Consider the following 57,348-nt stretch of genomic DNA (forward strand, 5'->3'; position numbering starts at 1 on the left):
CGCTGGGAGGTCGATCTTAGCGCGATGCCCAAACTTCGCCGTATCGCAGGCCAGCTTGAAACCCTGCCAGCCTTTGCCGAAGCGCATCCCGACAAGACGCCCCATTAGGTCAAACGGCCCGACCCGTTCGGGGCCGGGCCGACACGATTAGACCTGCGACAGACCGGCATCCAATCCCGCGAGGATCGTGGCGATATTTTCTTCGCTGATAATAAGCGAGGGCGACAGGATCACGTTATTGCCCGACACCCGCACCATCGTGCCTGCCTCGTAGGCCCCACGGTAAATCTTGGCGATGGTCGCTTTGTCGATCGGCGCTTTGCTCGTGCGATCCGATACCAGCTCAAGCGCGCACATCAGCCCATGCCCGCCGCGCACATCGCCCACGATGTCATATTTCTCTTGCAGCGCCTGTAGCCCTGCTAACAGTTGCGCACCGCGCGCGGCGGCATTGTCCTTGACCTGCAAGCGCTGCGTTTCCTTGAGACAGGCGATTGCAGCCGCCGCGCCGACCGGATGGCCTGAATAGGTATAGCCCGAGCCAATCGCGCCCTTGCCAGAAGTGTCGCTTTCAAACACCTCCGCGACACGCCCCGAGATCATCACCGCGCCGAACGGGAAATAGCCGTTGGTGATTGCCTTGGCCGTGGTCATCAGATCGGGCTGCACGCCCCAAAGGCGCGAACCAGACCACGCCCCCGTGCGCCCAAATGCAGTGATCACCTCATCGGCGACCAGCAGGATGCCGTATTTGTCACAGATCGCGCGCACGCCGGGCATAAAGCTGGCATGGGGCACGATCACGCCGCCTGCCCCGAGAATTGGCTCCATGATCATTGCCGCGATTGTCTCGGCACCCTGAAACTTGATCTCGTCTTCCAGCGCGGCAAGGCACAGTTGCGCCAGCTTTTCGGGGTCACTTTCGTTGAACGGGTTGCGATAGGTATAGGGGGCGGGGATGTGATAGCAGCCCGGCATCAGCGGCTCGTATTGGGTGCGGAAATTGGCGTTGCCGTTCACGCTCGCGCCCAAGGTATGCGTGCCGTGATAGCCCTTCTTGAGCGAGAAGTATTTCACCCGCCCCGCCTCGCCGCGGATCTTGTGATATTGCCGCGCCAGACGCAAAGCGATCTCGACGGAATCCGACCCGCCGGAGGTGTAGAAAGCCCGCTCCAACCCGTCTTCGGCAAAGAATTCGGCCAGCATATCGCCCAGCTCGATTACTAGATCATTGGTCGTGCCGCGAAAGATCGAGTAATAGGGCAGACGCTCAAGCTGGGCCGCAATCGCATCTTTTACCGGCTGGCATGAAAACCCCAGATTGACATTCCACAACCCGCCGACACCATCGACCGTCGTGTGACCGTCGATATCGGTGATGCTAACCCCGTCACCGGCGACGATGATTTCGGGCGGGTTTTTCTGGCAATCGGCAGGATGGGCCATCGGGTGCCAGATGGCGCGGGCGTTGCGTTCCTTCAGGAAGTTCTGATCTTTCATTTTGGTCCTCGCTCGATGCCCAAGAGAGCAAGGGCTTGCCCATAGCTCTCATCGGGTCGTTTGACATTGAAATGAACGGTTTTCAGCCCCACGGCCTGTGCGCCGCGAATATTGCGCAGCTGATCGTCGACAAAGACACAGGCGCTGGCGGGAAGGGCAAGCGCGTCCAGCACGGCGCTATAGGCGCGCGGATCGGGCTTGAGAGTTTTGGTATAGGTCGCATCGTGGATCACGTCGAAATGCGCTAAGAAGGGCAGCTTCTCGCGAAACTGGGCGCCATAAAACAGGTCAAGCTCATTGGAGAGGATCGCCAAGCGACCACCCTGCGCGCGCACCCGATTAATCGTGTCAAGAAACTCGGGCCGGATGACATCGGCGGGGCTTGCCCCGCGCGCGGCACGCACGAATTCTGACATCTCGGTCCAGTTACGCCCGGTAAGCTGTGCGACCTCGTGCGTGCGCTGGCGCCAGTAGTCGCGTTCGCTGATCTCATCGGCCTGCATCGCGCGCCAAAGCGGATCTGACGCGGGATCAAACGGGCCGCGCCATGCCAAGGCACCCGGCGCAAGCCCCAGCGCTTTCTCGCTTAGGTCATGCGTTTCAAATAAGGTCCGCGAGATCACCCCGCCGAAATCTAGGATCAACGCGCGCTCAGCCATTGGCGTCGGCCTTTTGCACATAGCTGGCGGGCAGAGTTCCGCCCACGGCGTGGGACATGCGCGACATCCATTTGTGCAAAACCTCTGACATGCCCGCGCATTTCTCGTCACTTGCGCGCGCGGTTGGAACCGCAATCGCCACGACCCCGATCACGTCCCCCTCGGGACCAAAAATCGGACCAGCTTGCGAGGCCACCTCATCGTCAAACCCCTGCTCTAGCCACGCAATGCCCCGGTCGCGAAACACCGCGATCCGCGCGCGCAAAGCGTCCGGGTCCGTCATGGTCGCAGACGTGAACCGTTCAAGCGGCCCCTTGAGCACGCGCTCGCGCAGCGATTGCGGACCAAAGCTGAGGATCGCCAGCCCCGACGCGGTCGCGTGAAGGGGCAGCATGACCGATTCATCAAAGGCGACCTGCGTCCCGTGCTGACGTGGATCGGCGTGTAAAACCGGCGAAAGCTGACTGCCTTGCAAGATCGAGACATGCACCAGTTCGCCGATCTCATCGGCCATCTCAGACACCAGATCGCGCAGAACGGATCGCAAAGGCGATGTGGCCTCCCGCACGCCGTAAAGGCGCAGAATCGCTGGACCCAACCGATAGCCACGGCTTTTCGAATTCTGCTCAAGAAATCCGCATTCCGCCAATTCTGTAAGGTAGCGATGCACCGTTGCCTTATCGCGGGACGCAAGACGGACAAATTCGCTTAACCCGATTTCGGGGCGCCGAACCGAGAAAAAGGTCAACAAATCAAGAGCCTTTGTGATCGTTCCCAATTTTCAATCCCCTTCATCTTCGGAAATCAGCAATTCGTTGCCATTGAAACGTTGACAGAAAAGAAAACCCAATGCAAGAATATTTGATACCGATGGTTCAAATAATAAACCACGCAACAGGAGAATTTCATGAAACCCACCCTTCCCCTACTGGCGGGACTGCTTGGGCTAGGCCTGCCGCTTTTGGCCAGCCAGCCTGCACTTGCGCAATATCCCGAAAAGCCCGTGGAATTCGTCGTACCCTTCCCGCCTGGCGATCTTGAAGACGTGCTGACGCGGATGATCGCGGATGAGTTTCAAAAGACCTATGGCGTGCCTGCGGCAGTGGTGAACAAACCCGGCGGCGGTGGCGGGCCTTTCCCCGGCGCGGCTGAAGTGGCGCAAGCGCCGGCGGACGGGTACACCATCGGCTCGTTTGTGATCGACATCCCCTTGGTCGGCCCGCAAACGGGTATTCCGGCGCTCGATCCGAACCCGTTCGAGCCGGTTGGCATTTTCCTAACCTATCCGTTCGTGATCGCCGCCTCAAAGGATGCGCCTTACAAAACGATCGACGAACTCGCCGCCTATGCCAAAGACAACGACGTGGCGCTTGGCCACTTCGGATCGTTTCTGATCCCCACCCAAGTGACCTTTGCGCTGGCGAAGAAAAAGGGCTTTGATTTTGGCTCGGAGGCCGCGTTCGATGCCCTGGATTGCAACACGCTGGCCTCAGGCGATGCGGATGTGATCAACACCACGTTGCAGTTGATCCTGCCCTGCCTCGATCAGGTCAACGTCATGGCCTCTATCGGTGAAAAGCGGATCCCGCTGACCCCCGACACCCCCACCGTGGGCGAGTTGCAACCCGATCTGGATTTGGCTCTGTGGAACGGTCTGTTCGTGAAAAATGGCACGCCAGACGATGTGCGCGTCAAGATCGCCGCCGTGGCCGAAAAGGTCATGCAATCGGATAAGGCCCAGAAACTGGCCGAGCAAACCGGCGCGTTGATCTATTGGCAAGACGGCGAAACGGCGCAGAAGCGGATCGCACATGACGGTGAGACTCTTGGCACGGTCGCGGGCCTGATTGATGGCAACTAAGCGCAACCCCGAGCCTGCGCGCGCTTTACTGTCGCGCGCGGGTGCTCACATGACACGGGTGATCCGCACCAAGAACTTTCAGGAGCTTTTCAAGCGCTATCGCCGCCCCGGCGACCTTGCCTTTGCAACCCTGTTCTTCGCGCTCTCGGTTGGTTTGCTGATCTGCCTGCCCTCGCAAACGGAATGGGTGAAACGATCGAAAACGGTCGCGCAGCCCGCCTTCTGGCCGATGATCGCAATTGCGCTGATGGTTGTTTTCAGCATGTTTCACTTGCTCGGCTCACTCGTCTCCGAACGCATCGAGGGACGCTGGAAAGAAGTCTGGCAATGGATCCGCTCGCTCGAATATGCGCTGTGGTTCATGGTCTATGTCACGCTGGTGCCGCTGATCGGCTACCTGCCCGCGACCGTCGCCTTCACCTGCGCCCTGGCGTTGAGACTTGGCTATCGGGGCTGGCGCTGGATGCTGATCTGCACCGCCTTTTCTATCGTCGTGGTCGTGCTGTTCAAAAGCTTCCTGCACGTAAAGATCCCTGCCGGATTGATTTACGAGGCAGCCCCCGCGCCGTTTCGTGCAATCCTGATGACGTATTTCTAAGGAACCTTCCGAATGGATATGCTGATCTCGGGCGCTGAAATGCTGATGCGCTTTGATGTGTTGCTCGCGTTGCTGATCGGATCGGTGGGCGGGGTGATTATCGGCGCGATCCCCGGCGTCGGCCCGGCGGTCGCAATCGCAATCCTGTTGCCCGCAACCTTTGCGATGCCGCCCCTTGTCGGGCTGACGATGCTGCTGGGCATCTACGGCTCGTCGATGTTTGGCGGCTCGCTTCCGGCAATTCTGATCAATACTCCGGGCACTGCGGTGAATGCGCTGACCACCTATGACGGCCACCCGATGACGAAAAAGGGCGAGGCATTGCGCGCGTTGGGGCTCGCCTATGGCGCGTCGTTCTTCGGTGGTATCTTGTCGATCATTGCCCTGATCCTGCTGTCGCCAGTGCTGGCCAAAATCGCGCCTATGTTCGGCTCGCGAGAAATCTTCCTCGCCGCGCTTTTGGGCATTGTGCTGGTGATTATTGCGCATCGCGGCCAGACTTTTGCCGCCGGGATGCTGGCCGCTTTCGGGATCTTTTTGCAGACCGTCGGGCTGGAGCCCGTGAAATACACGATGCGCTTCACCTTTGGGATGGATTGGCTCAATTCCGGCTTCGATCTGATCGTCGTAGTGCTGGGTCTGTTCGCCCTGTCGCAAGCCTTCCTGTTGCTGATCGAGCCGGAATCAGCGCCACATGCGCAGCGCATCGAAGGCTCGATGGGGCGCGCAATGCTGGGCGTGTTACGCCACAAACGCGTCGCTTCAGTGGCGGCCGGATTTGGCGTGCTGATGGGCATGATCCCGGGCGTGGGCGAATTTACGGCGCAGTTTCTGTCCTACACTTATGCGCAAAAAACCTCAAAAGACCCGGACCTGTTTGGCAAAGGCAGCCCCGAGGGGCTTGTTGCATCCGAAGCGGCCAATAACGCCGTTCCCGCCGCCGCGATGATCCCGCTACTGGCGCTTGGCATACCGGGCGAGGCGCTGACCGCGATGATGCTGTCGGTGTTTTACGTCCATAACGTGATCCCCGGCCCGCAGCTCTTCCAATCCAAGCTGGACTTCGTCTATGCGCTTTATATCGCCATGATATTGCTTAATATTATCGTGGTGATCTTTATGCTGATCTCGTCCAACTGGCTGCTGAAGATCATCCGTATCCCGACCCGGTTCCTGGGTTTGATGATCCTCGTCCTCAGCTTTGTCGGCGTCTATTCCCTGCGCAACTCGACCATTGATTGTGCGATTGCTGCCGGATTTGGCGTGCTGGGCTTGATCCTCAAACGGCAGAACCTGCCGGTCGTGCCTATCGTGCTTGGCATGGTGTTGGGCGGCATCATGGAGACCAAACTGCGCTCGGCGATGGCGCGGGTCAAAGTGCCGATTGATTTCTTTGATCGCCCCATCGCGGCCATCTTGGGCCTAGCCATCATCTGCCTGATCATCGGGCATTTCGTGGGCCTGTATCGCGAACGCCAGAACCGCGAACCCGATAGTGACCACGACATGCACGACACGTTTCAGAGGTAACCCATGTTGAACACCGACAAGATCGCAGAGCTGCGCGCGGCCCCTGTACCCCCTACCCTTCATCTGATTGACGGCCAAGCGCGTGCCGCCTCGGACGCGGGCACGCTTTCGGTAATTTCACCGCTCGACGGGCGTGAACTGACGACAATGGCGCGCGGCACAGCGAGCGATGCCGAGGCCGCAATTTCGGCGGCGCGCGCAGCCTTTGACGATGGCCGCTGGAGCGGTCTTGCCCCGAATGCGCGCAAGAAGATCTTGCTGAAATGGGCCGATCTGATTGAGGCCCACGCGCTGGAACTGGCGGTTCTGGGCGTGCGTAATAATGGCACCGAGATTGGCATGGCGCTCAGGGCAGAGCCGCTGTCGGCGGCGGCAACGATCCGTTACTATGCCGAGGCGATTGACAAAATCTATGGCGAGATCGCGCCCACCGCGCCGGGCACGCTGGGCCTGGTGCATCGCGAGCCAGTCGGTGTTGTCGGTGTCATCGTGCCGTGGAACTTCCCGCTGATGATTGGCGCGTGGAAGCTTGGGCCGGCGCTGGCGGCGGGCAACACGGTCGTGCTGAAACCGGCGGAAACTGCGTCGCTCACCCTGCGCCGCATCGCTGATCTCGCGCTTGAGGCGGGGATGCCTGCGGGCGTGTTTAACGTCGTTCTGGGCGAGGGCGCGGTTGTCGGAGAGGCAATCTCGCTTTCGATGGCGGTTGATGTGATCGTGTTCACCGGGTCTGGCCCCGTGGGGCGGAAGCTGATGGAAAACGCAGCGAAATCAAACCTCAAGCGGGTCTATCTGGAGCTGGGCGGGAAATCCCCAAATATCGTTTTCGCCGATGCGCCCGATCTCGACGAGGCGGTCAAAGTCTCCGCCAATGGAATTTTCCGCAACTCGGGGCAGGTCTGCATTGCGGGCTCGCGCTTGCTGGTGCAACGCGATATCCACGATGCCTTCGTTGAAAAGCTGCAAGCCTTCACCGAAAAAATGATCGTCGGCGATCCGCTCGATCCCGCCACTCAGGCAGGCGCTATCAATTCCGCACGCCAGCTTGAACAAAACCTGAGCTTTGTAGAGCAGGCGCGATCTGCCGGGCGTCAGGTCATCGGCGGGCGGCGCCTGCTGGAAGAAACCGGCGGCTATTTCATGCAGCCCACCATCGTGACGGGCGTTGAGGCCAGCGACCCGCTTGCACAGCGCGAGGTGTTCGGCCCTGTTCTGGCCGTGATCCCCTTTGATACCGAGGCCGAGGCCATCGCCATCGCGAATGGCACGGATTACGGCCTTGCTGCCGCCGTCTGGACCCGCGATCTGAGCCGCGCACACCGGATGATCGCGGCCATTCGCGCGGGGGTGGTTCATGTGAATACCTATGGCGGCGCGGATCTGAGCGTGCCGCTGGGTGGGGTCAAACAGTCAGGCAACGGGCATGACAAATCGCTTCACGCCTTTGACAAATATCTCGACCTCAAAACCGCTTGGATAAAACTGTGAAAGAGGCTGACATGGCAGATCGCACTATTCTCGTCGTGGGCACGTATGACACCAAGGATGCCGAGCTGAATTATATCCGCGAGGTGATCGAGGCGCAGGGCGGGCGCGTGTTGAGCATGGATGTCTCGGTGCTGGGCGATCCATCCGCTCCCACCGACATTTCCAAGCATCAGGTTGCGCAAGAAGGCGGCAGTTCCATCGCGCAGGCGATTGCGAGCGGCGATGAAAATCAGGCGATGCAGATCATGGCGCAAGGCGGTGCAGCGCTGGTGTCTCGGCTTTATTCGCAGGGGTGCTTTGACGCGATGATCGTGCTGGGGGGCACGATGGGCACAGATCTTGCGCTGGATCTTTGTGCCGCATTGCCTCTGGGCGTGCCGAAATATGTGGTTTCGACGGTGGCCTTCTCGCCGCTTCTACCGCCCGAGCGGATTGCTGCGGATGTGCAGATGATCCTGTGGGCGGGCGGTCTCTATGGCCTTAATTCGATCTGCAAAGCCTCGCTGAGCCAGGCGGCGGGGGCCGTTCTGGGGGCCGCGCGCGCGGTCGAGTTGCCCGACCGGTCCAAACCCCTGATTGGCATGACCTCGTTCGGAAAGTCGTTTCTGAAATATATGGTTGCGCTCAAACCCGAACTGGAAAAGCGCGGCTTTGAAGTGGCAGTGTTTCACGCCACCGGCATGGGCGGGCGCGCCTTTGAAAGCCTTGCCGCGCAGGGGGCCTTTGCCTGTGTTTTCGATTTTGCCACTCAAGAGCTCGGCAATCATCTGTGCGGCTCGGCCATCAGCGCCGGCGCGGATCGTTTGACCAATGCCGGGCGCACCGGCACGCCCCAAATCATCGCGCCCGGCTGTCACGACCTTGTCGATATTGTCGGCTGGCATCCGCGCCCCGAAAAATGGAAAGATCACCCGAGCCATGCCCATAACCGGCTTTTGGCCTCGATCGTGCTGAGCCACGCGGAACGCCGCGCTGTGGCCGCCGCGCATGGCGAAAAACTGGCCTTGGCCACGGGACCGACCGCTTTGATCTTACCGTTGCGCGGGGTTCATGAACTTGATCGCGCTGGCAATGATCTACACGACCCTGATGGGCTACTCGCATTCTATGACGCCTTGAAAACAACCTGCCCCGACGGGCTCGAATTGCACGAAGTGGATGCCCATATCAACGATGCGGCCTTTGCCGATGCAGCACTTGAGATATTTGACAAATGGCAGGCGGACGGTTTGATATCCAATTAACTGAAGTTCTCGGGCAGCGTGATTGGCCCATTTCATGTGACGACGGACATGAATATCGCTGGAGAGAAGACGGCGAGAGCGTTGATGAGTACGGCCTGCGCGGCCGCCGATGCGGTGCTGCGCAAACTGACCGAGGGGGGATGGTCGCGCGCTTGGCGACCCAAGGGGAAAAGCTGGATGCGGCCTTGCGCGCGGCGTTCGGCGCGCATCCTAATATCGGTGACATTCGCGGGCGCGGCATGTTTTGCGGCCTCGAAATCGTCGCGGATCGCGCAACCAAAGCGCCGCTTGATCCCGCCCGCGCCGTACACAAACAGATCAAAGCGGCGGCGTTCGAGGCCGGGCTGATCTGCTATCCGATGGGGGGCACGATTGGACGGGCAACGCGGCGATCACATCCTGCTCGCCCCGCCCTTCATTCTCAGCGACGACCAGATCGGCGAGTTGATCGACAAGCTGGGCACCGCAATCACAAAGGTATTGGGATGAGCTGGTTCTGTCGCAAACGAGGGCTGGCCCTTCAGTCCGGTAGAGTTTCGCGCTACGCTTGGTAAAAAACAAGGGGCGGCGGGTTGACGCAGATGGCTATTGATTTCAGGGGCGTGCACTACCCGAAACCGGTGATCCTTTACGCGGTGTTCTTCTACGTCCGCTATGCTGTCTCCTACCGCGACCTGGAAGAGATTATGTCCGAGCGCCGCGACCTCGCCGCCGCTCGTCGTTTCTCCAAGCAGGTGATAGCTGCGAACGACGTACCAGATCGTGTCGTGATCGACAAAAGCGGAGCCAATCTCGCCGGGCTTCAGGCGGTGAATGTGATCCTGAAATTCACGAACTGCGGGCGGACGATCGGGATCCGGCAGGTCAAATATCTCAACAACATTCTTGAACAAGCCCACCGATTTATCAAACGGGTCACTCACCCCATGATGGGCTTCAAAGCATTCCATTGCCATGAGAAAGATCATTCGAGATGCCTCAGAATCCGATCGACATGATCAAGCTCCGGCTTTGAACGGGAAGTCGAAGCAGCTGAAGCCAAATGAAAAAGATCAGATACTCTGGTGCGTTGAGGCGAGCGTCGGCATGCATGAAGATCCGGACAGTGCTTTCGCGCCAGATCCCGGACTTGTCTCGGTGCTCGATTTTCTTGAAGCTGATATCGAATCTCGCCCGCTGGATCTGCGGGTCTTCGAGCAAGCTTTGTATGGCCGAGTTGAGGCTTTGGTTTCGGACATCGATGTCGATCTCGGCAAACCGCTGTCAGCAGAGGACGACTGACATGACCAAGCAAGATCAGGAAAACACCGCCAAATCGCAGGACACGTCCTCCGACAAGGACCAGTTCAATCTCGACAAGTTCGCCGAGGCCATGTCGAAGCCCAGCCCGGAAGAAGAAGCGTTTTTCGCGCGCCGAAGAGAGCTCGGCTTGGGTGTGGGACTATCTGAAGATGGTGAGATCATCTATGCTCGATCTCTTCGCGAGAAGTAGTTCGTCTGGCGGAAAACCGTGAAGGAAGTGACGGGGATGCCCGTGCTATCGACGAGAAGATGTAGCTGCTCACTTGAGCGACGACGACCGCTGCGATCTTTGAAACCTTGGCGATGCACAGCGAAAGCTGGCGCTCTGATGGCGTTGTCACATTATCTACTTCCGATTGCCCGGTCCGCGATTTGAAGGTAGCCGGTGCTGATGCAGACGCCGTCAATCAGCTATAAGCGCCACCGATTTCCGCCAGCAATCATTACTCATGCTGTCTGGCTATATTGTCGTTTCAACCTCAGTCTTCGTGAGGTTGAAGGGTGTTGTCACGTTAACTTCCGCGCCTTGCAAGACCGGCCGGTTTCTGCTGGTTCAGGCGATGTCGGCTGCGGTTGCCCAAGCTTCGAATGCTTCCATTCGGTGATATCGTATAGTCAAGGCGGCGCGGCGTCTGGATGGAACGGTAAAACAATTTCGGATGGCGGAATGAACTGAAACGAACCGCTGTAATCCGCCTGGTGACCGGAAGCTTTGCATCGCTCGTTCCCGCTTGCGAAATGGCAGGTGGCTATTCTCGGCGCGATTGTTGAGGCCCTTGTGCGACCAATGATCAAGGCCTGGCGCCACTTCCCGTTTGGCCGCCCCATAGGAGCGGAGCTTGTCGGTAATGATCCGTCTGGGCAGCCCGTGACATTTGATCAGGCGGAGCAGCAACCGTTTCGCGGCCCGCTTGTCGCGCTTGGATTGCAGGACCTCCTCCAGAACGATGCCATGCTGATCGAGTGCGCGCCAGAGCCAGAACCTCCGCCCCGAGATTTTCACAACGACTTCGTCCAGATGCCAGACATCACCGGGACGCGCCTGTCGGCGCCGCAGGTTCCGTGCAATCTGGGGCCGAATTTGGCAGTCCAGCGCCGGATAGTTTCATAGGACACGTCAATGCCACGTTCGAGCAGCATCTCATCAACCTCACGCAAGCTCAGATTGAACCGGACGTAAAGCCAGACCGCATGGGCAATGATCTCAGGCGGAAAGCGGTGGCGCTTATAGCTGATTGACGGCGTCTGCATCAGCACCGGCTACCTTCAAATCGCGGACCGGGCAATCGGAAGTAGATAATGTGACAACATCGACGGAAGTCATGGACGTGCTTGCCCATCTCGCGTGTGAGGGCACAACGTTGGTGATAGCGACGCATGATCTGCAGCTGGCCTCAAAGATCGCCAAAACAGTGATCGTTCTTGACGGCGCCATGTGGTGGAAGCCGGACCGGCCCGCGCGCTGTTTGACGCACCGACACAAGAGCGCACTGCGCGTTTTATCGCCACCCTGAAATCCGCCGGGACCGCCGGATAGCCCCATCAAAAAGCGGCAGCCCCCCAGCGATTCGCCTTGTGGATAAAATTCCAGCGGTAGCGGAGCAGCAGCTATCCGCTACCATATTTTGTGCAGCGCGCGCGAATTCAAAAATTATTTAATATTTTCAACTTGTTAAATGCTGCCAAAGCCCTCTGGCTGCACAATCACGACGCTGCCCGCGCCTCCTGGGGATAAAAAACTGTTGTTTGAAGGAAAGTTGCGTGTAATTAGTTTAATCGTCGCCAGATCGCAAAAATCGCGCATTCTGGCGACGAAAGGGAACAGGCTCGACAAGAAGCCATGAGGGCAGCATGAATTCGACAGTAAAACCTCCCGTCTCGGGCTCTATCGCGGAAACGATTGCAGCCAATGCGACGCGGCTGTCTAATGCGCTCAATGAGCATATGCGCAACAGCTTTCAACCCGAAAGCCGTAAAACGCTGCGCAAGTTTCAGGCCTCTGAAGTGTCCGAGCTGACCGGCATCAGCATGTCAAACCTGCGCACCCGCCATCAGGAACCCGATTTTCCCGAGGTCGAGACCGACACGCGCGGGCGTCGTCTGTATTCCGCCGAGGAAATCGACCAGATCCGCCATATCATGGCGCGCACGGGGCGCAACGGCGATGCCTATTTGCCCGGCCGTCGCGAAGGCGATGCGCTGCAAGTCATCTCGATCGTGAACTTCAAGGGGGGGTCGAGCAAGACCACCTCGGCAATTCATCTCGCACAGCGATATGCCTTGCGGGGCTACCGGGTGCTGGCGCTGGACATGGATCCGCAGGCCAGTTTAACCACGATGTTCGGCTACCGTCCCGAGATCGAATTTGCTGAACACGGCACGGTCTATGACGCGCTGAAATACGAGGATCCGGTGCCGATGAGCCAGATCGTCCGCAAGACCTATTTCCACAATCTCGATCTGGCCCCCGCGGGGTTGATGCTATCGGAATATGAAACCGAAACGGCCTATGCGCTGCAACACAAGATCGACCCGCCTTTCACGCAACGTCTTGCTATCGCTTTGGACGAGGTCGAGGCTAATTATGATCTTGTGATCATCGATTGCCCACCGCAGCTTGGCTTTACCACGATGACGGCTCTGCTAGCCTCTACCGGATTGCTGATTACAGTTGTCCCCAGCATGCTGGATGTCGCCTCAATGGCGCAATTCCTTGAAATGGCGGGGGAAACCGTACGCACCTTAGAAGAGGCCACCGGCCCGATCGATTGGAATTTCCTGAAATTCCTGATCGCACGATACGAGCCAACCGACGTGCCTCAATCGCAAATGGCCGGATTCCTGCGCTCGATTCTGCTGGATCAGGTCCTGACGACGCCGATGCTGAAATCCACCGCGATTTCGGATGCCGGCATGACACAGCAATCCATCTACGAGCTCGAGCCCTCACAGGTTGTGCGCAAGACGCTCGACCGGATCATGGAAAGCGTGAACGGGGTCGCCGACGAGTTCGAGAAAAGCATTCAACAGGGATGGGGGCGCGAGACTGACTGATGGCACGTAGAAACCTGTTCCAGCCCCCTGCCCCACCCTCTACCGGTTCCGCCGAAAGCCCGACGGAAACAAAGTCGCGCTTTCCCAATACCGGCGCGATGAGCGGAGTGAAATCCACGCTAAAGGATCTCTCAAGCAATGCAGTGCGCGAAATTGCGCCCCATCTGATCGACGATGGCGGTCCGAAAGACCGGCTCTCTTTCGCGGATGAGGATGTCGCGACGCTTGCGCAATCGATCAAGGAATTCGGGCAACAAGTGCCGATCATGGTGCGCCCGATTGCCGAAAGTCCCGGTCGCTACCGGATCGTCTATGGCCGTAGGCGATTGCGTGCGCTGGCCTTGCTTGGGCAATCCGCCAAGGCGCTGGTCCGCTCCTTGTCAGATGAAGATGCGGTGCTGGCGCAGGGGCAGGAGAATTCTCAGCGTCTTGACCCAAGTTTTATAGAAAAAGCACTGTTTGCCAATGAGTTAACAGACGCTGGCTATGAAAACTCGGTGATTTTGGACGCGCTTGCGATCGACAAGCCGATGTTGTCGCGCATGAACAAGGTCACACGAGGTATCCCGCGCCCTGTAGTTGGATTTATCGGCCCGGCGCATGGGGTTGGCCGCAGGCGATGGGAAGAATTGAGCGAGTTGTTCAACTCAGGCATTCAGGACGTTGCGGCGATGTTGTCCGCAGTCGATTCCAAAGCGGGCGCCCTGCCCTCAGACGAACGATTTAACGCAGTGCATGGCGAGATGACGCGCAGCACCGCTAGTCCCAAAGCGTCTCGTTCCGCCCCCCCTGCCCTATCGATGGTGCATGAGGACGGAACAGTTCTCGCCGAGGTCAAGGAAACTGCGCGTGCGCTGACGTTCAAGCTGTCGAAAACCGATACTCCGGACTTCGCGCGCTGGATGCGTGACAACGCGGAAACCGAATTGAAACGTCTCTATGAGGCGTGGCAAGCGTCGGCAAAAGCCGATTAAGAACCGAGCAGTCAATAACAAAAGGAGCACATAAGCAGCCAGAAACGAAAGAGCCCCCCAAGGTAATCCCCGGAGAGCCCAATCTGTCGTTTGCACCCACAGATTTACCAGCTTCTCTCCGACAGTCAACAACAACCGATTCGGTTGACGTGTTTTCTGTACCCTTTTTTACGGGAAAACTGAGGATCCGGTCCTCTTTTGCCATCAGGTTGCCGTGATAAGCCATGGCATTCATTCAAGTCGCCGCGCCTTTCGGGCAGCGGGTCGGTCAAGTATTGTCCGCGGACAACCCCTTTCCCGAACGTCACATCGTCATCGAAATCATCCGCAAAGCCGCGCCTCTCCTGAGCCTCAAGCCACCGGTCATCGCAACGCTCGAGGCCATGTTGTCTTGCCTAGCGCCGAAGCGAACCCACCACACAGTCTTTGCCTCTAATGCAACGCTCTCCTTCCGACGCAGCGGGATTACCGAACGCAGCATCCGTCGGCACGTTGCGACCCTGCAAGAGCTTGGCCTGTTGGTACGTCACGACAGCCCGAACAAGAAACGCTACACACGGCACAACGCAAATGAAGGAAAGTCGCTTCGGTTTGGTTTTGACCTCAGCCCGCTATTCGAACGCCTGCATGAACTGTCCGGCCTCGCAGCCACTGCCGCGCAACAACAAGAACAAATCAACTATCTCCGGTGCAAACTGCGCGCAGCGATCAACATGACGCTTACGCAAGACCCCCAAAATGAGGATGCCCTTCTGGGCTTGAAACTGTTGCGGAGAAAGCTGTCACTGGAGCAGCTCGAAACATTGTTAGAAATTCATCAAACGCCCCCCGCCGAAGCCGCTGCGGACCGTAACGTATCAAGTCAACATTCGGCTGATCTGTCCGCCAACGACGGCCAATTTGTCCGCCACTATCATAAGTCAAATAAAGAACTTAATGATAAGAAAGAAACATCCTCTGAACCACCCAGCCCTCACACAGCCAACGAAACACTTAAGCTTGCAGAGCTGATCGCCGCCTGCCCTCAAGCGATGGAATTTTCGCTAAGAAACATAGAAACGCCAGCAGACGTAATTGCTCATGGTCGAAGTCTTGCGCCCATGATTGGCATTGATCGAGCAAATTACCAAGCCGCTGAACACTCGATTGGACCTTATCACGCAGCAATTTCAGTTTGGATCATGACGCAATTCCATGAACGCATTCAGCAAGTCGGTGCCTATTTCCGGTCCATTACCAGCGGACGCAATAGCGCGAACTTTGACCCTATCCGCTTGATCAAACGTATGTCAAACCAGACAGGGTTCTCATTGCAAAGAACATAGAATTGTCCGCGGACAACATGGGCCCAATTGCTTGTAAGTGCCATCCGTCAGGCATTGACAGATTGACCATTAGAAGGGCGAATTCGAGCAGTCAGCTGAATACCTCGACGCGATATTCGCTCTGTTCAACCTACTGGCTGAACTTACCGTAATATAGCGTGAACCTCTCGAATTTTTGCCACCAGTCGGCATACGTCCAACAAGCGCTCATTTTCTGATTTATCAGCGGAAGTACAGCAGGTGAAATTTTCCGTCTCCTGCATAGCTCAACTTCGATAGGGATGACTTACGGCCTCGCCACCCTTGGGCAAGCTCACGCGCGTTCACTCGCCGCAGCATTGATAGTAACAGGCAATTGCCGCCGAAGGTATTTTATAACTGGATCCCAATTTAGGCTGCATGCTTGAGAAGGCCGGGGCAGGGGAGCTGCATTTGGAGCACAGCTTCTTTGATAGGCTCAGCGATTATGCGGCATAAACAGCCAAGCCTGCCTTGAAGGCAGTGCTACTCAGTGTTACCTTTGGCATGGAAGGAGACTTGCCATGAGTGTAAAATCTTCAATCTCGCTCTCTGATCAACAGGATGCCTTTGCGCGCGGGTTGGTGGAGCAGGGGCGGTTTTCGAGTGTCAGCGCCGTTATCCAAAACGGGCTGGATCTTCTGCGGCGGAAAACCGAAGCCGACGAGGCGGAAACGGCCGCGCTTCATCTGCTCTTGGTGGAGCGTCAGGGGGGGGCGTTCGTCTCGGGTCCCGAAATACAAAGTCGCGTCAGTGCCATGATCGGCAGGAAGCGGCGGGGCCCTCGTGTGGAGCGTTGAGTTCGCTGCAGCCACGGAGCAAGATTTCGAGTTGATCTTTGATCATCTTGTTCAGTCCTATACGGATTTTGGCGATGATCTTGAAACGGCCATGGATCGCGCTGAGCATCGCATTTTGGCGATACAGTCCTCGGCACTTGAATTGGCGAAAGCACCGTTTCAAGGGACGCTGCGCCCCGATATTCTGGACGAATTGCGCTATGTTCGGCACAACAAGGCCGTGTTTTGGTTCATAGCAAAGGAAGATCGCAAGGCCGTGCAGGTATTGGCGGTTTTCTACGGCGGGCAGGATCACATTCGCCATATGTTGGCGCGTTTGCTCGCTGGCAGCCCCGAGTAGGGCAGGGCGTTACAACCCCGCCGCCTTGGTCAGGTTCACGCGGAACCGGTCACGGTTGCGCTGATAACGGCGGGTCATTTCAGCGCTCGCATGACCGAGATGTTTTTGAACGTAGCGCTCATCGACCTCGGCGGAACTCGCAAGACCAGCGCGCAGGGAATGGCCCGAAAACAGCGCAAGGCGGTCTTTCTCGGGCAGATCCGCGCGGATGCCGGCGTCCAGCACGGTTTGCTTGATCAGCCGCGCGACGTGCTTGTCGCTCAGGCGCGCCTCAAGCGCCGTCTTGCCATCGCGGGATGTCCGCACAAACAGCGGGCCGAAGTCGATCTTGGCGAATTGCAACCACTGTTCCAGCGCATGGACCGGGCAGGTCTGCTCCGACGAGCCGCGCCCGATTTCGACCTCGCGCCAGCCGGTTTTGGCGTTGAGCGTGAGCATGGCGCCTGCTTCCATAATCTCCACCCAGCCGCCGGACTCCGGCGTGTCATCCTTGTGCAGATCCAGACTGACGATCTCGGAGCGCCGCATCCCGCCCGCATAGCCCAGCAGCAGAATCGCGCAATCACGCAACCCGCGCAAATCGTAGGGCAGGGTGGCCACCATCGCGAGAATGTCGTCGCGCAGGATTGCTTCTTTCTGCACTGGCGGGCGCGCATGTTTGCGTTTGATCCCCGCCAGCACGGTCGCGATATGGCGGTTCTTGCGATCAAGGGCAAAGCCGCGCTGCGCGTAGTTCCAGCCAAGGCCGGACAGGCGACGATCTATGGTAGACACCGACAGGGCAGGGGCCTTGCCCGCTGGTGACGCCAGATCGGCAAGATACAGGCCGATCATTTCCGGCGAAGGGGGCAGGGGCTCCGCGCCCTTCATCCGGCACCAGCGCGCGAAATGCGCCCAGTCCTTGGCATAGGCTTTCAGGGTATTCTCGGACGCGGCGGCGCGGGCATAATCGCGGGCCGTGTCCACCAACCGATCTAATGCGCCGGACCCCGCAACATGAGAGGGCAGGGCGATGGCATCGGCCGCATCTCGATCCGTTGGTGAGCTTGAATTATTTTCCTTCTTCATACGCTTGCTCCGAGAGGGTCCTATGGGACAGGTGAAGGTCAATTTGACGCTGGATGCAGATGTCGTGCAAACAGCGCGTGCGTTGGGACTCAACATGTCGCGCCTTGCCGAGGCGGCGATCGTGCAGGCGGCCAAGATCGAGCGCAATCGCTTGTGGCGTGCTGAGAACCACTCCGCGATCAGCGCCTATACCGTTGAGGTTGCCAAGGAAGGGCTGCCACTGGCGGGCTCGCGGCGCTTTTAGGACAAAGACGCGATGGCGCAGTTCGTTCTTTATCGCCTCAAGGGCGGGCAGCTTGCGGTGGATCTTCAGACCGACCTGATCGGGATAGAGGCCTCGTGTATCGTAGCCCCTTTGAGCGCGGCGGGCCGATATACGGCATTGCCGGGCCTCACTCCGACCATCTCTTTCGAGGGACAAAACTGGATTGTGCCGGTGCAGGAACTGGCGGCCGTGCCGGGATCGGAGATGTGAAAGCCGATAGGATCTCTGGCGCACCATCGTGACGCTTTGAATCGCGCTCTGGATATCCTGATCGACGGGGGGTAACGCATCTGATCTGGTCGCGAATGGCAACAGGATGACGGTCTCGCTGTTGTCTTGATCTCTCTCGTTGACGAAAGCATCAACCGGAATAGCGGAGCGTGATGATGCGAATTCCTCGCCCTCTGAGTTCATGCTTTCCCCTGAAATTCGCTAATTTTGATACTGTGCTGCAGCGTATCTCTTTATGTCCGATAAGGCAAACTTATTGGACATGATCTAAAATTGCAAAGCGGGGCGGATTGCGACCTATTATCTGGAAGAAAGCGCCGCGCTGGTGTAGGCTCTGGGCATGACATTTGCCCGGCCGGATCACATCAGCGACCTGGACACGTTACCCCGGATGCCCACCTGGGTCACCTCTGCACGCGCTGAAACCCTTGAAGATGTTGCGTTTTTTTCGGGCGCGGCGCTGGCTCACCTGCATCTTGTATTGGGGCGTCAGGAGGTGCCCCATTCCTTGTTGCGGGATCGGCTCGCGCTGCGCGCGGCCGAGGCTTGTATCGCGTTCTCTGGGCGCCCAGAGAGGGCAGGGGAGTTGCGCGACGCCGTACATCTTCTGCGCCCCGACGATCTGCCCGGCCCGGCGGGGGAAACCTACCTGGCCTGGCAGCGCGCTGTGGAAAAGCCGGTGTCGGTCAAGGCTCTGGGCCGAGCCCTGCCGAACGTTGAGCCGGGCCAGATTGCTACATGGTTCGATACGGGGCAGGGCGGGCCGGTCGGCCGTGCCGCGATGGTGCTGGAGGCCGTGCTGCGCGAGGCGCCGCGTGCGGAAGTGCCTGCGCTGATCTTCGCGGACGCGGCCCTCGCCCAAACCTTCGGTTGGGATCATGTCGTGCCGCTGCTGGCCGCAGGCCTGAAACGCGCCGATTTGCGCAAACAGGGCGATGACCTGCGTCTGGCCTGTCATCGCGCGCTTGTCTCGTCGGTGATCGAAGCCGCGCGCCTCGCCGCAGATCTCGCGCGGCGGGCCGCGCACCTGAAAGCGGTCGCGCCGAAGCTTCGGGCCAAGGGCGCGGGCGACGCAGTCGAGATGTTCCTGACCCGTGATGCGATGGCACCTTCGGCTTTGCCTCTGCCGGATCGCGCCGCGAGGCGGCTCTGCGACCGACTGGTCGACCTCGGCGCGGTGCGCGAGCTGACCGGGCGCGACACTTTCCGGCTCTACGGGGTGTAGCGATGGCGAAGGACAGATCTGAGCCGGAGCTTGATCGCGAGTTGTCCGACCTACCAGCCGATCTGCGCTGGCGGGAATGGATGCGCCGGATCGAGGCGGTGTTGTTTGCCTCGGCCTCGCCGGTCCCGCGCGAGGATCTGGCCCGGGTCGTGGGGCAGGGGGCCTCGGTCGATTTGCTGGTCGAGGACCTTGCCGCCGATCTGGAGGGGCGGGCCTTCGAGATCGCCCAGGTTGCTGGCGGCTGGATGTTACGCACGCGTGCCACCTACGCCCCCGCGATCCGCGCGGCGGCAGATGTCGGGGATCAACTGCTGGACCTGAGTGAATTCGACGTCGCGGTCCTGGCGGCCATCGCCTATCACCAGCCGATCACGCGCGACGGGCTCAAGGATATCTTCGGCAAGGAGATTAGTCGCGATCTTATCGGGCGGCTGCATGCACGCAACCTGATCGGGACTGGGCCAAGGTCGCCCCGGCGAGGGGCTCCCTATACATTTGTGACGACCGAGCAGTTTCTCGTGGCGTTCGGGTTAGAGAGCCTTCGCGATCTTCCGGATCGGGAGCAGTTGGCGGATGCGGGGGTTGTCGACGAAGCACCACAAGTCGATTTCGGGTAACCAGCTGCCGATGCAGAGGGTGAAGTCCGCCGTTCTGCTTATCGTTTCATTTGCGGTGCACCGATTCATCTGCATACCAAGAAAGTCACGCGATTACAAAGCGATAATCGTTTCACTATTTCTGACCGAAGTCTCTTGCATTTATTAGCGGCAAGGCCTCCGGCGTTCCGCCTCACGGCCGATGAGAGGCCCAAAACCCAGCATGCGATTTCCACAGCATCTCCTGTGAATCTGCGAAGCGAATAGCCAGACAGTGAATACTGGGAGAACCCTGACGGTTGAGTACGGCTACACACCCGCAGGACGAGTATATATAGAGAAACTATCGCAGCATTCTCTGCGAGGGGGACACCAATACTATGAAGCTCACACGCATTGAAGTTTTCAATTTTCGCAAATTGCGGCGCGCCCGTCTGGATATGTCGGACAAGCAGACCCTGCTCGTCGGGGCCAACAACAGCGGCAAGACATCGGCCATGAAGGCGCTGCGCAAATTCCTTAAGGATCGCGGCGGTATCGACACGCGTGATGTGACAGCCTCAAACTGGGCCGCAATTGAACAGATCGCGGGAGCCTGGACACAGGAGGTCGAGGTGGATCTCAGCCCGCTCCTGGCCCAGCTTCCGTTCATTGACGTCTGGCTCCATGCTGACACGTCAGAGCTGCACCATGTCGCGCACCTGATCCCAACACTGACCTGGACTGGTGGCTTGCTGGGCGTGCGCCTACGCTTGGAGCCAAAGAAGGGGGCGGACATCAAGGCGCAGTACCTGGCCGCACGAGAGGCCGCTCAGACGCTGCAACCCGGCGGCGCAACGGCCAAAGGGTTCGCGCTTTGGCCACGTGATTTTCGAGAATTTCTAGACAAGCGCCTGAGGGACCTATTCGAGCTTAACGCCCATCTTCTGGATCCCATGAGCTTCACCACGACAGGGCCGGTTGAGCCGCATGCCCTGCCGGCCTTGTCGGAGGGGATCGGTTCGAACCCCTTTGCTGGACTCATCCACATTCGTGAGATCAACGCGCAACGCGGTTTCGCAGACGCAGGGGACAGTAATGGCGACGACGATGAACCGACGAACGCAACTAGCCGAAAGATTGCCAGCCAGATTCAGCCCTATTTCCGTAAACATATCGACCCCGAAAAGGACCCCACGCCGAACGACGTCAAAGCGCTCGAGGCAATCCATGATGCCGAATCCACCTTTAATGCCCGGCTCAAGGATGGTTTCGCTGATGCTATCAAGGAACTGGAAAGTCTCGGCTACCCCGGCGGGCTGAACAATCCGAAACTCTTCATAGCCACGCAGATCAAACCCGTTGACGGGCTCGATCACCCGGCTGCGGTGCAATACGATATCTCGGGCGACACTTCCGGGGTGAAGTTGCCTGAAAGCTACAATGGCCTCGGCTTCCAGAACCTGATCTCCATGGTGTTTCAGCTAATGCGTTTCCGGGATGACTGGATGCAAGTAGGCAAGTTCAAATCGCAGTTAGTAACCCCAAACGACAAGGGTATCGAACCTCTGCAACTGGTGCTAATCGAGGAACCGGAGGCGCATCTGCATGTTCAGGTACAGCAGGTCTTTATGGCTAGGGCCCACAAGGTGCTGCGCAACCATAAAGATCTGGAGCAGGAGGGCTCGGCCTTTACCACTCAGCTGGTCGTGAGCACCCATTCGGGCCATATTGCACACGCCGCCGCGTTTAAGGAGCTGCGTTACTTCAAGCGCGAACTGCCAAGTCACGGAGTTGTGCCCACGGCCAGTGTGGCGAATATGACTGGGCTCTTTGGTGCGGACAATGAAACCCATCGCTTCGTGACGCGCTATCTGCTCAGCACACATTTTGATCTATTCTTTGCCGACGCCATCATCGTGATCGAGGGTGCTGCGGAGCGAATTCTGCTGCCGCATCTGATCCAACATCACTACCCTGATTTGGCTGCAGCCTATCTATCCTTTTTAGAGCTGGGGGGCAGTCACGCGCATAGGCTGCGGCCTCTGATCGAGGCGCTGGAGGTGCCGACGCTGATCATCACCGATCTCGACGCGGTGGCAGAGGTCGACAAAGGCGGGAAGGTCGTCAAAGAATCGGTCCAGCCTTCCTGCGGGGCTGCTCAAACCACAGCCAACCACGTGCTAAAGACCTGGCTCCCCAAGCTGGCAGAGATCGATGAGCTGTTAGGCTCTCCCCCCACGGCTCTGTGTCACACGGCCCCTGACCGCCCCATCGCCGTCAGCTATCAAACCCCGCAAAAAGTGACACTTGGCTCGGTGTCCACGAGCGTCACGCCCAGCACCTTCGAGGATGCTCTGGTCCTGACTAACCCGAAAGCCGTGACGGACGCCGCAGGAACAGAGTTCTCCTGCCTCATGACCCGTGCCTTTGCCAAATCCATCGCTGAGGCTCAGGCCCCTGAAGACCTCGCCAAGGCGCTCTTTGAAAGGTTGGCAAAAAGACCGGAAAAGGCCGCCTTCGCACTGGATCTTCTGTACATCAAAGACATCAAAGTGTTGCGCGCGCCGCCCTATATCAACACCGGCCTTACCTGGCTCGCGGGCCAGCTGAAGGGCGTGGAGGGCGCGGCGTGACAGACGTGACCGACGCTACCCGCGACGCGGGCGCTGACGCGACGATTCGCGCGTGCCTGTCCCTTGGTCAGCCACGCAGCTTCTTTCTCTTTGCCGGGGCGGGATCTGGAAAGACGCGATCTCTCAAGGAGGCACTTGAGGGATTGGACACACAGACCCTGACCACCTTGCGCAAACACAGCCGCAAGATCGCCGTCATCACCTATACCAACGCCGCCGCAGATGAGATCACACGCCGCGTCAAGGCCGATCCGGTGTTTCAGGTACAGACCATCCACAGCTTCGCTTGGTCGCTCATCGAGGGGCGCACGGCGGATATTCGGGGCTGGCTAGAGAGCAACCTGCGGACAGAAATTGCCGAGATCCAGGCAGCCCATGCGAAGGGCCGTGCGGGCACCGACGCCCATGACAAACGCGAGAAGAAGATGGCCTCCAAGACGAAGCGTCTGGAGCGCCTGGCTGAAATCCGCGCCTTCACCTATGCGCCCGAGGGGGACAATTTCGGCCGCGATGCGCTGCAACATACCGAAGTCATTGCGCTCGCCGCGCATTTCCTGACTGAAAGCGAGACGTTTCAGAACATCGTTCTGGCGCGCTACCCGTTCATCCTGATCGATGAGAGTCAGGACACGATGAAACCACTGATGGAGGCGCTCTTGACCTTCGAGGCGAGCCATCGCGGCCGCATCGCCCTAGGGCTGCTCGGGGACACGATGCAGCGCATTTATACCGATGGTTTGCGCGATCTTGACCAGCGAGTGGGGGATTTTTCGCAACCGGCCAAACAGATGAACCACCGCAGCCGCAAGCGGATCGTGGACCTGGCGAATTCGATCCGGCGCGACGATGATGGCCGCCAGCAGCGGGCGCGCGAAGACAAACCGGGTGGCACCGTGCGCGTCTTTCTTGCACCAAGCGAGGGCACGGATCGCGGAGCCTTTGAAGCCTTCGCTTGTGCGGACATGGCCCGCATCACCGGGGACCCCGCGTGGCAGAACGCGGAGGCGATCAAGACACTTACGATCGAGCGTCACATGGCCGCCGCGCGTCTTGGTTTTAGTGAACTGTTTGAGCCATTGAGCAAACCCGACAAGCTCAAGGACGGGTTTCGCGATGGCACCTTACCTGCTATGCGGCTTTTCACCCACCGGGTCTTGCCTTTGGTGACGGCACAAAGGAATGGGGATGCCTTTGCCGCGATGGCAGTGCTGCGCGACGGCTCACCGCTGGTCGATAAGAGAGGTATCCGGACGGGGCGCGGGGGCCAGGCTTCTGGCCTCGACGCGGCACGGGCGGGCGTTGCGGCGCTGATGACGCTATTTAAGGACGAACCGGATCCGAGTTGTGCCGACGTGTTGGCAGTCGTGGCCGAGCACCGGTTGTTCCCGATCCCTGACCAGCTTCGGCCCTGTTTGCCTGACGACAATCCGGCGGCCCAGGACATGGCCGATATCCTTGCCGAGCTTGATCCCTTGTTTGACGAGCTGGACCTGACCACGCCCGAGGACACACCACCCACTGAACCCACCATCATCGAGGCCTGGACGCAGGCGCTTGATGCCCCGTTTTCCCAGGTGGCGCGCTACCTCGCCTATGTCGAAGATCGCAGCCCCTTTGGCACCCACCAGGGGGTCAAAGGGCTCGAATTTCCCCGGGTCATGGTAATCGCCGACGACGTCCATACTCGCTTCAAGGGCCTTGCTTCTTACGAGACGCTGTTTGGTGTGAAACCCTTGGGCCCAACCGCCCAAAAAAAGGCGGACAATGGCGAGGAAACCACGATCGAGCGCACCCGCCGCTTGCTCTATGTCACTTGCACCCGCGCCGAAGAGAGCCTCGCGCTAGTGCTCTATTCCGAAGCCCCGGATACGATCCGCAGGTTTCTGATCTCCAACCAATGGATGGCCGAGGACGAGGTCGTGATCGCTGCGGCCGACGGGACCTATCAGGATGCTTAAGTGCAGCGCTGAGCTAGAAAAGGCTTTCCTGCTCCGAGTACTCAGAGACAGCATCTTCTTCGAACTCGATACCAGACATAGCACCCAAGTCCCTGACTATCCTGACCAGATGGTGCGCGGTGTTCAGTTCCCGCCAGCCAGTCGCGTCGCCGCAGGTTTCGGTCAGCCCCTTCGCGTTTCGCCAGATCCGGTCGTCCGCGGGGGAGAAACTCCTGCCGCTGTACTCCTTGCTCTCGATGATCTGCTTGCAGACGTCGCGCATCGTCGGCGTAAAGGCTCCCGAATCGCTGCCCCTGACCACCAATGTGTGGGTCTTGCCGGTATAGCGGAGGTGCGGCCTCGGTCGTCCACCGCCCTTGCCCTTCGGAAACATCATTCGCCCGCAATCCGCGCCAAAGTCACCGTAGGCCAGTCGGTCCGGTTGGACGCCTGTTTCCTTGAGTGCCGCCTGGAAGGTGGTCCACTCTGCCCTGGCGATTAACGTGCGTTCGTTGGCACCGACCGGCAGCTTATCCGGGTACGCCGACGCTTGGTAGACGATCTTGCTCCACCGCGCTGCGGCGTCCAGTTGGTCAAAGATTTCGCCGATGGCAGGCGCGAAGTCGGCACCGAGGGGAGCTCCGGTGAAATCCACGAAGAGGACGCAGTGTTCCGGCCGGAGGCCCGCCTTCTTCACCGCCTCGACCAAAGCGGCGGGATCAACTTCCTCGAAGTCCATGTAGATGCCTACCCTCACGTCCCCGTCCCGAACGAGCGCTTGGCGGGCCGGGTTGGTCATATCGGCGACCCTCAGTACCGGAAGCAGGCGGGAATTTACCGCGGTGGCGATGCGGAAGAGGGTCGCCACCCCCTCGTCGCCAAGGGCCGTCGCTGCCAGTTGCGGGTCAAGAAACGCACGCCGGTGCGGCCAGCTCTTTCCGAGGCGTTCACCCATCATGTAAGCAATCTCGTCCAGCGTGGGTACGCGCCCCTTTTCGGGATCGGACTCAGTGGGCGGCGGCACCACGAAGCGAGGGCAGACGTACCCCTGATAACGGGGGGTCAGCCTGCCGCAGGCTGCGAACTCGCCGGGTTTAGCCCTGAGGGCCGGGTAGTATGGGAGCATCAGTCTTTCCTTTCTGGGCTTCGCCCACAAACAGTTTCCTCACGGTGTTCCTCCCGATCTTGTTTGCGAACAGGGACCAATCGCCCCGTTCCTTGCGCATCCGCCCGAACACAATTGCCGGATGGATACCTAGCTCGTTCGCGAAGCGCTCAATGACCGCAGCCGACTTCGCGATGCGGGCGGTAGAACGCCGCCAGCGTTCTTCTGGGATGAGCAAGTTGGAGGCGAACCGGTTGGCCTCCTCCTCCTGTTCATCGACTGATGTCTCTTGGTCCGTCTGATCGTAGAAGCCTACGGCCAGCCCGGTGGAGAAGTGAAGAGTGACGTGGGCAAGTTCGTGCATCAGCGTGAACCAGAAGTTGTCCACCGTGTCGGTCCTGACGGTCATTCCGATGACCGGTCTCCCATCCACGATGAACGCTGCGCCGTCGATCTTGAGGCCGGGGATCTGTGGCTCCACAATCAATACGATCCCGCGGTGGGCGAGCACTTCCACCGCCCGGAGCGGCCCGCGGGGGTCATTGCTCAGACGGACCAGTTCGGGCATCCACTTGAGTTCAAGCGGCTCATGAACGTCCTCGACGCCCGCGAAAGCGTCACGAGCTCTCGCGGTGACCCTAGCGCGCCAGGCGTGGAGCAAGACGTCTTCGGCGTGATCCACAACGTTGAGGCCAGTTCGGAGAAGCCCTGGGCTTCCAAAATCGATCCGGTTCTCAGCGATGTAGCGACGAAGCTCCGCCTCAGTGAAGTCTTCGGCGAACCAGCCGTTCTCGCGCCCATGTTTGAGGATTTTCTTGATCTCGGCCTTCGACACACCGTCGATGACCTTGTCCAGTCCGCGGAGCTCCGGTTGGTCAGGCATGTCAGCCCAAGGCCGGACTCCCAGCAGCGCCGCCACGCGATGATAGTTCTTGAGGCTGATCGGGGCATAACGCTCAGCCTCCCAACGCTGAACCTGTTGTTCCTTTACGCCGAGGCGCCATGCTAGGTCCTTCTGAGAGAAGCCGTTGGCGATCCGCGCTACTATGAGCATCAGGCCAAGGTCGCGGTTAACCAGTTCTTTTAGGGCGGTGGGTCGTTGGGTGTCCTTGGCCTCTTCGTATGCCTCGACCGCTTGGGTCAGGCGCGCGCGCTCGGCCTTCATCATGCGCGAGACTTGAGAAACCACCTCAGGCGGCAGGCCGGCCACAACCGGCTCCATCGCGCGCTCCGAGTGAAGAGCCTCAGAGAGACGAGAAATCCGGGCACGCGTTTCCCGCGCTTCTTTTTCGTTCAGGGTGATTCTGTTCATGGTCATGCCTCAATATACCCAACTTATTTGTTGTGGCCAAGCACCCAACAAATAAGTTGGGTGCAATCGGATTCTGGATGGCCGCGAAACGCTGAGTGCGATCGATTTGGGCGTTACAGTATCGACCATCACACTTGTCATGGGCATATGGTGCTTTCCGTAGAGAACTGGCAGCACCCGACCGCAAGTTTGACGCGGGCCGTTGCTTCCGACGATGCCACGCTCCTCGCGGCCTATGCTGGCGGGTCCACGAGAATCTTAGAGTTCGCTTGGGTCCGTTTCCCCAATAACTCGCTGCAGTGATATCCCAACTTTTAATCGAAAGGCCATATGTGGCCCCGTAATGAAGGATGGACGCTCCAAGAGGCCCCTTGAGGCCTATTGACAAGAATCACCATAAAAGGCCATATACGACCGACATTAGCAAATTATCTGGAGTAATCGGCATCTTGCGGCCTTTAAAGTAAAATGGCGACATCTCAACAAATCGAACAAGAAATCGGGCAACGTCTCGCGCGCTTGCGCCTCGCGCGCAACGTGACCCAAACTGACCTCGCCGAGAAGGCGGGCATCGGAGTACGCACCCTGCGCCGCCTTGAAGCGGGGGACCCTTCGACCCTGGACACCTTTCTTCGCGTCGCCACCGCGCTCGATCTGGAAGAGCCAATACTCTCTGCGTTACCAGAGGGAGACATCAGGCCAATTGAACGCGTCTCGCAGAAGGGGAAGGAGCGCAGGAGAGCGAGTCCTGTATCCGAACGCTCCAGAAAATCAACATGGACCTGGGGTGATGACGTAGATGACTGACGCGAGCATAGTATTGTGGGGTCGGCGCATTGGTGCTGTGAGTTGGGATGAGGCACGCGCACTCGGCATCTTTCAATACGATCCGGCCTTTGTGGGCGCGGGTATTGAGGTCGCGCCCCTGAAGATGCCAGTTCGGGAAGCACCCTACGAGTTTCCCGCCCTTCCGAAAGAAACGTTCAAAGGGTTGCCCGGCATGTTGGCCGACGCGTTGCCAGACAAGTTCGGCAACCGGCTGATCGATGCGTGGCTTGCGGAAACGGGGCGAAGCGTGGACCGGTTCAGCCCCGTGGATCGGCTTTGTTACATCGGTAACCGCGGGATCGGGGCACTGGAGTTCGAGCCGACGGTCCGCAAGGCGACCCGGTCAAAAAAACTCGAAGTGGCCCAGTTGGTGGATCTGGCAAACAGGGTACTAAGCGAGCGTGAGAACCTTGCAGGTAGGCTGGGGGGTGAAGACGACGCCGAGGCGCTGGAAGATATCTTGAGCGTCGGGACCTCGGCGGGTGGCGCGCGCGCCAAGGCTGTACTCGCCTGGAACCGAGACACCGGTGAGTTCAGGTCAGGGCAAGTCAAAGTCGACGAGGGGTACGAGCATTGGCTCTTGAAGTTCGACGGAGTGTCCAACAACCGCGACAAAGAGCTCGCCGACCCGCAAGGCTTTGGAAAGATCGAGTACGCATATTACCTGATGGCGACCGAAGCGGGCATCGACATGTCGGAATGCAGGCTTCACCACGAGGGCGGCCGAAGCCACTTCATGACACGTCGGTTCGACCGGGACGAACGGGGGCGAAAGCGCCACATGCAATCGCTAGGCGCGATGCAGCATTTCGATTTCAACGACCCGGCATCTTATTCCTACGAGCAGGCCGTCTTGACAATCAGGGATCTTGGGCTCGGGATGGACGTCGTAGAACAGCAGTACAAGCGTGCGGTCTTCAACGTTGTCGCCCGCAACCAGGATGACCACGTCAAGAATATTTCCTTCCTCATGGACCGGTCCGGAGCCTGGCGACTGTCTCCCGCCTATGACGTGGCCTATTCCTACAATCCTTCTGGCTCATGGACCCGCGATCACCAGATGAGCTTGGCGGGAAAGCGAAACGATTTTACCCATGGCGACCTCATGGTACTTGCTTCGAACGTGGGGCTGAAATCCAACAAGGCGAACCAGGCAATCGAGGACATTGTGGACGCGGTCGCGAAGTGGCAAGAGTTCGCTGAGCAGGCGGGTGTCGAGCATTCTGATATGAGCCGCATCGAGAAAACCTTTCGCATGAATTTGCGTGGCTAGTGGCGCAAGGATGCCCGATACTGGTTGCCCTGGAATCCGTCGTGGATCATGTTTTCCATCGCGCGCAGTTGGTGCGCGTTAGGTGTTTAGTCCCGGCATCTGGTGGATCGGATTTAGGATGAATCTGTCTGGCTCGGATGTGCAGATCTTGCAGATGTATTCGTAGGGCGTGAGGCCACCGAGGGTCTTGAGCCTGCGCGCGAAGTTGTAGGCTGCCATGAAGTCTGCGAGATGCGCCTTCAATTGGTCATGGTTGTTGTAATGGAATCGCTTGATCGTCGCGTCCTTGATGGTGCGATTCATTCGCTCCACCTGACCGTTGGTCCACGGATGGTTTGGCTTGGTGAGGCGGTGCTCGATGCTGTTGGCTTCGCAGATCATGTCGAAGCGCATCGGCCTTGAATAGGCGGTGTTGCGATTGCGCGGTTGCTCTGCGAACTGAATGCCGTTGTCGGTGAGAATTGTGTGGACCTGATAGGGCACGGCCTCGAGCATTTGCTGTAGGAACTCCCAAGCGGTCTTGCGGTCTGCCTTCTCTACGAGTTGGGTGACTGCGAACTTACTGGTCCGGTCAATACCGACGAACAGGTAGAGCTTGCCTTCAGCAGTCTGAACCTCGGCGATGTCGATATGGAAGAAGCCGATGGGGTATCGTTTGAACTTCTGGCGCTTTGGCTTGTCGCCCTCGACATCAGGCAGCCGGGAAATGCCGTGTCGCTGCAGACACCGATGCAGCGCCGAACGCGTCAAATGCGGAATCGTTGGTTGAAGGGCATAAAGACAATCGTCCAGCGGCAACAAGGTGTGCCGTCTGAATGCGACGATTGTCGCCTCCTCTGCTTCGGACAAGACTGTTGACCGGGGCTCTTTCGGCCCAGTCTTCAAATCCTCGACAGTCTGGCGTTTACGCCACTTCGCCACTGTTTTGGGATTGATGCCGAGCCTCCTGGCTCAGTTGCGCGAGCGAAGCTTGCGATCGCTGTATTGCAGCTCTGACGGCGTGCGTGGTCGTGGCGCTCCCATGACGAACTTGTCCCATAATGCTTCCTTCCATTCCTGCGAAAGGATCGCACCATCAAACCTTGGGATCAAACACCTAAGGGAAGCCCTATTAGGCATGCTGCCAAAATTCAAATTACATTGCACTCACGACTATCAGTTTTACATACTTGCGAACATCGATCGGGATGCAGGAGGGCACCACCACCGAACTGCGCTAAGTGGCGGCGGCCAAATTGAGGAACAAAGACATGTTCAATAGCAACTGATAGTTATTGTGATGTATCAAAGAAAAACCGCATCTTTCGCGGAAACACGGACGGAATATGATGCGCCTCCTCGTTTCAGCTGACATTCATCTTGGATCACCCATCCGATCCGTGGCGCTACGGAACCCCGATCTTGGCGACCGGCTGAAACAGGCCAGCCGCGACACCTTTGCCGAGATCATCGACTTGGCGATTTCGGAGCAGGTCGATGCTTTGGTGCTGGCGGGCGACATCTTTGACAATGGTTACCCGGATCTGAAAGCCCGGGCCTTCCTGATTTCCCAGTTGGCGCGTGCTTCCGAAGCTGGTGTGCCCACGGTGCTGATCAGGGGTAACCACGATGCGCTGTTAGATCACAAGGCGCATGGAGATTTGGGGCCGAATGTCCATGTTCTGCACAATGGTGCACCGACGGTCGAGATCGGTGGCACGGCTTTCCATGGCCTCTCCTTTGATGCGGCACATGTGGCAAAGAGCTTTCTTCCCGATTATCCGCGACCGGTGCCGGGCAAGCGCAACGTCGGGCTGATGCATACCTCGCTTGACGGTGCTCAGGGTCATGATCCCTATGCACCCTGCGCCGAACGGGACCTGATGGCGTATGGGTACGATCTCTGGTGCCTCGGGCATATACACGCACCCTTCGAGCGTGTCGACGGACCGGTACTGGCGGTCATGCCCGGTATCCCGCAGCCGCGCCATTTTGGTGAGCGCAACGGTGGCGCCGTGACCATTGTTTCGGTGGGCGAGGGCACGCCGGAATTCGAACGCCGCGCCATTGGTCACCTTGGCTTTTCCGAATGTGCGCTGGATTTGAGCGCCTGTGCTGACCAACAGGAGGTCTTGCGCAGCTTGCGCGACACATTGATGTCCGCGCAAGTGCCGGGACGCGATATGGCGGTGCGCCTGCACGTTACCTCGGATCGCCACGGGACAGAACTGGTGACGGAACTGGCGGCCGAAGTGCTGGATAGCATCGACGGTGTATTCCTCGACAAGGTCAAATCTGCTCCGCCGCCCCGCAAACCGGGAGCCGAGACTGACGATCTCGTTCGCCTCATGCAGGACGAACTGACCGAAGACGGCTTTCGGCAGGCCGCTCTGCAACAGCTCGAAGAACTACGCCTCGCCCTGCCATCAGAAATCATGGACGAGCTGGATGAGAGCGGGCTGGATACACTACTGGAGGAAGCGATAGCGGAAGTTTCTCTGACGTTGCACGCGGGGGCTTTGCGATGAGGCTGAACCGGTTAGACCTGATCCGCTATGGCCGTTTCAAAGACGCCGAGATTGTATTTCCAAGGCCTGTCGAAGGCGTCCCCGATGTGACGGTGATTTTTGGTCCAAACGAGGCGGGCAAGTCCACGGCCTATCACGCCTTTCTGGAATTGCTTTTCGGGTTTAAAGGCGGGGCACATCCTTATGCCTTCAAGTTTGAGCGAAGTGATCTTTTGGTGGGGGCAGAACTTGACCTGCCCGGGCGCGGGACCATGGCTTTGCACCGTAACAGCAAGAGGACGCAATCACTGTTGGACGCGCAGAACCGCCCAATAAACGAGGCGATCCTGTCGGGTGCTTTGCACGGCCTATCGCGAGAGACTTATGAGGAACGGTTTTCTCTCAACGAGAAGGGCTTGCGCGAGGGTGGCGAACGGATCGCCGGGGCGCAGGGAGACCTTGGGCAACTTCTGCATGCGGGTCTTTCGGGCCTGACGGGCATGGCGCAAACGCTAGACGCCCTGGCGGAGCGAGCCGACAAATTTCACAAAAAACGAGGCCGGGGCAACATTCTGAAAACCGGTAGCGATCGCCTGAAAGAGATTGGCCGTGAACTGCGGGCTGAGCGCCTGACGACAGAGCGAGAGCGCACCCTGCGTCATGATCGTGATCGGGCAGCAGCCGAGTTTGAGGGGGTTGATGCCGAGCTGCGGCAAACCCATCAAAGACAGGCCGCGTCAAAAGCTGCGGAGGTCTGGTATGATCGAACTGAGGAAATAGGGCAGCTTACAGAGGCCTTGGTCGATTTCCCCGACGGCCCCGACCTCCATCCTGGCGCGGCAGAGCGCGTGGCGGGCCTTGTCGAAAAAATCGCCGCGCAGACGATCCGGATCGCGGAGGCGGAAGAAGAGATCGCCAAACAAGATCAGGTCGTCGCAGACAACCCAGTCGACAAGCTGGCCCAGACGTTGACGGCAGAGTTGGAACGTCTCGATCAATTGACTATCGACGGAGCGCCGCTGATGGGGCGGGCCAGCACTGCGCGGGCCGATCTTGCCCGGCGCAGCGAAGATCAGGAAAAACTCAGTCGCCAAATAGACGCCGTTTTGCGGCTCCTCCAGGTGCCAGATGCGCCGGCATCCACAATTGCCCTGGAGGCAGGCGTTCTTGAGGATCTTGCAAGTGCAGTCCAGAATTGCTTGACCGCCAGTCTTTCAACCGACGCCGCACGGGAGGCCGCCGAAGCAGCCCGCGCCCAACAGGGCGAAGCGCCCGCTGAACCGCAAGACATGTCTGCGCTGCGAGCCGCCTTCGATCTTTGGAAGACTGTGGCGGATCTTACCGCGTTCGAGACTGACCAAAGCCAAGCTTTGGCGCGTCTGACCAAGGTCACTGCTGGTCTGCCGGGGTCCTGGAAAGAACTGATCGCCGAGGGCCTGCCGGCGCGCGAAACGCTCGACGAAGTCGGTCGGAAGTGGGTGGCCCTGACCGCCGACCTTGCGTCGGCGCACAATGACCTCGACGTCCGCGCAGCAGAACTGGCTGAGACGCGGGCCCATCTTTGTGCGCAAGAGGCCGCGCCTGACGCCGTTGACATTGTCATGACTGAAGAGACCCGGCGTCGGCGTGACATGGTTTGGCAGCAGCACCGGGACGATCTGACCACCGAGACCGCGGATCAATTCGAGACAGCGATGTATGCTGATGATGGCACCCGCGCGCATTATCTGATCGGCGCAGAGGCCCGGCAGCGTCTGCTCGCGGCGCAAGGTCAGGTGCGGACCGCCGAGGCAAGGTATGGGACCGCAAAGACGCGTCACGACGATTTGGTCACTCTCCGTGACCGCCTGTCGGAGCGCTGTTCAAGGTTGGCGCTTGCATTGGGATTGGGGGAAGACGCGAGCCCCTCAGCCTTTAGCGCGCGGCAGCAGGCACTGACCGCAGCGGCCGAAGCGGCAGCCGATCTTTCCAATGCGAAAGAAGCTTTAAGAGCCCGTCTTGCCCATCAGGAGGTGACCCGCGACGCGCTGATTGATGCTGCGCGGCCCCTTGGACTTGACCCAGCGAAAGGTGATCTACCCGCGCAGGTGCAACGCGCATTGACGTTGGAGGATAGTGATCGCAAGGCTTGGGCCAAATGGCAGGACGGCGAGAAGACCATAGCCAAGTTGGACAGCAAGTCGGAGGAATGCCAAACCGACTGCGAAACGGCGCAGGGGAATCTTGACCGGTTGACTGCGGTGCTGCCATTGCCGGATCGCTCGCTTGAGGCAATTCGAGCCGCCCTGCCGCATCTGCGCAGCCTGCAGCAGCTTTATGGCGAGCATCAAAAGCTCTCCGCTCGGATCGAGGCCCTGGAGCAGGCGATTGCCGCCCTTGCAGAGGGCGCACAGCGTCTGACTCGGATTTTGGATGATCCTGAGGATGAGACAGGTATCGACCCCGCTCAAGTCATCGACTGTGCTCGTGCGCGCGTAGTGGCATCCACGCGGGCTGACGAAAAACGAGTTGAGGCCGTGTTGCGACGGGATGAGACGGACAGGTCAAAACGCCGCGCGGAGACCGAACTTCAGGCCGCGATTGACGATCTGAACGATTGTTTCGAAGGGCAGGGTGGACAAGACCTCTCGCCGCGCGACCGTGCCGCAAAGCTGGTTGAACGGGATCGTCTGCGCGCCAATAAGGCAACGGCGGACCGCGATCGGCAGAAGGCTCGCGATGGCGTAGACGCCGATCTCTTTGCCGAGGAATTGGACCGGATGCCGCACGCCACGCGCGCGGCAGAACTGGAACTCGCCCTGAAAGACGTACAGGACTCCCGCGACACCGCCCGCGACGCACAGCGTGAGGCTGCCCGTCTGTACCGCGACGCTTTTGAGGCCGCCGACCGCAGCGATCTCGCAACCGAACAGGCGACACTGCTCGAGGAGCTCCGGAGCGGTGCCCGTCAGGCGGCGGTGGCTCGGCTCGGGGTTCTGGCGGCACGCGGGGCGCTGCGCCGCCTTGCTGAAGAGCGGCGCAGTGGCATGTTGCGCGATGTTGAAGAGGCCTTTGTCACCATGACCACCCCCGCTTGGACTGGTGTTGACGTCTGGAGCCAGGCGGAAGGTGAAAAGCTTGTTGGTATCCAATCTGATGGCAGCACGGTTCCTATTGAACAGATGTCGACGGGCACGATGGGCCAGTTGTACTTTGCGCTGCGCCTCGCTGGATATCGCAGCTTTGCGCGCGACCCAGGGCCGCTGCCGATGATCTTGGATGATATCATGGAAACCTTCGACGATACGCGCGCTCGGGCCGCCCTGCAGCTTTGCGCCGAGATTGGCACAAACGGGCAGGCAATCCTCTTCACGCATCATGCCCATCTGGTCGAGTTGGCACGCGACTCCATCAAAGGGGTGACTGTTGTGAACATGCCAGATTGACTGTTCTGAGTCGGCGCCGGATTTGCGTTTGCACATGGACGCGCTGATGGCGGGAATGTTTTCCCCTGACATTCACGTTCCCGGAAATTTTCTTTGGGGGGTATGCCCACGAGGAATACGGCGGTTTCAGGCCTGCATACTGCTTTACCGTGGCTGGACGATGATCAACTGCGTCTCGAACACATGCGCGGCGATGTCTGCCACTTGCCGGAGCACGGCTGCTTCGCTTCCGAGAGGCTTGGGCTCACGCGACATCGGAGGTTCGGGTTCCGGCGTGATTGCTGCGTCAGATTCTCCTTCCACGATCGACCTTCGCGTCAAGGTTTCAACCACCGGAATGTCCCCCCGGTCAGAAATATAAGTATCTTGTGGCATCCTTGAGCCGCGGCGCAGCTCGGCTTTCTCACGACCGCGCCGTTCGGCTTCATGCATTTCCGCCACCAGCGACGGCAGGCGTTCTCCAAGCGGCTGATCGTGTTCCTTCAAAAAACCGTTCAGCTTGTCCTCCAACCCTCGGTTGGTTAGAACTTCGAGAACGCGTGGTTCCGAACACAGCCATGTATTCCCACCATCGAAGGCGACATGGTGTTGCTCATCGTCCAATGGGCCTATCATCCGTGGAGCCACGAAGAGCGAGCGCCGGGCGACATCAGACCGACTCCAGGCTTGATTGATCTCGTTTCTCCTGTGAAAGCGGGGTGCCGCGTAAAAAACGAGGTTTGAGCCATCATCTAGCGCCAGCAGGAGTTCATGCTGATCGGAGGTCGTCGCTTCGGTGATGGGGAAACGGTAGTAGGGAACGTTCAGTGTCCCGCCCAAGGCCACGACGGCTTGGTGTTCCTTCGCCGTTCGGCGGACCATGCAATGGGATCGTTTGAATTGCAGAAACAAGGGTACACCTGGCCGGTCGAGCTTCACATCATAGCCGCCCCCTGCTTTGCCTTCCTCGATCAGGCTTGGGAACACGGGTGCGGCTGATAGCGCAACCCAACCGACGAGTTCATTGGTAAGGGCGAACCCGTAAGAGAATTCGGAAATTTCAGGTTTCATTTTTCAGCCGCCGTTGCCAGTATCTTTGAAATCACGCGGATCGGTGAACCGGCTTCTGCACGACTTCTTTAAACCCGATGATTGCATACATGGCTGAAGTAACTCTATAACAAAAAAGGGAATTTTATGGACACTACCGCCATCCCTCCCGAAATCCGCCACCAGTGGAATAGCGCAAATATTCCAATCATCGTCCGTTCCGGGATTTCCGGCCATAAGCTCACAGCACGGTTGCCATATCGTCCCGATAATCGGGGCTGGCTTTTCGGTCTTGCAACCGGACGCCCGAAGTACAATGGACTCCCGTCGAGAAAGCCTGGAAGTTGCCAGTTAGTTGGCTCAATCGTTTTGTTGACAGCGGCCTGGAACGATATGGAAGGCTCTAAGTCGTTCAGCCCTACCGTGAAATGGAGAAGTGCGCGCCCGCTTGTCGGAACGCCGTCGGACACGATTGCCAGTGTTCCTGGTATTGCCAAGTTGTTGAGGGTAGATCGTGAAGGGTGGGCAAAGGCTATCTCATGCCGCCATTTCAGCGGTATAGTGAGCCCAGAGGCTGAATCCATCGTTACGGGCGTGACGGTATGAAGTCGCGGTGATTTGGTAACGGCGGGGCGGAAGATTAGGTTGATCTGGTCATGCGCTGATAGAAACCTCTGAGCCTGACGGTGAGATTTGAACAGGCCAAACATTTTTTCTCGTTTGCTGGCCGGTCGATGCGACACTTTGATCGCGTTGTTTAGGCCTTTGCGGGCGCGGTGATCAGCGTCCGGGGCCAGTATTTTGATCGGCTTAATATAGCTGCGCAATTTGTCAGTGATGATGACCCTTGGTTCGCCAAACTGGGCAACCAGTCTTGGGAAAAAGCGCTTTGCGGCTTTGGCATTTCGCCGAGTTTGTACAAGAATATCAAGAACGTCGCCATTTGCGTCAATTGCCCGCCACAGTCAACGTTTCTTGCCAAGGATTGTGATCACGACTTCGTCAATGTGCCAATTGTCGTTCGGTCGCGGGCGATCTCTACGGATGCAATTTGCGAAATGGCGACCAAAGCGGTTTATCCACAGCCGGATTGCTTCACGGCTTACAATTACGCCCCGTTCGGCGAGCAGATCCTCAACGTCAGCTGTGCTCAACGCGAAGCGATGGTAAGCCCAAACCGCGTAAGCAATGATCTCACGAGGATAGCGGAAGCCTTTTAGGTGGGACATATGGTTCGGTGTTTTCATAACTTTGGCATAGTGCTGTCACGCCGTGCAAACAACTTGGCAATACCCCTGGAAACTCTGCGACAGCACCCATGAAACTGGCGGAAGCGGTATGTAACGACGCCGTCGCGCTCCTTAGCCGCAAGGTCCGGTGGTATCACGAACTCTAAGCCGCGGCTGGACAATCGCGTCACGCAGTTCTGCATGTGGCTCGGCGATCCGACGGATCAGCAGCTCGGCGGCTTTGGTGCCAATCTCGCGCGGGAAAACCTGCACCGTGGTCAGGCGCGGCGGTGCGCCGAGATCGATGAACGACAGGTTGTCGTGACCTACCACCGACAGATCGCGCCCCGGCATCAACCCCAGATCGAACAGACCGCGCAGCAGTCCAGATGCCAGAATATCATTAAAGCAAATGGCCGCTGTCGGGCGCGGATTGAGCGCACTCACCATCCCCGCCGATTGTGGTGATCCATCCCACGCAAGCGGAACCTCAATAATGCCCGCATTCTCAAGGCCCATTTCGCGCATGTGCCTGTCAAACGACTCCAACCGCTCAATCCGGGTTGAGGTCTCGCCCTTAAGCGAAACATAGGCAATCCGGCGATGGCCTAGATCGCGCAAATGCCGCACACTTTCGCGCACTGCCAGCCCCGGGTCAGAGCCCGCAAAGTCGCTCAGACCCATTCCAACGTGACGCATCGCTTGCACCACCGGCAGGGACGCGCGGTCGAGTTGCGAGATCGTCTCGGGGCGCGTGGCGTCGGCGGGAACCAATATCAGCCCCTCGGCGTCGTGCTCGCGCAGCCTACGGATCAGGCCGGACTGGCGTGCGGGATCATCGCGGCTGCTGGCCAGCATCACCAAATGGCCACTGTCATCAAGTCTGGCCTCAATCCCTTCGACAAACTCGGCAAAGAAGCTGTTGACGAGGTTGGGGATGATGACGCCGATCGTACGGCTTTTTTGCCCGCGCAGACGCGCAGCGCCGCTGTTAGGTACATAATCGAGATCGGCGATTACCTTTTCGACTTTTTCACGCGTCGTCTTGGCCACGAGGCTTGATCCGCGGATCACCAGTGAGGCCGTTGCGCGCGACACCCCTGCCGCGCGCGCCACATCAATCAAGGTGATCCGCTTTTTGCTCATATTCCGACCAGTATCGCCCCGACGCCACAGTGGCAATTGACCATACTCCGCCGCGCCAGATCAGGGTGTTGGCGCGCGTAAAAATTATGCGGCAGTAACTGTCATCTCGACTCGCGCATGATTTATTTCCGCGTGAAATGTGCCCGGCGTGGTCAGCGGGATTGGCCCAAGCCGCGCGCCAGTAATCACATATTGCCCTGCGCTCAGCGGCAGGCCAAGTTCCGCTGCGCGTCGCGCAAGAAAACCAAGAAAATCGACGCTTTGATCAAGAGACATGCCGGGTGCCGCCCGCGTTCTCGCCGGGGCGAAATTGGTTGTGATCGCAAGCGCCGCCAGATCGCGGTTGCGCCAATCGGCAATCGCGTCGCCGATCACGATGGAATGGTTGGTGAACCTGTCTGCCATCAGCTCTAGCGGCGTGTGACCAGTTGGTGTAACAAATCGCGTACGCAAACACTCAAACGCGATATGGACGTCGTCGATAGCATCAATGATCGCCTTGAAGGTGGCATCGGGGGCGATATCTTTGCCAAGGAGGAACGCGGTTTCAACTTCTACCCGAAGGCCTCTCAGGTGGGGCTGTAGGGTGCCGGAGTGATGAACTTCGGCTTTCAAAATCGGCGCGCAGGCCAAGTCACGCCCGCCGATCAGACCGTGTTTCCAGCCGCCCACGACGCCAAGCCGTGCAATTGTGGCGCTCTGGATTGCAAAAGCGTCCTCGGCGGTTTCGGGCAGCAGCGGCAGCGCGTCGATCTGTCCCGTCAGATGGGCGTGGGCAAACTGAGCGGCGCAGCTCTCGATCATGTCAGACTGCATGTTCGGCGATCTCCTCATGCATCGCGGATTTCGGAATGATGGCACCGGGAAATTGCACCACGCGGGCGGCCAATCGCGCCCCTGCCAGAACCGCCTCCCGTGGGGACTTTCTGCGCTGAAAGGCCGACAAAAAGCCTGCGTCAAAACTGTCGCCTGCGGCGGTCGTATCGCGCGCGCGCACTGGTGCAGGTAGGGCGATGGACTGCGCCTCACCTGCGGAGCTGCGGTGCAAAACCGCACCGCCGCCGGTGGTCAAAACGATCTCGCCAGTCGCGAAGCGGGCGCAGTGTTGCAATGCCGCCTCGGGTGTATCACAGCCCCAAAGCGCACCCATATCTTCCAGTGAGGGCAGCGCGACCGAAGCCACTGCCAACGCTCGTGAGCTCCAGTCTGTGGCTTCTTGATGCGAAGTCCACAACCGCGCGCGGTAATTCGTATCATAGGCCACCAAACAACCCGCCGCGCGCGCGTGCGCCAAAGCCGACAACATCCGGGCGCGCGCCGCTGCTGGCAAAATAGCCAGTGCAATGCCAGAAAACAGCACTGCGCGGGCGTTGGACAGGGCGGGCGCCTCGGACATTTCGGGGGAGAACATCCGACGTGCCGGGGACTGATCGCGCCAATAAACAAAGCTACGCTCACCGTCTTCATCGGTCGAGATAAAGCTCAGGCCAGGGCTGCCGTGCGGTTCCAGCGCGACGCCTGACACATCCACACCTTCGGCAGCAATGGCATTGCGCATCCAGCGGCTCATTGCGTCATCGCCTAACCGCGACAGATAGCCTATGCGCAAATCGGGTCGCAAACGCGCCAGATAAATTGCGGCATTGAGCATATCGCCGCCCAACCGGCGGTGAAACTGGTTCAGGTTTGCGGCATCATTGGTGAATTCAGCAAGCGGCTCGCCGATGCAAAGGATATCCATTCGAGGTTCCGTTTAAGACAGCGCGACTTTGCTGGGCAGCGGTGTTCCGGCAATAAACGCGTCGATATTGGCAATCACAAGTTGGGCCATTGCCCTGCGCGCCTCATAGGTGGCCGAGGCGATATGCGGGGTGAATAGCGTATTGGGCGCGCGCAAAAGCGCATCCTCCGGGCCGCCGGGCGTGGCCGGTTCGGTTTCAAACACGTCAAGCGCCGCAGCGCCAAGCGTTCCGCCGTGCAAAGCCGCCGCCAGAGCCGCGCTATCAACAACCGAGCCGCGCGCGACGTTGACCAGAGTGCCCTCTGGGCCTAGCGCGTCCAGCACGTCAGGCCCGACGATATGGTGGGTCTCGGGCGTGGCGGCCAAGGTTACGAATAGCACATCGCAATCACGCGCCAATGTCACAGGATTGGCGCGATAGGCGTCGGTCGCATTTTGACCTGGCGCGCGCGCGTAATAGAGCACCTCAAGGCCCAAAGCGCGCAGCATATCCGCCAGTGCACGCCCGATCCGACCGTAGCCCAGAATGCCGGCCCGCGCACCGATCAGTGAGCGGCCAAGCCGCGCCTTTTGACCCCCGCCCCAAGCGCCCGAGCGCACCAGTCGCTCTCCTTCGCCAATGCGCCGGCGCACGCTTAAAGCAAGACCAAGCGCCAGTTCGGCCACCGCCCCGGAAAGCACATCGGGTGTGGTGGTTACGGCAATGTTGCGCGCGGAGGCAGCGCCCAGGTCGACGGCATCTGTGCCGACGCCATTCACCGCAATCAGCCGCAGGTCGGGCAGAGCGTCAATTTCGTCACACGTCAATCCGCGCGTGCCGCTGGTGAGCACGATCTCGATCCCGTCACGCGCCTCGATGTCGCGGGTGATGGCGTGACTGGCGCAAAACTGCTCCATTATGTCTGGCGGATTAAGATCGCTCAGAACCAAAATTCGGGGCAGTGCTGTGGCGGCACTCATGCGATTTGACCGAGGAAATTGCGCAGCCGCTCAGAGCGGGGGTTGCCAAAGAACTCTTCGGGCGCGCCCTGCTCGATGATCGCGCCCGCTTCCATAAAGATCACACGATCGGCTACCGCGCGTGCAAATTCCATTTCGTGGGTCACGCAGAGCATCGTCATGCCTTCGCGCGCGAGATCAATCATCGTATCGAGCACTTCTTTTACCATTTCGGGGTCAAGCGCCGAAGTTGGCTCGTCAAACAGCATGATCCGCGGCTCCATGCACAGCGCGCGCGCAATTGCGACACGCTGCTGTTGGCCCCCCGACAATTGGGCGGGAAACTTAGCTGCCTGCTCGGGGATTTTCACACGCTCAAGATATTTGCGCGCGGTCGCCTCGGCGCTGGACTTATTGGCCCGTCCCGTCTTGAGCGGCGCCAACATGCAGTTTTGTAGCACCGTGAGATGGGGAAACAGGTTGAACTGCTGAAAGACCATGCCAACTTCGCGGCGCACTTTGCCGACATTGTCGCCCCCTGCTGTCAGCTCGATTCCATCAACGGTGATTGTGCCGCTTTGAATGGTTTCAAGCTGGTTGATCGTGCGGATCAGCGTTGATTTACCCGAGCCAGAGGGGCCACAGATAACAATCCGTTCGCCGGTCTCGACCGTCAGATCAATTGCTTTCAACGCTTGAAACGCCCCGAAGAATTTGGAGACCCCGCGCATTTCAACCGCGCGCTGCTTGGATTGTGCCATGGTCATGCCTCGTCATTGAAGCCCGGCGCCGCCGCGTTTGAAACGTGGCGCCGGGTTGATGTCAGATGTTCACTTCAAAGCCGCTTTTGCGGTGCCAGTGCGGACAAAATCAGGAACCTTCGTGCCAAGCCATTGCTCGCTGATTTTGTCCATTGTCCCGTCTTTCATCGCGTCCGCGACAAAGGCGTTGATCTTGGCCAACAGCGCGTCAGAGCCCGGCACGACGGCCACACCCTGAACTTGGCTCGAAAGTGAGAACTTCTCGTCGAAGCGGCCCGGTGCAGCTTTGTTGATCTGTGCAGCGATCACGTTTGAGACGCCAATCAGCGGCACCTGTCCCGATAGCAGCGCTTGAACTGCGGCGGCATCATCGTCAAAACGGCGGATCGTTGCGCTTGCGGGGGCAACTTTGGTGACGCCAGCATCTTGCGTCGAGGCGCGCACCACGCCGATCGTTTTGTCCGCGAGGCCCGCGCCGTCTTTCACGTCTTCGTCTTTTTTGCCGTAAACCATGATCTCAATCCCGGCATATGGGTTCGAGAAATCAACCCTTTCGGCACGCGCCGGCGTGATCCCCAGTGAGGCCACCAGAACATCGACCTGACCCGACAACAAATAGGGAATGCGGTTGGGTCCGGTGACCGGCACAATCTGAATTTTAGTGCCGAGATATTTCGCCAAGGCCTTGGCGGTGTCGGCGTCATAACCCTCGGGGGTGCCGGTCGTGCTCATCGTGCCGAAGGGCGGAAAATCGACCAACATGCCGACTTTGAGCACGCCATTTGCCTCGATCTGTTTGAGTGTAGTGGCTTGCGCTTGCGGGGCAAGAAGGGCCGTGGCTGCAATAGCGGCGGCTGCCAGTGTGTGGAAAAACTTCATTCTCTCCTCCTCCGAGAAATTGGTGGGTACGGTCGTTCAGCGTGTGAAGGCGCGGCGCATCCGCGCTTCAAGCCGGCGCGCGTATAGCGAAAGCGGCCAGCAAATCAGGAAATAGATCACGGCCACCAATCCAAAGACCACAAACGGGTCGAAGGTGGCGTTGTTGACGATCTGACCGGCGCGGGTCAGTTCGGTAAAGCCGATAATAGAGGTCAGCGAGGTGCCCTTGATGAGCTGCACCAGAAATCCCACCGTAGGCGCAACCCCAATCCGTGCCGCTTGCGGCAAGATTACGCTTTGCATCCGGTCGCGGTAGCTAAGCGAAAGGGCCGTTGCGGCTTCAAGTTGGCCCGTGGGCACCGCTTGTATCGAGCCGCGCCAAATCTCGCCGAGATAGGCGCTTGCGTGGAATGTCAGCGCAACGGCGGCAGCCAGCAACGGATTGATCGGCAAGTTCAAGACAGCAAGGCCAAAGTAAAACAGAAACAGCTGCATCAGCAGCGGCGTGCCCTGAAAAACTCGGATAAATACGGCGCTGATCCGGCGTAGCGCGATCGAGTCAGAGCTGCGCGCCAGTGCGACGACCAGCCCGCCGATGGCTCCGCCGACAAACGCAATGACGGACAGCAGCAAGGTCCAGCGGACGGCCTCGATGATGAATAGAATGTCGGCGGGACCGAATTGGCGGATCATATCAGCGGCTCGCGGGGTAATTGAACAAGGTGTGCTGAACCAGGCGGAACAAGCCCGAGAACAGCAGTGAAAGCACAAGATACATGGCCGTGATGACCAGATAGATCTCAAAGCTCGCAAAAGTTTTTGCGTTCAGATCCGCGCCGGCAGAGGCCAGATCATTGGCCGAAATCGTAGAGACAACCGAGGAAGTCAGCATGAGGTAGATGAACTGGCTCGTCATCGCCGGGTAGACGTTGCGCAACGCAGGTTTAAGCACGACATAGCGAAAAATCTGCACCGGCTCGAGCCCAAGCGCACGCCCCGCCTCAATCTGACCATGAGGCACGGACTCGATGCCCGCGCGGGTGATTTCGGTTCCGTAAGCACCAACGTTGATCACAAGGGCGACGAGGGCTGCGACATTTGGATTCAGTGCGATGCCCACGGCGGGCAAGCCGAAAAACAAAAAGAAAATTTGGATCAGGAAGGGTGTATTGCGGATAATTTCAACATAGGCCCCGACAAGGCCGCGTAAGACCTTGTAACGAGACGTGCGCGCCACCGCACCGAGAACCGAGACGACCAGCCCCAAAACCATCGCGACAAAAGACAAGCGAACCGTCAGCCAAGCGCCGTATAAAAGCAGGTCAAAGTTGTCGAATACGGGTGTAAAGTTGAAATGATACACGACGCCTCCCCTGCGTGACCGTCCGAAATCTCCGCTCCTCAACGGACATTTTGGACCACTTGGAACGATCCATTTAGATCGTTCTAAATGTTAATTAGCAAAACAAATTTCCGTGACAGCACACTCTCGCATCCGCGTGAATCTGACGCATGGTCAACTTGAGATATGTCGGCGATCCGCACCCGCCAAAGCCATTACAAGCGGCCATGTTGCATGGATTAAGCGATGGATACAGTTCCCCCTTTTCCCACAGGATCAGCTGACACGACAAAAGGATTTGTGGGTTTACGCTGATCAACCATAGGCGCAGACTAAGGGCCCGTGGTCTCGGATGTTTTCGCGCAACATTTCCAAGAGGGCGGGATAGCAGCGCAGAAGATAGCTCCAGTGTGCCGTCCGGGCATCGATATCGCAAAAGCCATCGGGGATCTCGCTCGGAACCTCGTGGCTCCCAATGCCTGCTGACGTAAGCGCGAGAGCGAGACGCGCATCCGCAATTGCGAGTGTTTGATCCGTTACATAGAAATCATCATAACCGCCGTAGACCCGACCGCCGATGTCGGCGTCAAAAAGGGCAAGGAAGTCTGTGTGATTTTTAAGATCTAAAACGTCCTCTTGATTGCGGCAGAAAAGGATATCGAAACTCATTTGGGCGGCCTCATATTTCGTAGATGTTTGAAAGCTTGGTGATGCGCCGCGTGATCGAGCTTGTCAGGGATCATGCACAGATGGGCATGACCTCGCGTCAGGCGTCCACAGCAACTGGATGGAATGTGAGCCTTTGACGGAATGGGGAAAGAACATTTCCGAAAAAATCACGAAATTTCCCGCAACTCATTAATATGAAAAAATAAAAGCGAGTGGCTCAGCCGCTTTTGCGGTTTGCACCGCCTTGTTGCTCTATGATTTTATGCGACACTGGGGCATCTCGGACCGGCATTCCTTTTACCCGGCTGCGCGTAAAGCCGGATGGCACTAACGCGCGAAGACCTGACGCTCGGCGGCAAGCCGGTCGAGCACCGTTGGCGGAGGCAACGGTGTGTGATGCGGTCCAACAGCGCGGTCGTTATATTGCTCCCTTTAAGTCAGCGTGAGCGGGCAATCATCATCGCATCAGTCCGCACAAGATTTCGGCAAACAAGATCGGCAAGATCTTTAATTTTTCTACGAAAAAGCGCTATGTATAAAGAGCTTTTCGCGCATCTGAGATCGGCAAAAATGATTGAAAGATCTAGCAGGATTGACCCCTGTGTCTTTGAGGAACGTATCCCCGCCGCATTGGCCGATCTCGTCCGGGTGATGAATTGCTACTATTCGAATCTGATCGAGGGCCACAACACGCGGTCGCGCGATCTCGAGCGTGCCCTTGCCGGTGCCGAGCTTGAAGAAGAAACCCGCCCGCTCGCTCTGGAAGCGCGCGCGCATGTCATCGTCCAGCGCGCCATCGACGATATGCACCGGACAGGTACACTACCCCGGCCGACATCGGTCGAATTTCTCACCTGGGTGCATAAGGCGTTCTATGACGAAATGCCTGATAGGTTTCGTGTGATCGAACACACCCGCCGACGTCTACTTCGGTCGCAACTAAAGCATTTTCAGGGACAACGATAAAATTGAGAAACAAACGATCCGATAACGCCGCTTGCATCACCAAAGACGAGGTGCCCATACAGAGTGTGCAGCCAAGTTTGGTATATATTCTTCGGTTCGAAGCAAATCATGCCTTGTGCGCAGAGGCCACCTGCTTCTCAGAGTGAAGATGTTGCAGGTGTCAGGCCGGGAAAGTCCCGGCCTGCATTTTTGTCTATTCCAATGCGGATGTAAAACGGCGGTGGCGCAGTGCAGACAGATGCTGCTCGGCGGCAAGTTGGTCGATCACCTTTTGGCGCAAACTGCGAAACAGCCGCAGCTGTTCCCAGAGCTTTCGGATGCTTTCCAGATCCCCGTCGAGGAAGAAGTAGTTGTCCGTGTTATAGTTTAGCGCAATTTGCCGATAACCCGGCACGCGATCGGAAAGTGTGCCGAGCACATGCGCGCTCAGCGCGTCGAGGGCAGGTTCCTCGGCTTCGTCATAAAGAATGCCAGCGCGAAACGCATCGAACATGGCGCGAACGGGTTGAGCGTCCTGACGCAGATCCACCGTGCTTTCAGCGAGCGCCGCTTCGACGATGCGCGCGGTCTCGATTGCCGCGATGGCGGTGGCTTTGGTATCTGTAGTGCTTGCAGGATAATGCATGAAGTGCTCCTTGTTTCGACCCGCAAAAGCGCAGGTCCTCAAGTTCGCACCGCCCCGCTAAGCGGCGGCGCGAAGGTGGCGCTCAAGCTGCCAGAAGATGTGGCGGCGCGGCCGTGGTCTCTTCAGCACGCAGGGCGCTGAGCCGGTCGGTGTATTCGTCCGTCAGAAGGCAGATTTCCTCGACGACGGGGTCATCCGGGTTTACGGCGGCAAAATAGCCTGCTTCCGGACGCTCGAAATTTTCGACATTCTCGAGGGTGAGTAGGTCGAATAACCATTGCAGCTCTCGCCAAATCTGGCGTGAGAGAATTGCCGGATGCGCCAATCCGTGAACGATAGTGGACACGCGGTGCGCCGCGCCCTCGCCACCCAGAAGCGTGGCCGTATTGCAAAGCGCCTCACGGTTTTCGTAAAGGAAGCTCGACATCGAAATTCGGGCAACCGGGATCACGCGATGATGCATAGAATAGACTCCTATATGCCCTGCGGAATGGCCCGCGGGCGTCAAGAACGGCCCTGCATGGCCGTTTGGGATGTGTGGAGGGCCGCGTTTGGCAACGACGCAATCGAGTGCTCAGAGACGGTACTCGCTTCTTGCGTTTGCTTTCGATCTCGTGGAGCGGTGGGGGTGTGATAGCGCTTCGTTTCGAGAGCGCTATCTCAGCTTCACCGATCAAGGTCGATCAGTGCCGGTCAGCCGTTTCCAACGTTTTCAGCAGGCGCGCCTTAACAAGCTGCATCCGCTCGCGAGGCTGATCGGCGAGCTTGCCGATGACCGGTGTGCGCAAAGCTGGACAAACACACAGCGCCGGGTCGTTCGTGCGGATCACAACGGTGCGCGTGCCGCAGAACCCGGTCGCGCGATTGAGGCCGCTAGCCGCAGCCTCATCCGTCGATAGGTCGATGCCGAGAGCGTTGCGGGCTTTGCGCCGGATGGTGGTGCCGTAAGCCACACATAACCAGCGCTGCCCGTCGTAGACTGAAACCGCGAGCACGAGGCAGGGGCGCGCCTTGGGGCGCTCGTTGGCGGGTGCATTCTGCAGTGGAAACCTGAATGAGATGATATCGCCGGCTTTTATGGTTTCAGACCAAGGGCGCGTCGTTTCGCATGGTGAAGTTGAGGTTCGTTTCGAGAGGGCATTCAGCATGTGTCATTCCTTGTCATGGGGTTGACGCACGATGATCGAGGTCGTTGCCGGGATCGGCTTTCGGTCGCGCGTCACAAGGCGCGCGCGACCGAAGGCCGGTGCCCGGCTGACCGGCTTCTTTCTCACGGTGGCGGTAGGTGTCCTGCCGTGTGCGAAGCAGGAAGAGGCGGGCCGGGCTAATCAGGTGGATTGGACGCGATTAGCCGGGTCTTACACCACAAAAATTATTTCGTGGTGTAAGGTGATCGAGCGGGGCCGCGCTGATCTTTTTCCTCACCGCGATCGTCTCCGGCGCGTACGTTTTCACACTCAGAGATATTGTTTCTTTTGCTCGAGTCTTGGCGTCCCATCTTCCTTGTTTCGAGGGGGGCACGCAGGTTTGATTCTCATATTCTCTATTTTTAGTGTTCATTTCCAGATGGTTATTATTTTTCTGTAATTTTTTTCGGGTTTCGATTTCCGTTTTTCCGGCACGTCTCGATTTCCCTGTTCGTCAAGAACAGGAGAAATCTATATGACCATCCACACATGCTTCGAGCAGCCCTTTCAAGCGACCGCACGGGCTCTCGATCAGTTCTACACGAACCCATTGATTGCTGAGAAATGCTATGCGCGACTGTCCCAGACATTCCCAGCCCAGCCGGGTGATCTTTGGATCGAGCCTTCTGCGGGGGCTGGTGCCTTTCTCGCGCATTTACCTGAGCCGCGTATAGGCCTCGACCTCGCGCCTGCTGCTCCTGGCATCGTACGAGCCGATTATCTGAACTGGGTCCCGCCGGGCAATTTTAGGCGGCACGTTGTGGTCGGCAACCCGCCGTTCGGTCGCAACGCTTCCCTCGCGATCAATTTTTTCAATCACGCAGCGAGCCATGCGGATGTGATTGCGATGATCCTGCCGCGCTCGGTGCGCAAATCCTCGCTGCGCCGCCGGCTCAATCGGATGTTCCATCTCGTTGACGAGATGCTGTTGCCGGTAGAGGCTTTTCTCTATGAGGGTCAGCCCTACGCGGTGCGCACCGTTTTCCAGATTTGGGAGCGTCGGGGCTATGAGCGTTCCGAACAGCGGGGTGCCGTCAAACATCCGGATTTCAGTTTCTGCAACGCCGAAGAGGCTGATTTTGCCATTCGCCGCATTGGCGGCGTCGCGGGGCGCATATTCGATAATCCGATCGAACACACGCCCAGCTCGCATCTCTTCCTCAAGGCGATCGACCGGGAGAACGCGCAACATTTGCGGGCGTGTTTTGCGCAGCTGGATTTTAGTGAGGTGCGCGAGGATTCCGTTGCAAATTACTCGGTCGCAAAGAGTGATGTCGTCGCGCTCTACGCGCTTCTCGTGGCGGGAGGCTGAGGACGGCATGACGTCATCGCCCTTCAAGCCCTGTCGGGTCGCGTTAGCATGTCTCGTGGCGCGACGACTCGGTTCGCGATCCCGCTGAACGATGACATGTGTTATGGCGCAACCCGTTTCTCAATTTCCCCGATCGCCGATTGCCAAGCGCGCACGGACGCCGTGACACGAAAGTCCGTGAGGTAAGCCCGCTGCGAATAGCGCTGCGAATGCCCGAGCAAGGCTTGCGCTGCCCAGGCGGCGTCAGGCTCTTCGGTGCGGATCAGGTTTGTGACCAATGTTCGGATCAAGTGGCCGGAAATACCGAACTCCTCTTTCAACAGCGCCGTCGGATGATATGTGTCAAACCCGTCAGACGACAGGCTAAGCAGGTTCATTCCGTCGAGTTCGGCAACGCGATCTTTGATCTGCCAAGCCGGCCGATCGCCGAGCACATGCGCGTCGAGCAGGCGGCTTGTGAAGGGCCACAGTTCTCCTAACTCTTTCTTCCGCCGGGTCTTGGCTTGCCGGAATGACAGTTCCCAGTCACCCGTTTCGGTGCGCTGGATGTCGCGGCCCACGCGAAATCGAGATAGGTCACCCTGCCGGTCGGACCCGTTCACCAGCAACACCAACACCACGGATTTCCGGCGTAAACGTTCAGCCTGTGCGGTGTCCCCTCTGCAGCTGCGCGCGACTTCTGAATGCCGCGCGGCGGCATGCAAAATGTCAGCCAAATCGAACGCTTTGAGAAAGCCTCGGACTTTCGTTCGTTTGCCAAGTGGCGCGTCCTCTGCTTCGGCCCGGAGTTGTCCCCGAATTTCTGAAAATGCTTCGGCGGCGAGTCGGTCGAAGAGCTGCCCGCGATAGGCAAAACTTTCCACCCGCTCGAAATAGTCCGCTGCAGAGCGGGGTGTGATGGCACGCTCGACGAGCAGGAAGCGCAGGAATACTTCGGCGAGGTCTGTCGAAAATGCCTCCCCGATTTTGATACCGCGTTCGGCTGCCCATTTGCGAGCCGTCGCGCAGATGCCGATGGCGCTGATGACTGAGGCTCGCGTCTTTTCGCGCAGCGGGCGATAGGTTGTCTCTCCGCGCCGGACCCTCCGGTCTAGAAGGGGCAGGACCTCGCGCCACGTTTCAGGCCAGTGCTCGGGCAGCGTTGCAATCCGGGTGGAGCGACGCGGCTTTTTTGACTTCACATTGTAACATGCGTTGAGCCAGCGGTCCCAGTCTTTGGTCAAGGTCCGCGCCGGTGCGAGGGGCACTGTCGGGGCGAACCGCGCGAGGGCCGCCATTAAGGTGCGGTGTGTCGTGCGGCTTGTGGCTGCAGATGCAAAGTCCTCGGTGTTTGCTGTTTCGGGTGTTCGCCCCGATGCCGAGAGTGCGCCATAAAACCGCTCGAGCGCGGCCGGGACACCCCGACCCGTGAGGGTGCCAGAAATGACCGCCTCCGTAACGGCCTCGGCAACAGGACGGGGCACGCTGGGCATGCGCGCGCGGAGCCGGGCTTCCCGCTCGGCCCAGGAAAATGGTGGATGGGGCATAAGGTCCTCAAATAAGTTGCAGTGTGGGATCGAGGCGCTCAAGCACTTCGGCAAAGAGACGTGCAGCCTCACGACCGGCACCGCGTGCGTAGAACGCTTGCACCGTGTCGAGCTTGTCGCAGAGCAAATCGGCGACAACGCCATAGGCGCCGGGGTTCTGAGCGACGAAGAGTGTTGCGCCGACATGGCGCATCATGTGCGGCTTCAATCCGATAACGCCGATCCGCGACATGCCGCGATTCCATACCTTGTTCAAAGTGCAACGCGATACTGGCTTGTTACTTTTCGTGCCGGGAAACAGGTAAGGGTTTCGCTCGGGATCGATCCCGTGATGTGCGCACCAAAGGTCGCGCCCCTCTTCGACCCAGAGCGTGATGACCTTCCATTGCGCAAGAGGAAGCTCATGCACGATCTCGCGGTTGTTTTTCACTTTCGCCCGCGGGATGTCGATCATCGCGTGCGCGCCCTTGCGACGGGGCAGCAGAAGCTCTGCGTCTTTGCCACCAAAGGTCAGTTCGTTGATGTTGCGCGTGCGCAGCGGGCGCGAGAGTTGAAACGCCATCGCCGCCGACGTCATCGCCATATGCAGCGCCTCGGTGCGCGCATGCACCCCGAGTGTCGTCCAATTGGCAAGCCCGCGCCGTGCTTCGCGCTCTAACACGCGCGGTCCGGTCAGGATGGCGCGGATGACCGCAGGATCTCGATCAAGGAGTTTCAGGAAGGCGGCGCGTTCTGCAGCCATCTCGTTTGCATAATCGCTATGCACCGTATCCGAGAAGTGCAGATCCGCGAGCGTATCTAGCACATCTTCCTCTAGGTTGTTACGCTTGGCGAGCGTTTCAAGTGCGGCAAGCCAGGTGTGCATTGACGAGGTCTTATTCGGGTTCTTGAGCGCCTGTTCCTGCTTCGCGCGTTCCTGAAAGCGCTTCGCAGCAGCGAGCACATGGCCGCGCGTCAGAAGCCCCTCCAGTTGCTCGACGTCTGCGGGCGGCATTCGATCATCCCAAGCATGACGGATGAGCCATGACAGCGCATTTCGATGCGCTTTGCGGCGCAGCTCCGGGTTGCGCACCTTGCGCTTGCCTTTGGTCCTGCGTGGCATCGGGTCAGCGCCGAGTTTGCCCCCGAAACGGTCGCGTTTTGCGCGCTCCCCGTGCACGGCGCGTTCGATCGCAGCCTCGCAGGACTTTACAAGAGGCGCTGGCAGGGATGACCAGTCGAGCGGGGCATCGCGACGTCCTGGAAGCGGTCCGACGGGCGCTAGTGGCAGCAGAGACGCGACCTCTTCGTGCCGATTCCGTTGCGCGATTATCTTGTTCAGAAGGCGTAGCGAGCGACGAAAAGAAGCCGTCTTGTCGGCTGGAATGGCAGACAGTGCCTCGGTTGCTGAAATGGTGTCGAGCGCGGCGGGAAAGACGTGACCCACCCGGGCCCGGAGATTTGCAAGCGACACATCCGCCATGCCAGGAAGCACCTTAGAGCCATCGGGTCCCGCACGGTTCTGCACGCGCTTTACATATCCGATCAGATGATCCCAAGCGAGACGTGCATCGGGAGAGGTCGCGTCCTGTGCGACTTTCCCTGTCGCAAGCCGTATCGCCGCACTGATTTTTCCCGACCACGTGTGAAACGCGCGTTCTGCGGCTTCGGGTGTTGCGGCGCGAAATTCGCCGACCCATACGATGCGACAAGCGATCTCGGACCAAGCAACGTCATTCGCCGCTATCTGATGGAGTTTGCTGCCGGTGAGTTTCTCGACCCGGCGAAACGCGGCGGCATATGCCTTCGCAGATTGTGCGGAATACAGGTTGGGCAGAGCGAGGTAGATTTCCTGGAGAGTCATGTTTTCATCCTTTCCGTGGTGATTTCATCTGCGGGACGGAACCGTTCATCCCCGAAAAGATGAACGGAACGGCCATGCAGATTTGGCCCATGAAGTTCGGGGGGTGTTTCGTTCACGCGGCTCGAAAAGAGGTTCAGGCGGCGATTTGGCCGTTCATGGATGCAGTGCATCGTCACGCCCATGTGCCGAGCCAACGCTGGATTTCAGCAGGCACAAAACGCACGCGAGAGCCGATACGCCGATACGGTAGAAAGCCCTGTTTTGCCTTGGCGATGAGAGTCGAAGGGCGAAACGGGCAGAGCAGTGCAGCGTCTTCAGGCGTCAGCAACCGCTGCCGATAGGCGGCCTCCAAGCCCCTTGGCGCCTGCCCACCCTCAAAGGCCCAAACCGTCTCCCAAGCGTAGCCTCTGCGCCGGCCGCTCCGAAGCGGGATCAACAGGCCGTCTTGTTCGGCGCGCCATAGCGTCGCCGCGCTGCCCGCTTGCCAGCGGCAAAGTAAATCTGCGGCGCTCAGGAGCTCAGTTGCTTGTTTGGAATTAGGGAGTTTGGATCGTTTCGACATGGGTGTTTTCCTTTCGTTCCAACGGAGAAAGGGAAGACGCCGATCAAATCCAAATTTTAGCGTTCACGAAATGCACGGTGTGGGTTTTCGGGCAGGAAAGGGTGGGGGTAGGCTCTTACGGAAATACCTGCCGTGGTGTTCCCTGTGGTTCCCCCTGTAGCGGACACGGACCTGTCCGGGGTTCAAGCCATGCGAAGATCCGGCAGAGTTCCCTGCTTCTTGCCGGCGTAATCGGTGGTTTCCTCACCCCAAGTTTATTCGCGCAAACTCCTGTTTTGTGCGAGCCATTTCGCTCGAGATTTGCAGCCCATCCGAGCGCGTCTTGTGCGTTCGGATGGCCCCCCATAACACCCCTTGGACAGCTTTCACGGTCGGCGCCACCGTCAGCATAGGAAGCGTCGGAAAAAGTTCTTCCGGACGATCGCCCCGACACCACTTCCTTTCCGCATCGGAAGAACCGATGCGGAAAAAGAAGGAAATTCAGAAATGTCCAAGAAAAATGCCATCCGCCGCGGACCCTGTCTGCTCAATGCCGAACAACTGAAATCCGTTGGCGACCGCGTCCATAAGGCTTCGATTCGGGCCGTCACCGGCGGCTTCTACGCACGCGGCGGCAACAAGATCTTCACTGCCAGTGGCTCTTTGCAAGACGCGGTCCTTCCTGCGGCTCCTTTGATGGCCTTCGCGGCGGCGCAGATTCTGAGCAACATGGGTCTGCAGCCTCGCGTCATCGCCGGTGCCGCAATCTGGTCTGTCGGTTCGGGTGACTACGATACCCTCGATCACGGGATCGCAAACCCATCGATCCCGTCGATTGCGGCGGCTAGGGGCGATTTTCACACCTGGGTGATCTGCGAAGGCTGGTTGCTCGATTTCGCAGCCTGCGCCTTGCCCGCCAAGCTTGCGCAGACACATGCGTCGCAGCCCTTCTCCACACCGCGCGAACGCTGGACCCGCTTTCCAGAGGTGATCACGCACCCGTTGTTTTACTCGATGCCCGATCCGCTTAGGGATGCTCACGCAACCTATGGCTATTTCAAGCGCAGACCGGAGCTCCTCTCCGAAGTGCGAAGTTTTCTTGAAGACGGTGTGCGGGCGGCTGAAGCCGAGGCTGAAAGACTGCCTACCTGATGTGATTTGGGGCGAGTGGGTACTCGCCCCATTTTGATGGGGCTGCAGTTCTCGGGAGTAAGCGTCGTTTATGCCCTAGAGGGCGGAATTCCCTAAGTAAATGGGATCAAATACAGCGTCGTATAAGTTACGCAGCTTCACCATTCATTGTCTGGACCAAAATTGATCTACCCTCTATGGGGCTGACATGACAAAGAAAATACAAATCAACTATCGCGCTGAACCGACTGTCTTCGATGAAGCGAAGCTCAAAGCAAGCTCGCTCATGCCAGCAATGCTGGAGGTCAATGAAGACGGTGATTCATTCTCACTGACGCTCACGCCTGCTGCTCTTACCCCTTTCGAAAAGTTCGAAGGAATGATGCTGACGCTGCCAATCCTCCCAAGGCTTGCAAAACAGATCGATGCATCATTCGACAAGAGTGAGGGGCCAATTTTTGCGCAGGCCGACCTTGTTGTCGTTCACGTGGCCAAAGATACCAAAGCGAAGCACGTGGAGTCAGACTTCGATGACGATCAGCTGCTGATAACAATGATCTTTCACCCAGGCGCACACTGCTTTCACCCAAACGCGCACTGAGTGAAATATACTCATGGGCTTTTGCGGGGGGGCTGTCCCAAGCACGTCCGTTAGAGTGGTATGCGAGTGACATGCTACGGTTCCGGTTTCACCTGACGCGACGCTTTGCGCGATCGCTTCAGGGTCTTTCAATATGGCTATATAATCACCTCACCCCGGGTCCGGCGCGTCGCCCATGGCAACGCAGGAATTTCCGCACTGTGAATTGCGTCTTGCTCGGACCGTTCTTCTGCCGCTACCAGTCGCCCCCATCGCCGTCACCGATCGATGAGATCGAATGCCGCCAGTAGAGGGTGAGCATCATGGGCCGCCGATCACCCTACTACAGGGCGCGTTTTGCATGCCCGTTCATATTTCGCGAGGGAGTTCTAGTTCGCGTCGATGCTCTGCACATACGGGTCAGACCACTCCGATACTGCGTGCCGGATCGACCAGAATTTTGATATATTTACTTGTCTGCGCTTATTCTTGTTCGAGCATTTCGTGGGTAACAAGGGAAAGCTCATTCGCCGCTTGCGAGAAGCTCTGAATTACCTGTTCAAGCTTGGCATGAGGTTGCGTTTCAATTTCAGATACGACCACGAAAACGTGGTCAGCGAGATTGTTCATTTTTACAAGGAGTTCTCTACTGATCATGCGGCCTCTCTGATTTTATTAGCGACCGCAAAAAAATAAGAGCGGCAACAATTAATAGTTGCCAAAGTTTTGCAGGATTGGAGAACGAAGCCAAGACCGTGTTTCTGAGTTTGGTTCCGAAAGAGCCGTGCCTCCCAGAAAGTTTACTGGACCCGCCACGGATTTCTCCCCGCTGCTGATTAGAATCGGACCTAAAGTGATCTGGCCACGAAACGAATATCGCGCGGAAGGGTAGCGAATATTTGAGAAGATGGATTTATGCTTTTCCCCAGCCCCTCCAAGCGCGCAATCCTCTTGTGCTTTCAACCGCTTTGAAGCTCGTCATATAGGATGCGCGGCTTTCTTCACTTAAAATGGCGCTATCCTTTAGGTTCACACTGGCCTGAGACGAGCATACCTTCCTTCGACAACCCAACGCCAAGCCGCAGCGCTCGGCGATGCGCAAAAAATGCGACCTCTCTGGCGCTTGGCTTGGACATCGTCTCGACGAACGCATTCAGCCAAATTTCATCCTTAGGCGTCATTTCTTGCGGTGAGAGATCGTTCGCCGGCATCGTCGTCTTCCGCTCATAGGTGGTCACACTGCTCACTCCCGAGTTGCCAAACGCTACATCTTTCGCCGCTTCTTGCGCAAGATCAAACGCACGCCCGTATACGCAGAGACACGCTCGTGCCGCGCTATGTAGTGTTCAATAAATTTATGGGGCGGATTTTTGGGTGGGGAAAGGAGTAAGACTTGGGGCAAATATCTGCCCCCGTGTCCCCTGTGGTTTCCCCTGTAGCGGACACGGACCTGTTCGGGCTTCAGGCCGTATCGAAACCCGGCAGAGTTCCCTGCTTCTTGCGGGCGTAATAGGTGGTACGAGATATTCCGTGTTTCTTCCATGGCTGATCCCGCGACGCTGAATTCGCCGCCAACCATTCTTTCCGTGTCTTAGCGCCGGCTTGCGCCCGGTGCGCTCGTGATGCCGCTGCCTTTCTTTCTTGGCGCAGTTTTTGAGGTATGACTTGTCGAAGATTAAGCGAACATGCATATTCTTCAGAAATACCGAGCAGATCCGCGATACGGCTTCCCGAGTAATGGTAGCGTCCATCGGCAAGCGGGCTTGAGGCATTTATCCCGGCGGCCTGTCTTTCTGCAGTGCGAATGATCGCAGAGACTTCCTGAGCCGGTAAATCGGGTGTTGCGCACCGGGCTGCTTCGAGAATTTCCAGCGCGCCGTCGTCGACTTCAGTGTCATGAGTTAGGGTTGTGGCAAATATGTGAAGCCAGGTGTTTCGCATGCCATCTGGAATTGTGCCGCCGTGCGCGGTTCTGATCCCCTCAAGATCGTCGCGGATTTGCCGGAAGCGGGCCGCCGGGGGCAAGCCGACGGGCATCGCGCGGCCTTTTAAGTTCACTCGCTGCGACAAACCTTTTCTGGCGCGAAACGTCTGAAGTTCGGCGCGCGTGGGTCGCCCTGACGCGAAGAAAATCACATCTGCCAAGACGTCGAAGTCGTGGCGATTTCCCATCCCAGCAGAAACACGAACGCGCTTGCCTGATTTTTCATTGAAGCTGCTGGGAAGGCGGAAGACACGCGCAACGTCTTGGCAGCCGCGATCTGCGCCAAATGATACGAAGATTTCGTTTAGCGCGCTCATTACAGCCTGCCAACGTTTTAAGGCGGCTGGCGGCAGATCATTGATAAGCCAAATCAGGGCGGAGCCTCGACCGCTTTGCAATAGTATTGATGGCGATGGCAGGTTTGCGTCATCAAGAAGATGCAGAATGGCGGCCTCGACCACGCTGACATCACAGTCACGCCAGCGCGCCGTCTTATGCCAGTCGAGATCAACATAGACAGCGTTCAGCGCTACGAGCTGATCGGAGGTGCGGCGATAGCGGAATCGGTTCAATGAGACATACGCGCGCCCGTCGAGAAGGTTGGGCAGGGCGAGTTCTAATTCGCTCGGCGCAAGGCAAAGATTGCGCGGCTCATCACCTTCGAACCAGAGCAGAGATGGCCGACCGTGCTGGTCTTCGGGGTGGAGAAGCTGAACATAAACATCCGGAGAAATGTCGCTGATGCAGGATGGCGGGGCGGAAACGCATTTGGAAAGATTTTGCATTGACCGGACATGGACCGGTCAAGAATTTGCAGAAGCAGATTGCAGCTTGTTTGAGTCGAACTTGAGTGCTCGGT

The 57,348-nt window shown here is 58.5% G+C and carries 51 protein-coding genes and 7 pseudogenes; 29 read left to right on the plus strand and 29 right to left on the minus strand.

The genetic code is table 11. The features are described from left to right. Positions 1-147 precede the first annotated feature (147 nt). From AB4874_RS15795 to AB4874_RS15805, 3 genes are read right to left on the minus strand one after another with little or no spacing between them, the layout of a single operon-like run. Positions 148-1,500, minus strand: a complete 1,353-nt coding sequence (locus AB4874_RS15795) for an aminotransferase class III-fold pyridoxal phosphate-dependent enzyme (RefSeq protein WP_368392686.1) — start codon at positions 1,498-1,500, stop codon at positions 148-150. Next, on the minus strand, positions 1,497-2,159 hold the full coding sequence (locus tag AB4874_RS15800; RefSeq protein ID WP_368392687.1) for an HAD-IA family hydrolase: 663 nt from the start codon (positions 2,157-2,159) through the stop codon (positions 1,497-1,499). The genes AB4874_RS15795 and AB4874_RS15800 overlap by 4 nt, the downstream gene beginning before the upstream one ends. Continuing rightward, complete coding sequence (locus AB4874_RS15805; RefSeq protein WP_368392688.1) at positions 2,152-2,937, minus strand: IclR family transcriptional regulator; 786 nt, start codon at positions 2,935-2,937, stop codon at positions 2,152-2,154. Before AB4874_RS15805 ends, AB4874_RS15800 begins: the two co-directional genes overlap by 8 nt. 129 nt (positions 2,938-3,066) lie before the next feature. Here AB4874_RS15805 and AB4874_RS15810 point away from each other — a divergent pair, with 129 nt between their 5' ends. From AB4874_RS15810 to AB4874_RS15855, 10 genes and pseudogenes are all read left to right on the plus strand, one after another. Then, complete coding sequence (locus tag AB4874_RS15810; protein WP_368392689.1) at positions 3,067-4,020, plus strand: tripartite tricarboxylate transporter substrate binding protein; 954 nt, start codon at positions 3,067-3,069, stop codon at positions 4,018-4,020. A 49-nt stretch (positions 4,021-4,069) separates the two neighbouring features. Next, the gene (locus AB4874_RS15815) at positions 4,070-4,618 is read left to right on the plus strand and encodes a tripartite tricarboxylate transporter TctB family protein (RefSeq protein WP_368392690.1); all 549 of its coding nucleotides are present in this window, start codon (positions 4,070-4,072) and stop codon (positions 4,616-4,618) included. Positions 4,619-4,630: 12 nt separating this feature from the next. Further along, the gene (locus tag AB4874_RS15820) at positions 4,631-6,148 is read left to right on the plus strand and encodes a tripartite tricarboxylate transporter permease (protein ID WP_368392691.1); all 1,518 of its coding nucleotides are present in this window, start codon (positions 4,631-4,633) and stop codon (positions 6,146-6,148) included. A 3-nt stretch (positions 6,149-6,151) separates the two neighbouring features. Beyond that, positions 6,152-7,636, plus strand: coding sequence for an aldehyde dehydrogenase family protein (locus AB4874_RS15825; protein ID WP_368392692.1), 1,485 nt, complete (start codon positions 6,152-6,154; stop codon positions 7,634-7,636). 11 nt (positions 7,637-7,647) lie between these two features. Further along, positions 7,648-8,880, plus strand: a complete 1,233-nt coding sequence (locus AB4874_RS15830; RefSeq protein WP_368392693.1) for a Tm-1-like ATP-binding domain-containing protein — start codon at positions 7,648-7,650, stop codon at positions 8,878-8,880. Between the two features lie 93 nt (positions 8,881-8,973). Then, a pseudogene (locus AB4874_RS15835) lies at positions 8,974-9,369 on the plus strand (aminotransferase class III-fold pyridoxal phosphate-dependent enzyme); the annotation flags it as partial. Positions 9,370-9,461: 92 nt separating this feature from the next. Further along, positions 9,462-9,830 (plus strand): annotated as a pseudogene (locus AB4874_RS15840) (DDE-type integrase/transposase/recombinase); the annotation flags it as partial. Positions 9,831-9,834: 4 nt separating this feature from the next. Next, a complete protein-coding gene (locus AB4874_RS15845) occupies positions 9,835-10,161 on the plus strand; it encodes a type II toxin-antitoxin system PrlF family antitoxin (protein ID WP_368392694.1) in 327 nt (108 codons plus the stop codon). Between the two features lies 1 nt (position 10,162). Beyond that, on the plus strand, positions 10,163-10,372 hold the full coding sequence (locus tag AB4874_RS15850; protein ID WP_368392695.1) for a hypothetical protein: 210 nt from the start codon (positions 10,163-10,165) through the stop codon (positions 10,370-10,372). 201 nt (positions 10,373-10,573) lie between these two features. Then, positions 10,574-10,681: pseudogene (locus AB4874_RS15855) on the plus strand (IS6 family transposase); the annotation flags it as partial. 54 nt (positions 10,682-10,735) lie between these two features. Here AB4874_RS15855 and AB4874_RS15860 read toward each other — a convergent pair. Next, positions 10,736-11,433: pseudogene (locus tag AB4874_RS15860) on the minus strand (IS6 family transposase). Between the two features lie 600 nt (positions 11,434-12,033). On the opposite strand from AB4874_RS15860, the gene repA reads away from it, so the two are divergent. The 5 genes from repA to AB4874_RS15885 all read left to right on the plus strand — a co-directional run bounded on the left by repA (position 12,034) and on the right by AB4874_RS15885 (position 16,693). Next, a complete protein-coding gene (gene repA / locus AB4874_RS15865; protein WP_368392696.1) occupies positions 12,034-13,236 on the plus strand; it encodes a plasmid partitioning protein RepA in 1,203 nt (400 codons plus the stop codon). After that, positions 13,236-14,210: a plasmid partitioning protein RepB gene (gene repB / locus AB4874_RS15870; RefSeq protein ID WP_368392697.1), complete on the plus strand. Its 975-nt coding sequence runs from the start codon at positions 13,236-13,238 to the stop codon at positions 14,208-14,210. Before repA ends, repB begins: the two co-directional genes overlap by 1 nt. A gap of 224 nt (positions 14,211-14,434) precedes the next feature. Further along, on the plus strand, positions 14,435-15,535 hold the full coding sequence (gene repC / locus AB4874_RS15875; protein ID WP_368392698.1) for a plasmid replication protein RepC: 1,101 nt from the start codon (positions 14,435-14,437) through the stop codon (positions 15,533-15,535). Between the two features lie 542 nt (positions 15,536-16,077). After that, positions 16,078-16,353: a ribbon-helix-helix domain-containing protein gene (locus tag AB4874_RS15880; protein WP_368392699.1), complete on the plus strand. Its 276-nt coding sequence runs from the start codon at positions 16,078-16,080 to the stop codon at positions 16,351-16,353. Further along, positions 16,340-16,693: a type II toxin-antitoxin system RelE/ParE family toxin gene (locus AB4874_RS15885; protein WP_368392700.1), complete on the plus strand. Its 354-nt coding sequence runs from the start codon at positions 16,340-16,342 to the stop codon at positions 16,691-16,693. Before AB4874_RS15880 ends, AB4874_RS15885 begins: the two co-directional genes overlap by 14 nt. A 9-nt stretch (positions 16,694-16,702) precedes the next feature. On the opposite strand, the gene AB4874_RS15890 is transcribed toward AB4874_RS15885, so the two are convergent. After that, complete coding sequence (locus AB4874_RS15890; RefSeq protein WP_368392701.1) at positions 16,703-17,761, minus strand: tyrosine-type recombinase/integrase; 1,059 nt, start codon at positions 17,759-17,761, stop codon at positions 16,703-16,705. A gap of 22 nt (positions 17,762-17,783) precedes the next feature. Here AB4874_RS15890 and AB4874_RS15895 point away from each other — a divergent pair, with 22 nt between their 5' ends. The 6 genes from AB4874_RS15895 (at position 17,784) to AB4874_RS15920 (ending at position 24,651) form a co-directional block, all read left to right on the plus strand. Then, complete coding sequence (locus AB4874_RS15895) at positions 17,784-18,005, plus strand: type II toxin-antitoxin system CcdA family antitoxin (RefSeq protein WP_368392702.1); 222 nt, start codon at positions 17,784-17,786, stop codon at positions 18,003-18,005. 12 nt (positions 18,006-18,017) lie between these two features. Next, positions 18,018-18,236 (plus strand): CcdB family protein, encoded by a 219-nt coding sequence (locus AB4874_RS15900; RefSeq protein ID WP_368392703.1) that lies wholly within the window; start codon positions 18,018-18,020, stop codon positions 18,234-18,236. A gap of 361 nt (positions 18,237-18,597) precedes the next feature. Continuing rightward, on the plus strand, positions 18,598-19,482 hold the full coding sequence (locus tag AB4874_RS15905) for a DUF1403 family protein (RefSeq protein WP_368392704.1): 885 nt from the start codon (positions 18,598-18,600) through the stop codon (positions 19,480-19,482). A gap of 2 nt (positions 19,483-19,484) precedes the next feature. Next, on the plus strand, positions 19,485-20,099 hold the full coding sequence (scpB, locus tag AB4874_RS15910; RefSeq protein WP_368392705.1) for an SMC-Scp complex subunit ScpB: 615 nt from the start codon (positions 19,485-19,487) through the stop codon (positions 20,097-20,099). Positions 20,100-20,458: 359 nt separating this feature from the next. After that, positions 20,459-22,693, plus strand: coding sequence for an ATP-dependent nuclease (locus tag AB4874_RS15915; protein WP_368392706.1), 2,235 nt, complete (start codon positions 20,459-20,461; stop codon positions 22,691-22,693). After that, complete coding sequence (locus AB4874_RS15920) at positions 22,690-24,651, plus strand: UvrD-helicase domain-containing protein (RefSeq protein WP_368392707.1); 1,962 nt, start codon at positions 22,690-22,692, stop codon at positions 24,649-24,651. Before AB4874_RS15915 ends, AB4874_RS15920 begins: the two co-directional genes overlap by 4 nt. A gap of 13 nt (positions 24,652-24,664) precedes the next feature. Here the strand turns inward: AB4874_RS15920 and AB4874_RS15925 are convergent, their stop codons facing one another. Continuing rightward, a complete protein-coding gene (locus AB4874_RS15925) occupies positions 24,665-25,756 on the minus strand; it encodes a beta family protein (RefSeq protein WP_368392709.1) in 1,092 nt (363 codons plus the stop codon). Continuing rightward, positions 25,725-27,047, minus strand: coding sequence for an ImmA/IrrE family metallo-endopeptidase (locus AB4874_RS15930; protein ID WP_368392710.1), 1,323 nt, complete (start codon positions 27,045-27,047; stop codon positions 25,725-25,727). Before AB4874_RS15930 ends, AB4874_RS15925 begins: the two co-directional genes overlap by 32 nt. A 468-nt stretch (positions 27,048-27,515) precedes the next feature. On the opposite strand from AB4874_RS15930, the gene AB4874_RS15935 reads away from it, so the two are divergent. Together AB4874_RS15935 and AB4874_RS15940 are read left to right on the plus strand one after the other, a co-directional pair. Next, positions 27,516-27,854 carry a helix-turn-helix domain-containing protein gene (locus AB4874_RS15935; RefSeq protein WP_064225030.1) on the plus strand — a complete coding sequence of 113 codons (339 nt, stop codon included), beginning with the start codon at positions 27,516-27,518 and terminating at the stop codon, positions 27,852-27,854. Then, positions 27,847-29,148, plus strand: coding sequence for a type II toxin-antitoxin system HipA family toxin (locus AB4874_RS15940; RefSeq protein ID WP_064225029.1), 1,302 nt, complete (start codon positions 27,847-27,849; stop codon positions 29,146-29,148). Before AB4874_RS15935 ends, AB4874_RS15940 begins: the two co-directional genes overlap by 8 nt. Positions 29,149-29,226: 78 nt before the next feature. On the opposite strand, the pseudogene AB4874_RS15945 reads toward AB4874_RS15940, so the two are convergent. After that, positions 29,227-30,187 (minus strand): annotated as a pseudogene (locus AB4874_RS15945) (IS481 family transposase). Between the two features lie 286 nt (positions 30,188-30,473). Between AB4874_RS15945 and AB4874_RS15950 the strand changes: the two are divergent. Both AB4874_RS15950 and AB4874_RS15955 read left to right on the plus strand, forming a co-directional pair. Continuing rightward, complete coding sequence (locus AB4874_RS15950) at positions 30,474-31,655, plus strand: metallophosphoesterase family protein (protein ID WP_368392711.1); 1,182 nt, start codon at positions 30,474-30,476, stop codon at positions 31,653-31,655. Beyond that, the gene (locus AB4874_RS15955; protein ID WP_368392712.1) at positions 31,652-35,059 is read left to right on the plus strand and encodes an AAA family ATPase; all 3,408 of its coding nucleotides are present in this window, start codon (positions 31,652-31,654) and stop codon (positions 35,057-35,059) included. Before AB4874_RS15950 ends, AB4874_RS15955 begins: the two co-directional genes overlap by 4 nt. Before the next feature lie 144 nt (positions 35,060-35,203). Here the strand turns inward: AB4874_RS15955 and AB4874_RS15960 are convergent, their stop codons facing one another. The 11 genes and pseudogenes from AB4874_RS15960 to AB4874_RS16010 form a co-directional block, all read right to left on the minus strand. Next, a complete protein-coding gene (locus AB4874_RS15960) occupies positions 35,204-36,109 on the minus strand; it encodes a hypothetical protein (protein WP_368392713.1) in 906 nt (301 codons plus the stop codon). Positions 36,110-36,625: 516 nt separating this feature from the next. Next, a pseudogene (locus tag AB4874_RS15965) lies at positions 36,626-37,335 on the minus strand (IS6 family transposase). A 114-nt stretch (positions 37,336-37,449) separates the two neighbouring features. Continuing rightward, positions 37,450-38,463, minus strand: coding sequence for a LacI family DNA-binding transcriptional regulator (locus AB4874_RS15970; RefSeq protein ID WP_368392714.1), 1,014 nt, complete (start codon positions 38,461-38,463; stop codon positions 37,450-37,452). An 84-nt stretch (positions 38,464-38,547) separates the two neighbouring features. Beyond that, entirely contained in the window at positions 38,548-39,279 is a 732-nt protein-coding gene (locus tag AB4874_RS15975; protein ID WP_368392715.1) for a hydratase, read from the minus strand. Further along, positions 39,269-40,204, minus strand: a complete 936-nt coding sequence (locus tag AB4874_RS15980) for a sugar kinase (protein WP_368392716.1) — start codon at positions 40,202-40,204, stop codon at positions 39,269-39,271. Before AB4874_RS15980 ends, AB4874_RS15975 begins: the two co-directional genes overlap by 11 nt. A 12-nt stretch (positions 40,205-40,216) precedes the next feature. Next, entirely contained in the window at positions 40,217-41,164 is a 948-nt protein-coding gene (locus AB4874_RS15985) for an NAD(P)-dependent oxidoreductase (RefSeq protein ID WP_368392717.1), read from the minus strand. Continuing rightward, the gene (locus AB4874_RS15990) at positions 41,161-41,904 is read right to left on the minus strand and encodes an amino acid ABC transporter ATP-binding protein (RefSeq protein WP_368392718.1); all 744 of its coding nucleotides are present in this window, start codon (positions 41,902-41,904) and stop codon (positions 41,161-41,163) included. The genes AB4874_RS15985 and AB4874_RS15990 overlap by 4 nt, the downstream gene beginning before the upstream one ends. 69 nt (positions 41,905-41,973) lie before the next feature. Beyond that, the gene (locus AB4874_RS15995; RefSeq protein ID WP_368392719.1) at positions 41,974-42,783 is read right to left on the minus strand and encodes a transporter substrate-binding domain-containing protein; all 810 of its coding nucleotides are present in this window, start codon (positions 42,781-42,783) and stop codon (positions 41,974-41,976) included. A gap of 36 nt (positions 42,784-42,819) precedes the next feature. Continuing rightward, entirely contained in the window at positions 42,820-43,476 is a 657-nt protein-coding gene (locus AB4874_RS16000) for an amino acid ABC transporter permease (protein ID WP_368392720.1), read from the minus strand. A 1-nt stretch (position 43,477) separates the two neighbouring features. Next, on the minus strand, positions 43,478-44,146 hold the full coding sequence (locus tag AB4874_RS16005) for an amino acid ABC transporter permease (protein ID WP_368392721.1): 669 nt from the start codon (positions 44,144-44,146) through the stop codon (positions 43,478-43,480). A 294-nt stretch (positions 44,147-44,440) separates the two neighbouring features. Further along, positions 44,441-44,794 (minus strand): hypothetical protein, encoded by a 354-nt coding sequence (locus tag AB4874_RS16010; protein WP_368392722.1) that lies wholly within the window; start codon positions 44,792-44,794, stop codon positions 44,441-44,443. Positions 44,795-45,364: 570 nt separating this feature from the next. Between AB4874_RS16010 and AB4874_RS16015 the strand changes: the two are divergent. Next, positions 45,365-45,706 (plus strand): annotated as a pseudogene (locus AB4874_RS16015) (Fic family protein); the annotation flags it as partial. 247 nt (positions 45,707-45,953) lie between these two features. Here AB4874_RS16015 and AB4874_RS16020 read toward each other — a convergent pair. From AB4874_RS16020 to AB4874_RS16035, 4 genes are all read right to left on the minus strand, one after another. Further along, positions 45,954-46,385: a hypothetical protein gene (locus tag AB4874_RS16020; protein ID WP_368392723.1), complete on the minus strand. Its 432-nt coding sequence runs from the start codon at positions 46,383-46,385 to the stop codon at positions 45,954-45,956. An 82-nt stretch (positions 46,386-46,467) separates the two neighbouring features. Then, positions 46,468-46,848: a hypothetical protein gene (locus AB4874_RS16025; RefSeq protein ID WP_368392724.1), complete on the minus strand. Its 381-nt coding sequence runs from the start codon at positions 46,846-46,848 to the stop codon at positions 46,468-46,470. 220 nt (positions 46,849-47,068) lie between these two features. Then, a complete protein-coding gene (locus AB4874_RS16030) occupies positions 47,069-47,533 on the minus strand; it encodes a hypothetical protein (protein WP_368392725.1) in 465 nt (154 codons plus the stop codon). Positions 47,534-47,536: 3 nt separating this feature from the next. Beyond that, positions 47,537-47,659, minus strand: a complete 123-nt coding sequence (locus AB4874_RS16035) for a hypothetical protein (protein ID WP_368392726.1) — start codon at positions 47,657-47,659, stop codon at positions 47,537-47,539. A 388-nt stretch (positions 47,660-48,047) separates the two neighbouring features. Between AB4874_RS16035 and AB4874_RS16040 the strand changes: the two genes are divergently transcribed. Continuing rightward, positions 48,048-48,884, plus strand: coding sequence for a hypothetical protein (locus AB4874_RS16040; RefSeq protein ID WP_368392727.1), 837 nt, complete (start codon positions 48,048-48,050; stop codon positions 48,882-48,884). Positions 48,885-48,985: 101 nt separating this feature from the next. Here AB4874_RS16040 and AB4874_RS16045 read toward each other — a convergent pair whose 3' ends face one another. The 3 genes from AB4874_RS16045 to AB4874_RS16055 all read right to left on the minus strand — a co-directional run bounded on the left by AB4874_RS16045 (position 48,986) and on the right by AB4874_RS16055 (position 52,815). Continuing rightward, positions 48,986-50,107, minus strand: coding sequence for a hypothetical protein (locus AB4874_RS16045; protein ID WP_368392728.1), 1,122 nt, complete (start codon positions 50,105-50,107; stop codon positions 48,986-48,988). Between the two features lie 310 nt (positions 50,108-50,417). After that, positions 50,418-52,253, minus strand: coding sequence for a site-specific integrase (locus AB4874_RS16050; protein ID WP_368392729.1), 1,836 nt, complete (start codon positions 52,251-52,253; stop codon positions 50,418-50,420). A 172-nt stretch (positions 52,254-52,425) separates the two neighbouring features. Next, a complete protein-coding gene (locus AB4874_RS16055) occupies positions 52,426-52,815 on the minus strand; it encodes a helix-turn-helix domain-containing protein (RefSeq protein WP_368392730.1) in 390 nt (129 codons plus the stop codon). 486 nt (positions 52,816-53,301) lie between these two features. Between AB4874_RS16055 and AB4874_RS16060 the strand changes: the two genes are divergently transcribed. Both AB4874_RS16060 and AB4874_RS16065 read left to right on the plus strand, forming a co-directional pair. Continuing rightward, positions 53,302-53,946, plus strand: coding sequence for a DUF2026 family protein (locus tag AB4874_RS16060; RefSeq protein ID WP_368392731.1), 645 nt, complete (start codon positions 53,302-53,304; stop codon positions 53,944-53,946). 187 nt (positions 53,947-54,133) lie between these two features. After that, positions 54,134-54,526 carry a hypothetical protein gene (locus tag AB4874_RS16065; RefSeq protein ID WP_368392732.1) on the plus strand — a complete coding sequence of 131 codons (393 nt, stop codon included), beginning with the start codon at positions 54,134-54,136 and terminating at the stop codon, positions 54,524-54,526. 462 nt (positions 54,527-54,988) lie between these two features. Here AB4874_RS16065 and AB4874_RS16070 read toward each other — a convergent pair whose 3' ends face one another. From AB4874_RS16070 to AB4874_RS16080, 3 genes are all read right to left on the minus strand, one after another. Further along, a complete protein-coding gene (locus AB4874_RS16070; protein WP_368392733.1) occupies positions 54,989-55,162 on the minus strand; it encodes a hypothetical protein in 174 nt (57 codons plus the stop codon). A gap of 359 nt (positions 55,163-55,521) precedes the next feature. Beyond that, on the minus strand, positions 55,522-55,743 hold the full coding sequence (locus AB4874_RS16075) for a hypothetical protein (protein WP_368392734.1): 222 nt from the start codon (positions 55,741-55,743) through the stop codon (positions 55,522-55,524). A 223-nt stretch (positions 55,744-55,966) separates the two neighbouring features. Further along, entirely contained in the window at positions 55,967-57,274 is a 1,308-nt protein-coding gene (locus AB4874_RS16080; RefSeq protein ID WP_368392735.1) for a hypothetical protein, read from the minus strand. Positions 57,275-57,348 lie beyond the last annotated feature (74 nt).

The organism is Thioclava arctica (genome assembly GCF_040892615.1).
Lineage (GTDB): Bacteria > Pseudomonadota > Alphaproteobacteria > Rhodobacterales > Rhodobacteraceae > Thioclava > Thioclava arctica.

Bases quoted from the DNA above. Each gene is read 5' to 3' on its own strand.
- AB4874_RS16070 (WP_368392733.1), bottom strand. From the start codon at position 55,162: ATGATCAGTAGAGAACTCCTTGTAAAAATGAACAATCTCGCTGACCAC.
- AB4874_RS15830 (WP_368392693.1), top strand. From the start codon at position 7,648: ATGGCAGATCGCACTATTCTCGTCGTGGGCACGTATGACACCAAGGAT.
- scpB (WP_368392705.1), top strand. From the start codon at position 19,485: ATGGCGAAGGACAGATCTGAGCCGGAGCTTGATCGCGAGTTGTCCGAC.
- AB4874_RS15950 (WP_368392711.1), top strand. From the start codon at position 30,474: ATGATGCGCCTCCTCGTTTCAGCTGACATTCATCTTGGATCACCCATC.
- AB4874_RS15925 (WP_368392709.1), bottom strand. From the start codon at position 25,756: ATGCTCCCATACTACCCGGCCCTCAGGGCTAAACCCGGCGAGTTCGCA.
- AB4874_RS15960 (WP_368392713.1), bottom strand. From the start codon at position 36,109: ATGAAACCTGAAATTTCCGAATTCTCTTACGGGTTCGCCCTTACCAAT.
- AB4874_RS15935 (WP_064225030.1), top strand. From the start codon at position 27,516: ATGGCGACATCTCAACAAATCGAACAAGAAATCGGGCAACGTCTCGCG.
- AB4874_RS15800 (WP_368392687.1), bottom strand. From the start codon at position 2,159: ATGGCTGAGCGCGCGTTGATCCTAGATTTCGGCGGGGTGATCTCGCGG.
- repB (WP_368392697.1), top strand. From the start codon at position 13,236: ATGGCACGTAGAAACCTGTTCCAGCCCCCTGCCCCACCCTCTACCGGT.
- AB4874_RS15990 (WP_368392718.1), bottom strand. From the start codon at position 41,904: ATGGCACAATCCAAGCAGCGCGCGGTTGAAATGCGCGGGGTCTCCAAA.
- repC (WP_368392698.1), top strand. From the start codon at position 14,435: ATGGCATTCATTCAAGTCGCCGCGCCTTTCGGGCAGCGGGTCGGTCAA.
- AB4874_RS16010 (WP_368392722.1), bottom strand. From the start codon at position 44,794: ATGAGTTTCGATATCCTTTTCTGCCGCAATCAAGAGGACGTTTTAGAT.
- AB4874_RS16040 (WP_368392727.1), top strand. From the start codon at position 48,048: ATGACCATCCACACATGCTTCGAGCAGCCCTTTCAAGCGACCGCACGG.
- AB4874_RS16030 (WP_368392725.1), bottom strand. From the start codon at position 47,533: ATGCTGAATGCCCTCTCGAAACGAACCTCAACTTCACCATGCGAAACG.
- AB4874_RS15795 (WP_368392686.1), bottom strand. From the start codon at position 1,500: ATGAAAGATCAGAACTTCCTGAAGGAACGCAACGCCCGCGCCATCTGG.
- AB4874_RS15890 (WP_368392701.1), bottom strand. From the start codon at position 17,761: ATGAAGAAGGAAAATAATTCAAGCTCACCAACGGATCGAGATGCGGCC.
- AB4874_RS15905 (WP_368392704.1), top strand. From the start codon at position 18,598: ATGACATTTGCCCGGCCGGATCACATCAGCGACCTGGACACGTTACCC.
- AB4874_RS16050 (WP_368392729.1), bottom strand. From the start codon at position 52,253: ATGACTCTCCAGGAAATCTACCTCGCTCTGCCCAACCTGTATTCCGCA.
- AB4874_RS15895 (WP_368392702.1), top strand. From the start codon at position 17,784: ATGGGACAGGTGAAGGTCAATTTGACGCTGGATGCAGATGTCGTGCAA.
- AB4874_RS16000 (WP_368392720.1), bottom strand. From the start codon at position 43,476: ATGATCCGCCAATTCGGTCCCGCCGACATTCTATTCATCATCGAGGCC.
- AB4874_RS15810 (WP_368392689.1), top strand. From the start codon at position 3,067: ATGAAACCCACCCTTCCCCTACTGGCGGGACTGCTTGGGCTAGGCCTG.
- AB4874_RS15900 (WP_368392703.1), top strand. From the start codon at position 18,018: ATGGCGCAGTTCGTTCTTTATCGCCTCAAGGGCGGGCAGCTTGCGGTG.
- AB4874_RS15815 (WP_368392690.1), top strand. From the start codon at position 4,070: ATGACACGGGTGATCCGCACCAAGAACTTTCAGGAGCTTTTCAAGCGC.
- AB4874_RS15825 (WP_368392692.1), top strand. From the start codon at position 6,152: ATGTTGAACACCGACAAGATCGCAGAGCTGCGCGCGGCCCCTGTACCC.
- AB4874_RS16055 (WP_368392730.1), bottom strand. From the start codon at position 52,815: ATGTCGAAACGATCCAAACTCCCTAATTCCAAACAAGCAACTGAGCTC.
- AB4874_RS15980 (WP_368392716.1), bottom strand. From the start codon at position 40,204: ATGGATATCCTTTGCATCGGCGAGCCGCTTGCTGAATTCACCAATGAT.
- AB4874_RS15995 (WP_368392719.1), bottom strand. From the start codon at position 42,783: ATGAAGTTTTTCCACACACTGGCAGCCGCCGCTATTGCAGCCACGGCC.
- AB4874_RS15975 (WP_368392715.1), bottom strand. From the start codon at position 39,279: ATGCAGTCTGACATGATCGAGAGCTGCGCCGCTCAGTTTGCCCACGCC.
- AB4874_RS15915 (WP_368392706.1), top strand. From the start codon at position 20,459: ATGAAGCTCACACGCATTGAAGTTTTCAATTTTCGCAAATTGCGGCGC.
- AB4874_RS15820 (WP_368392691.1), top strand. From the start codon at position 4,631: ATGGATATGCTGATCTCGGGCGCTGAAATGCTGATGCGCTTTGATGTG.
- AB4874_RS16025 (WP_368392724.1), bottom strand. From the start codon at position 46,848: ATGCATCATCGCGTGATCCCGGTTGCCCGAATTTCGATGTCGAGCTTC.
- AB4874_RS16080 (WP_368392735.1), bottom strand. From the start codon at position 57,274: ATGCAAAATCTTTCCAAATGCGTTTCCGCCCCGCCATCCTGCATCAGC.
- AB4874_RS15970 (WP_368392714.1), bottom strand. From the start codon at position 38,463: ATGAGCAAAAAGCGGATCACCTTGATTGATGTGGCGCGCGCGGCAGGG.
- AB4874_RS15955 (WP_368392712.1), top strand. From the start codon at position 31,652: ATGAGGCTGAACCGGTTAGACCTGATCCGCTATGGCCGTTTCAAAGAC.
- AB4874_RS15880 (WP_368392699.1), top strand. From the start codon at position 16,078: ATGAGTGTAAAATCTTCAATCTCGCTCTCTGATCAACAGGATGCCTTT.
- AB4874_RS16020 (WP_368392723.1), bottom strand. From the start codon at position 46,385: ATGCATTATCCTGCAAGCACTACAGATACCAAAGCCACCGCCATCGCG.
- AB4874_RS15940 (WP_064225029.1), top strand. From the start codon at position 27,847: ATGACTGACGCGAGCATAGTATTGTGGGGTCGGCGCATTGGTGCTGTG.
- AB4874_RS15985 (WP_368392717.1), bottom strand. From the start codon at position 41,164: ATGAGTGCCGCCACAGCACTGCCCCGAATTTTGGTTCTGAGCGATCTT.
- repA (WP_368392696.1), top strand. From the start codon at position 12,034: ATGAATTCGACAGTAAAACCTCCCGTCTCGGGCTCTATCGCGGAAACG.
- AB4874_RS16060 (WP_368392731.1), top strand. From the start codon at position 53,302: ATGTCCAAGAAAAATGCCATCCGCCGCGGACCCTGTCTGCTCAATGCC.
- AB4874_RS15845 (WP_368392694.1), top strand. From the start codon at position 9,835: ATGAGAAAGATCATTCGAGATGCCTCAGAATCCGATCGACATGATCAA.
- AB4874_RS16065 (WP_368392732.1), top strand. From the start codon at position 54,134: ATGACAAAGAAAATACAAATCAACTATCGCGCTGAACCGACTGTCTTC.
- AB4874_RS15850 (WP_368392695.1), top strand. From the start codon at position 10,163: ATGACCAAGCAAGATCAGGAAAACACCGCCAAATCGCAGGACACGTCC.
- AB4874_RS15930 (WP_368392710.1), bottom strand. From the start codon at position 27,047: ATGAACAGAATCACCCTGAACGAAAAAGAAGCGCGGGAAACGCGTGCC.